Source organism: Streptomyces sp. NPDC044003, assembly GCF_056435185.1.
This window is the reverse complement of the sequence record NZ_JBWKFA010000003.1, coordinates 679,821-737,365: the sequence shown is the minus strand read 5'-3', so window position 1 is coordinate 737,365 and position 57,545 is coordinate 679,821. Positions and strand designations below refer to the sequence as shown.

The 57,545-nt window shown below is 70.7% G+C and carries 44 protein-coding genes and 4 pseudogenes (2 of these 48 cut by a window edge); 22 read left to right on the top strand and 26 right to left on the bottom strand.

Going from position 1 to position 57,545, the window contains the following annotated elements:
* From AC07AW_RS15200 to AC07AW_RS15180, 5 genes are all read left to right on the top strand, one after another.
* Window positions 1-265, top strand: the final stretch of a protein-coding gene (locus tag AC07AW_RS15200; RefSeq protein ID WP_478815893.1) for a quinone oxidoreductase family protein. Its footprint begins 710 nt before the window's first position; only the last 265 of its 975 coding nucleotides appear in the window; the start codon falls outside the window, past its left edge; the stop codon is at window positions 263-265.
* 80 nt (window positions 266-345) lie between these two features.
* Complete coding sequence (locus AC07AW_RS15195; RefSeq protein WP_478815892.1) at window positions 346-1,218, top strand: TauD/TfdA dioxygenase family protein; 873 nt, start codon at window positions 346-348, stop codon at window positions 1,216-1,218.
* 32 nt (window positions 1,219-1,250) lie between these two features.
* Complete coding sequence (locus AC07AW_RS15190) at window positions 1,251-2,597, top strand: MFS transporter (RefSeq protein WP_478815891.1); 1,347 nt, start codon at window positions 1,251-1,253, stop codon at window positions 2,595-2,597.
* Window positions 2,594-3,202, top strand: a complete 609-nt coding sequence (locus AC07AW_RS15185; protein ID WP_478815890.1) for an RBBP9/YdeN family alpha/beta hydrolase — start codon at window positions 2,594-2,596, stop codon at window positions 3,200-3,202. The genes AC07AW_RS15190 and AC07AW_RS15185 overlap by 4 nt, the downstream gene beginning before the upstream one ends.
* A gap of 45 nt (window positions 3,203-3,247) precedes the next feature.
* The gene (locus AC07AW_RS15180; protein WP_478815889.1) at window positions 3,248-5,320 is read left to right on the top strand and encodes an acetoacetate--CoA ligase; all 2,073 of its coding nucleotides are present in this window, start codon (window positions 3,248-3,250) and stop codon (window positions 5,318-5,320) included.
* 1,034 nt (window positions 5,321-6,354) lie between these two features.
* On the opposite strand, the gene AC07AW_RS15175 is transcribed toward AC07AW_RS15180, so the two are convergent.
* A complete protein-coding gene (locus AC07AW_RS15175) occupies window positions 6,355-6,597 on the bottom strand; it encodes an integrase (protein ID WP_478815888.1) in 243 nt (80 codons plus the stop codon).
* Between the two features lie 948 nt (window positions 6,598-7,545).
* Here AC07AW_RS15175 and AC07AW_RS15170 point away from each other — a divergent pair.
* Complete coding sequence (locus tag AC07AW_RS15170) at window positions 7,546-9,033, top strand: DUF2252 domain-containing protein (RefSeq protein WP_478815887.1); 1,488 nt, start codon at window positions 7,546-7,548, stop codon at window positions 9,031-9,033.
* A gap of 120 nt (window positions 9,034-9,153) precedes the next feature.
* Here AC07AW_RS15170 and AC07AW_RS15165 read toward each other — a convergent pair whose 3' ends face one another.
* Entirely contained in the window at window positions 9,154-10,770 is a 1,617-nt protein-coding gene (locus tag AC07AW_RS15165; RefSeq protein ID WP_478815886.1) for a sulfatase family protein, read from the bottom strand.
* Window positions 10,771-11,433: 663 nt separating this feature from the next.
* On the opposite strand from AC07AW_RS15165, the gene AC07AW_RS15160 reads away from it, so the two are divergent.
* Window positions 11,434-11,643, top strand: a complete 210-nt coding sequence (locus tag AC07AW_RS15160; RefSeq protein ID WP_478815885.1) for a hypothetical protein — start codon at window positions 11,434-11,436, stop codon at window positions 11,641-11,643.
* Between the two features lie 139 nt (window positions 11,644-11,782).
* On the opposite strand, the gene AC07AW_RS15155 is transcribed toward AC07AW_RS15160, so the two are convergent.
* Both AC07AW_RS15155 and AC07AW_RS15150 read right to left on the bottom strand, forming a co-directional pair.
* Window positions 11,783-12,688, bottom strand: a complete 906-nt coding sequence (locus AC07AW_RS15155) for a universal stress protein (RefSeq protein WP_478815884.1) — start codon at window positions 12,686-12,688, stop codon at window positions 11,783-11,785.
* Between the two features lie 155 nt (window positions 12,689-12,843).
* Window positions 12,844-13,464 carry a hypothetical protein gene (locus tag AC07AW_RS15150; RefSeq protein ID WP_478815883.1) on the bottom strand — a complete coding sequence of 207 codons (621 nt, stop codon included), beginning with the start codon at window positions 13,462-13,464 and terminating at the stop codon, window positions 12,844-12,846.
* Window positions 13,465-13,984: 520 nt separating this feature from the next.
* Here AC07AW_RS15150 and AC07AW_RS15145 point away from each other — a divergent pair.
* Window positions 13,985-14,374, top strand: a complete 390-nt coding sequence (locus tag AC07AW_RS15145; RefSeq protein ID WP_478815882.1) for a hypothetical protein — start codon at window positions 13,985-13,987, stop codon at window positions 14,372-14,374.
* Here the strand turns inward: AC07AW_RS15145 and AC07AW_RS15140 are convergent.
* From AC07AW_RS15140 to AC07AW_RS15130, 3 genes are all read right to left on the bottom strand, one after another.
* Window positions 14,332-16,086, bottom strand: a complete 1,755-nt coding sequence (locus AC07AW_RS15140; RefSeq protein WP_478815881.1) for a SulP family inorganic anion transporter — start codon at window positions 16,084-16,086, stop codon at window positions 14,332-14,334. The two genes, AC07AW_RS15145 and AC07AW_RS15140, sit on opposite strands and share 43 nt — an antisense overlap.
* Window positions 16,086-16,880: a polyphosphate kinase 2 gene (ppk2, locus tag AC07AW_RS15135; protein WP_478816252.1), complete on the bottom strand. Its 795-nt coding sequence runs from the start codon at window positions 16,878-16,880 to the stop codon at window positions 16,086-16,088. The genes AC07AW_RS15140 and ppk2 overlap by 1 nt, the downstream gene beginning before the upstream one ends.
* A gap of 128 nt (window positions 16,881-17,008) precedes the next feature.
* Entirely contained in the window at window positions 17,009-17,335 is a 327-nt protein-coding gene (locus tag AC07AW_RS15130) for an STAS domain-containing protein (RefSeq protein WP_478815880.1), read from the bottom strand.
* 268 nt (window positions 17,336-17,603) lie between these two features.
* Between AC07AW_RS15130 and AC07AW_RS15125 the strand changes: the two genes are divergently transcribed.
* A complete protein-coding gene (locus AC07AW_RS15125) occupies window positions 17,604-18,311 on the top strand; it encodes a response regulator (protein ID WP_478815879.1) in 708 nt (235 codons plus the stop codon).
* 76 nt (window positions 18,312-18,387) lie between these two features.
* On the opposite strand, the pseudogene AC07AW_RS15120 reads toward AC07AW_RS15125, so the two are convergent.
* The 5 genes and pseudogenes from AC07AW_RS15120 to AC07AW_RS15100 form a co-directional block, all read right to left on the bottom strand.
* Window positions 18,388-19,262, bottom strand: a pseudogene (locus tag AC07AW_RS15120) (universal stress protein).
* Window positions 19,263-19,455: 193 nt separating this feature from the next.
* Window positions 19,456-20,985: a YfcC family protein gene (locus AC07AW_RS15115; protein ID WP_478815878.1), complete on the bottom strand. Its 1,530-nt coding sequence runs from the start codon at window positions 20,983-20,985 to the stop codon at window positions 19,456-19,458.
* Window position 20,986: 1 nt separating this feature from the next.
* Window positions 20,987-21,934 carry a carbamate kinase gene (locus tag AC07AW_RS15110; protein ID WP_478815877.1) on the bottom strand — a complete coding sequence of 316 codons (948 nt, stop codon included), beginning with the start codon at window positions 21,932-21,934 and terminating at the stop codon, window positions 20,987-20,989.
* A gap of 68 nt (window positions 21,935-22,002) precedes the next feature.
* Complete coding sequence (gene argF / locus AC07AW_RS15105) at window positions 22,003-23,004, bottom strand: ornithine carbamoyltransferase (protein WP_478815876.1); 1,002 nt, start codon at window positions 23,002-23,004, stop codon at window positions 22,003-22,005.
* Window positions 23,005-23,081: 77 nt separating this feature from the next.
* Window positions 23,082-24,305, bottom strand: a complete 1,224-nt coding sequence (locus tag AC07AW_RS15100; protein ID WP_478815875.1) for an arginine deiminase — start codon at window positions 24,303-24,305, stop codon at window positions 23,082-23,084.
* Between the two features lie 314 nt (window positions 24,306-24,619).
* On the opposite strand from AC07AW_RS15100, the gene AC07AW_RS15095 reads away from it, so the two are divergent.
* Both AC07AW_RS15095 and AC07AW_RS15090 read left to right on the top strand, forming a co-directional pair.
* Window positions 24,620-25,582 (top strand): universal stress protein, encoded by a 963-nt coding sequence (locus tag AC07AW_RS15095; protein WP_478815874.1) that lies wholly within the window; start codon window positions 24,620-24,622, stop codon window positions 25,580-25,582.
* A gap of 130 nt (window positions 25,583-25,712) precedes the next feature.
* Entirely contained in the window at window positions 25,713-27,449 is a 1,737-nt protein-coding gene (locus AC07AW_RS15090) for a GAF domain-containing sensor histidine kinase (protein WP_478815873.1), read from the top strand.
* Window positions 27,450-27,462: 13 nt separating this feature from the next.
* Here AC07AW_RS15090 and AC07AW_RS15085 read toward each other — a convergent pair whose 3' ends face one another.
* The 3 genes from AC07AW_RS15085 to AC07AW_RS15075 form a co-directional block, all read right to left on the bottom strand.
* Window positions 27,463-27,879 carry a pyridoxamine 5'-phosphate oxidase family protein gene (locus AC07AW_RS15085; protein WP_478815872.1) on the bottom strand — a complete coding sequence of 139 codons (417 nt, stop codon included), beginning with the start codon at window positions 27,877-27,879 and terminating at the stop codon, window positions 27,463-27,465.
* Window positions 27,880-27,980: 101 nt separating this feature from the next.
* Window positions 27,981-28,706 carry a response regulator gene (locus tag AC07AW_RS15080; protein ID WP_478815871.1) on the bottom strand — a complete coding sequence of 242 codons (726 nt, stop codon included), beginning with the start codon at window positions 28,704-28,706 and terminating at the stop codon, window positions 27,981-27,983.
* Window positions 28,707-29,690: 984 nt separating this feature from the next.
* Complete coding sequence (locus AC07AW_RS15075) at window positions 29,691-33,914, bottom strand: S8 family serine peptidase (RefSeq protein WP_478815870.1); 4,224 nt, start codon at window positions 33,912-33,914, stop codon at window positions 29,691-29,693.
* 91 nt (window positions 33,915-34,005) lie between these two features.
* On the opposite strand from AC07AW_RS15075, the gene AC07AW_RS15070 reads away from it, so the two are divergent.
* Window positions 34,006-34,959, top strand: coding sequence for a helix-turn-helix domain-containing protein (locus AC07AW_RS15070; RefSeq protein ID WP_478815869.1), 954 nt, complete (start codon window positions 34,006-34,008; stop codon window positions 34,957-34,959).
* Between the two features lie 290 nt (window positions 34,960-35,249).
* On the opposite strand, the gene AC07AW_RS15065 is transcribed toward AC07AW_RS15070, so the two are convergent.
* The 4 genes and pseudogenes from AC07AW_RS15065 to AC07AW_RS15050 all read right to left on the bottom strand — a co-directional run bounded on the left by AC07AW_RS15065 (window position 35,250) and on the right by AC07AW_RS15050 (window position 38,429).
* Window positions 35,250-35,429: a hypothetical protein gene (locus tag AC07AW_RS15065; RefSeq protein WP_478815868.1), complete on the bottom strand. Its 180-nt coding sequence runs from the start codon at window positions 35,427-35,429 to the stop codon at window positions 35,250-35,252.
* A 53-nt stretch (window positions 35,430-35,482) separates the two neighbouring features.
* Window positions 35,483-37,168: a serine/threonine-protein kinase gene (locus AC07AW_RS15060; RefSeq protein ID WP_478815867.1), complete on the bottom strand. Its 1,686-nt coding sequence runs from the start codon at window positions 37,166-37,168 to the stop codon at window positions 35,483-35,485.
* Window positions 37,169-37,245: 77 nt separating this feature from the next.
* Window positions 37,246-37,545 (bottom strand): annotated as a pseudogene (locus AC07AW_RS15055) (acyl-CoA dehydrogenase); the annotation flags it as partial.
* Window positions 37,546-37,802: 257 nt separating this feature from the next.
* Window positions 37,803-38,429: a hypothetical protein gene (locus AC07AW_RS15050; protein WP_478815866.1), complete on the bottom strand. Its 627-nt coding sequence runs from the start codon at window positions 38,427-38,429 to the stop codon at window positions 37,803-37,805.
* Between the two features lie 240 nt (window positions 38,430-38,669).
* On the opposite strand from AC07AW_RS15050, the gene AC07AW_RS15045 reads away from it, so the two are divergent.
* Both AC07AW_RS15045 and AC07AW_RS15040 read left to right on the top strand, forming a co-directional pair.
* The gene (locus AC07AW_RS15045; RefSeq protein WP_478815865.1) at window positions 38,670-39,863 is read left to right on the top strand and encodes a sensor histidine kinase; all 1,194 of its coding nucleotides are present in this window, start codon (window positions 38,670-38,672) and stop codon (window positions 39,861-39,863) included.
* Entirely contained in the window at window positions 39,860-40,507 is a 648-nt protein-coding gene (locus AC07AW_RS15040) for a response regulator (protein ID WP_478815864.1), read from the top strand. Before AC07AW_RS15045 ends, AC07AW_RS15040 begins: the two co-directional genes overlap by 4 nt.
* A 471-nt stretch (window positions 40,508-40,978) precedes the next feature.
* Here AC07AW_RS15040 and AC07AW_RS15035 read toward each other — a convergent pair.
* Window positions 40,979-41,065: pseudogene (locus AC07AW_RS15035) on the bottom strand (hypothetical protein); the annotation flags it as partial.
* A 1,110-nt stretch (window positions 41,066-42,175) separates the two neighbouring features.
* Complete coding sequence (locus tag AC07AW_RS15030) at window positions 42,176-43,024, bottom strand: SDR family NAD(P)-dependent oxidoreductase (protein WP_478815863.1); 849 nt, start codon at window positions 43,022-43,024, stop codon at window positions 42,176-42,178.
* A 104-nt stretch (window positions 43,025-43,128) separates the two neighbouring features.
* Here AC07AW_RS15030 and AC07AW_RS15025 point away from each other — a divergent pair, with 104 nt between their 5' ends.
* From AC07AW_RS15025 to AC07AW_RS15010, 4 genes are all read left to right on the top strand, one after another.
* Complete coding sequence (locus tag AC07AW_RS15025; RefSeq protein WP_478815862.1) at window positions 43,129-43,740, top strand: CGNR zinc finger domain-containing protein; 612 nt, start codon at window positions 43,129-43,131, stop codon at window positions 43,738-43,740.
* Window positions 43,741-44,019: 279 nt separating this feature from the next.
* Window positions 44,020-44,250 (top strand): ATP-binding protein, encoded by a 231-nt coding sequence (locus AC07AW_RS15020; protein ID WP_478815861.1) that lies wholly within the window; start codon window positions 44,020-44,022, stop codon window positions 44,248-44,250.
* A gap of 170 nt (window positions 44,251-44,420) precedes the next feature.
* A complete protein-coding gene (locus tag AC07AW_RS15015) occupies window positions 44,421-44,957 on the top strand; it encodes an ATP-binding protein (RefSeq protein ID WP_478815860.1) in 537 nt (178 codons plus the stop codon).
* 76 nt (window positions 44,958-45,033) lie between these two features.
* On the top strand, window positions 45,034-47,922 hold the full coding sequence (locus AC07AW_RS15010) for a helix-turn-helix transcriptional regulator (protein ID WP_478815859.1): 2,889 nt from the start codon (window positions 45,034-45,036) through the stop codon (window positions 47,920-47,922).
* A gap of 228 nt (window positions 47,923-48,150) precedes the next feature.
* On the opposite strand, the pseudogene AC07AW_RS15005 reads toward AC07AW_RS15010, so the two are convergent.
* The 4 genes and pseudogenes from AC07AW_RS15005 to AC07AW_RS14990 form a co-directional block, all read right to left on the bottom strand.
* Window positions 48,151-48,298, bottom strand: a pseudogene (locus tag AC07AW_RS15005) (IS701 family transposase); the annotation flags it as partial.
* 946 nt (window positions 48,299-49,244) lie between these two features.
* A complete protein-coding gene (locus AC07AW_RS15000; protein WP_478815858.1) occupies window positions 49,245-49,901 on the bottom strand; it encodes a peptidoglycan DD-metalloendopeptidase family protein in 657 nt (218 codons plus the stop codon).
* A 26-nt stretch (window positions 49,902-49,927) separates the two neighbouring features.
* The gene (locus tag AC07AW_RS14995) at window positions 49,928-51,055 is read right to left on the bottom strand and encodes a peptidoglycan-binding domain-containing protein (protein WP_478815857.1); all 1,128 of its coding nucleotides are present in this window, start codon (window positions 51,053-51,055) and stop codon (window positions 49,928-49,930) included.
* Between the two features lie 668 nt (window positions 51,056-51,723).
* On the bottom strand, window positions 51,724-52,698 hold the full coding sequence (locus AC07AW_RS14990) for a transposase (RefSeq protein ID WP_478816251.1): 975 nt from the start codon (window positions 52,696-52,698) through the stop codon (window positions 51,724-51,726).
* A gap of 324 nt (window positions 52,699-53,022) precedes the next feature.
* Between AC07AW_RS14990 and AC07AW_RS14985 the strand changes: the two genes are divergently transcribed.
* From AC07AW_RS14985 to AC07AW_RS14975, 3 genes are all read left to right on the top strand, one after another.
* Window positions 53,023-53,352: a hypothetical protein gene (locus AC07AW_RS14985; RefSeq protein ID WP_478815856.1), complete on the top strand. Its 330-nt coding sequence runs from the start codon at window positions 53,023-53,025 to the stop codon at window positions 53,350-53,352.
* 1,223 nt (window positions 53,353-54,575) lie between these two features.
* Window positions 54,576-55,346, top strand: a complete 771-nt coding sequence (locus AC07AW_RS14980) for a serine/threonine-protein kinase (protein ID WP_478815855.1) — start codon at window positions 54,576-54,578, stop codon at window positions 55,344-55,346.
* On the top strand, window positions 55,340-56,347 hold the full coding sequence (locus AC07AW_RS14975; RefSeq protein ID WP_478816250.1) for a WD40 repeat domain-containing protein: 1,008 nt from the start codon (window positions 55,340-55,342) through the stop codon (window positions 56,345-56,347). Before AC07AW_RS14980 ends, AC07AW_RS14975 begins: the two co-directional genes overlap by 7 nt.
* Before the next feature lie 380 nt (window positions 56,348-56,727).
* Here AC07AW_RS14975 and AC07AW_RS14970 read toward each other — a convergent pair whose 3' ends face one another.
* Window positions 56,728-56,973, bottom strand: a complete 246-nt coding sequence (locus AC07AW_RS14970) for a MerR family DNA-binding protein (protein WP_478815854.1) — start codon at window positions 56,971-56,973, stop codon at window positions 56,728-56,730.
* Between the two features lie 286 nt (window positions 56,974-57,259).
* Between AC07AW_RS14970 and AC07AW_RS14965 the strand changes: the two genes are divergently transcribed.
* A protein-coding gene (locus tag AC07AW_RS14965) for an LAETG motif-containing sortase-dependent surface protein (RefSeq protein ID WP_478815853.1) crosses the window boundary here: on the top strand, window positions 57,260-57,545 show its 5' portion. 68 nt of this gene lie beyond the right edge of the window; only the first 286 of its 354 coding nucleotides appear in the window; its start codon is at window positions 57,260-57,262; the stop codon falls past the right edge of the window.

The window sequence follows — 57,545 nt, the reverse complement described above, 5'->3', positions numbered from 1 at the left end:
CGGCACCGCCTCCGGTCCGGTGCCGCCGATCGACGCCATGCGACTGGCCGTCGGCGGCTCCCTGTTCGTCACCCGTCCCGCCCTTGCGGACTACATCGCCGATCCGGCGGAGCGGGACGCCCTGGCCGGCGAACTGTTCGGCCACGTCGCCGCCGACCGCATCACGATCGAGATCAACCAGCGCTACGCCCTGAAGGACGCGATGCAGGCACATCGCGATCTGGAAGCCGGCCGGACGACGGGTTCCTCCGTCTTCCTCGTCTGAGCGCCTCACGCGGTACCGGGACCGGCCTTCGTCCCGGACCGCTCGTCCCCGAGGTGACCCTCATCCCAGGAGTGTGCACCATGCCCCAGACCCTCCGCGGCTCCCTCAGGGCCGAGCCGCTGACCTGCACCCTCGGCGCCGAGATCTCCGGCGTGAGTCTCGCCGACGCCGCCCGCGACGACGACCTCTTCGCCGAGATCAAGAGCCTGTTGCTGCGGTACAAGGTCCTGTTCCTGCGCGACCAGGACATCAGCCGCGCCGAACACGTGGCCTTCGCCCGGCGCTTCGGCGACCTTGAGGACCACCCCGTCGCCGGAAGCGACCCCGACCACCCGGGTCTGGTCCGTATCTACAAGGACCTCGACGATCCCGCCGAACACTACGAGAACGCTCTCCACACCGACGGCACCTGGCGTGAGAACCCGTCCATGGGAGCCGTGCTGCGCTGCGTCGAGTCGCCTCCGGTGGGCGGCGACACGATCTGGGTCGACATGGTCGAGGCGTACAACCGCCTCCCCGAGCACATCAGGACCCAGATCGAGAACCTGCGGGCCCGGCACAGCATCGAGGCGACCTTCGGCGCCGTCCTGCCGGAGGAGAAGCGCCACGCGCTGAAGGCGCGGTTCCCGGACGCCGAGCACCCGGTGGTCCGCACCCACCCCGAGACCGGCGAGAAGATCCTCTTCGTCAACGCCTTCACGACGCACTTCGTCAACTACCACACGCCCCAGAACGTGCGCTTCGGCCAGGACTACGCGCCCGGAGCGAACCTCCTGCTGAACTACCTGATCAGCCAGGCCGCGGTCCCCGAGTACCAGGTCCGCTTCCGCTGGCGGAAGAACAGCGTGGCCATCTGGGACAACCGCTCCACCCAGCACTACGCGGTCCAGGACTACTGGCCCGCCGTCCGCAAGATGGAGCGCGCGGGAATCGTCGGCGACAGACCGTTCTGACCTTTCCCCCCGAAGCAGTCGAGGTGATGACAATGAAGTTTCACACCGCTGCGGACGCCGCCCCGGGGGCCACGGCCTCCTCGGCATGGCCTGTGTCCCGGCGTTACGCCTGGGTGGTCTTCGCGCTGAGCTTCGGACTCCTGCTGTCCGACTACATGTCCCGGCAGGTACTCAACGCCGTCTTCCCGATGCTGAAGGCCGAATGGCTGCTGTCCGATGCCAGACTGGGTTCGCTCAGCGGCGTCGTGGCACTGATGGTCGGCCTCCTCACCTTCCCTCTCTCGCTGGTGGCCGACCGCTGGGGCCGGGTGAAGTCCCTGGTCGTGGCCGCCATGATGTGGAGCCTGGCGACCCTGGGCTGCGCGGTGGCGGCGAGCTACGACCAGATGTTCCTCGGCCGGGCCTTCGTCGGCATAGGTGAGGCGGCGTACGGAAGCGTCGGCATCGCCGTCGTACTGAGCGTCTTCCCCGTCGCGATGCGGGCCAGCCTCTCCGGCGCCTTCATCGCAGGCGGCGCGTTCGGCTCGGTCCTGGGAGTGGCGATCGGCGGCGCCGTCGCCCAGCAGTTCGGCTGGCGCTGGGCGTTCGGCGTGATGGGCTTCTTCGGCCTCGTACTCGCCCTGCTCTACGCGGTCGTGGTCACGGAGAGGAGAGTGACGCCGCAGAGGCAGTCGGTCGGCACCGGCGACAACAGCGGCTCACGCGGTCGGCTCAAGAGCCTTCTGCCCCGCCTGTTCTCCTCCGTCTCCGTGGTCAGCGCCTACGTCGGCAGCGGACTGCAGCTGTTCGTCGCCGGCTCGCTCATCGCCTGGCTGCCCAGCTACTTCAACCGCTACTACGACATGCCGCCCGCGAAGGCCGGGGCGACCGCGGGTCTCTTCGCCCTGGTCATCGGAGTCGGCATGATCCTCGGCGGGATCGCGTCGGACCGGCTCAGCCGGCGGTTCCCGGTCCGGAAGTGGGCTGTCGCCATCAGCTGCAGCCTGGGATCCCTGGTCCTTCTGATGATCACGTTCCGCCTGCCGGCCGGTCCGGTGCAGCTTCTGGCACTGGCGCTGGGGACCTTGCTGTGCGCGGGTACGGCGGGACCGGGGGCGGCCATGGTGGCGAACCTGACGCCCGCGGCCGTCGCCGCGACGGCGTTCGCCACCCTCACCCTTGCCCAGAGCCTGCTCGGACTCGCCCCCGGCCCAGCCGTCACGGGGCTCCTGGCAGACCGCATCGGGCTGCTCCATGCGCTCCAGCTCGTCCCACTCGTGGCGCTCGGGGCCACGGCGGCCTTCCTGATCGGCCGCCGCTGGTACGAACGCGATCTGCGCCGCCTCACCGGGCTCACCCCGGCGGCGGAGCCCAACCAGCCATCGGAGATGTCCGTATGACCACGCCCCCGCGGCCCACCGTCGTGATCGTCCCCGGCATGCGCGACCCTGCCGAGGACCACTGGCAGACCCTGCTGGCCCATCGCCTCATCGAACGCGGCCGCACCGTCCGTACCGTTCCGCCACCGGTGGAGAACCGTCTCTGCCGCGACGCCCACGTCGCCCTCCTGGTCGAGGTCATCGCCCAGACCACAGGACCCGTCGTGCTGGTCGCCCACAGTGCGGGCTGCATCACCACGGTGCAGTGGGCCCGATGGCACGACGCCGATGTCCGTGGCGCCCTGCTGGCCGCGCCCCCGGACTTCGACACCCCCCTCCCGGCCGGCTACCCCACCCCGGGCGAACTGCAGAAGTCCGGCTGGACCCCGGTACCTCGCAGCCCCCTCCCCTTCCCCAGCATCGTCGCGGCCAGTTCGACCGATCCGCTCGCCTCCCCGGAGCGCGTCGCGGAGCTGGCCCGGAACTGGGGCAGCCGCCTGGTCGAACTCGGTGACGTCGGGCACCTCAACCCCGCCTCGGGCCACGGCCCATGGCCCCAGGCCGAGGAACTCGTCCAGGCGCTCGAACTCGGCTGGTGCCGTTCGGCACCCGAACCGGCCCCATAGGCCGCAGACCCTCCCGCCCACCACGCAGCCCCCGGAAAGGCACTGATGAACACCGACAGCGACCTGTTGTGGTCGCCCGGTCTCCGCGAGCTGGAGGACTCCAACGTCGCCTGCTTCATGCGATGGCTGGAGGAGGACCGGGGACTGTGCTTCGCCGACTATGCCGAGCTGTGGCGGTGGAGCGCCACCGACCTGCCCGGATTCTGGTCGGCGGTGTGGGAGTTCTACGGCCTCGACGCCGTCACGCGCTACGACGAGGTGCTGGCCGACGCGTCGATGCCAGGAGCCTCCTGGTTTCCCGGCGCACGGCTGAACTTCGCCGAGCGCTGCCTGGCACAGGCCACCGACGCGCGTCCGGCACTCGTCGCCGTGGCGGAAGGCGGCACGCCCGTCGAGATCTCGTGGGCGCGAATGCGCCGTGAGGTCACCGACGCCGCGGCGGCTCTGCGACGGATGGGGGTGGGGCCCGGTGACTGCGTCGCCGGGTATCTGACCAACCTCCCCCAGGCGGTGGTCGCGCTCCTGGCCAGCGCCGCCGTCGGCGCCGTATGGACGGCCTGCTCGCCCGACTTCGGCACCCCCAGTGTGCTCGCCAGGCTCCGGCAGGCCCGTCCGACAGTCCTGGTGGCGGCCGACGGCTACCGTCACGGAGGCAAGGAGTACGACAAGCGCGCGGCGGTCGCCGAACTCCTGGACGGCCTGCCGACCATCCGGCATCTCCTGGTCGTCGAGCACCTCTTCCCCGCTCCGGCCGCAGTGTGGTCCGCGCGGCCCGACGTCGATCAGCACACCTGGTCCGAGCTGCCGTCCACCGGAGAACCGCTCGTCTTCGCCGACGTACCGTTCGACCACCCGCTGTGGATCCTGTGGTCGTCAGGCACCACCGGGGTACCCAAGGGCATCGTGCAGGGCCATGGCGGGATCGTGGTGGAACTGCTCAAAGCACTCGGGCTCGGCGCCGACCTGCGCCCCGAGGACCGGTACCTGTTCCTCACCTCCACGAGCTGGATGGTCTGGAACTTCCTCGTCGGCGGCCTGCTCCACGGCAGCACGGTCGTCCTCTGCGACGGCAGCCCCACCTTCCCCGACGTCAACGGCGCCTGGCGCGTCGCCGAACAGACCCGGGCGACGATGGTCGGGGTGGGCGCGGCCTACCTCGCGGCCGTGGAGAAGTCCGGCGCCCATCCCGCCGCCGCGTACGATCTCGGCGCGCTGCGCTCCATCCTCCAGACCGGGTCCCCGCTGGCCCCGAGCACCTGGCGCTGGGTCCACGACCGGCTCGCCCCCGGAATCCGGCTCCAGTCCATCTGCGGCGGGACCGACATCTGCTCCGTACTGGCCGGCGGCTCCCCGCTGCTGCCGGTACGGATCGGCCGGATCCAGGGCCCCGCCCTCGGCGTCGCGCTCGCGTCATGGGACGACGCCGGGGAACCCCTCACCGGCGAACAGGGTGAGCTGGTGGTGACGGCCCCGCTGCCATCCATGCCGCTCCGCTTCGTCGACGACCCCGACGGCACCCGCTACCGTGCCGGCTACTTCGACACCTACGCGGGAGTCTGGCGGCACGGCGACTGGGTCACGATCTACCCGGACCTGTCGGTCGTCGTCTCCGGCCGCTCGGACTCCACCCTCAACCGCATGGGCGTACGCATGGGCTCGGCCGACACCTACGCCGTCGTCGAGCAGCTCCCCGAGGTCGCGGACAGCCTCGTCGTCGGCGTCGAGCAGGAGGACGGCGGCTACTTCATGCCGCTGTTCGTCGTTCCCCAGGAAGGTTCGGCACTCGACGACGGCCTGCGCGAACGGATCACCACGTCACTAATCACAATTGACTTATCATGCAGAGTCGCGTCTCACGACCGGCCACGTGCGCGCCCTCGGCTCGCGCCGCCTCAGTGGGCCGCGATCTCTTCCCGCGACGTGACCTCTTGGTCCGTGAGGATGAGGAACGTGCGGTCGTGGTCGGTCAGCACCTTGAGGAAGCCCGGTTCGGCTTCCATGACGAATCCCCTCAGTTCAGTTCCGCCGCGCAGCTCGATCCGCTCCAGCGGAACCCACGGGGTGGTGATCGTCGCGGCACCCAGCAGCATGGCCACACCGACCAGCGCCACAAGGTGACGGCTGGCCCACAAGGACCCCTGCTTGAGCCGTCCGCCCGCCCGGACGCCGTACCCGACCCCGAAGATCAGTGAACTGACCGCGAGCACGAGGAGCAGCAGCCACCAGCTGTGGTAGGTCCCGATATAGGCGATGACGGCCACGACCGCGATAAGGAGCAGGAGTGCGCCCGTCATGTCGGGCCGCTCTGGCCGCCGCCCCTCGGCCTGCAGACGGGGCCTGGCCTCCTGTGCCATCCGAAGCTCCACGACCAGCCGGAGGACGGCGATGGGTACGAGGAGCGTAAGGATCAAGACGGAGGCGAGGGAGTCAGCCATGACGGTGCCGATCACGAGGCCGATGGTGTCATCCAGGTCGAGGGTGTGGAGGATTGCAAAGGCCGTGTGCCAGTCGTAGTCGGACACGGCGAACAGCCGCAGAACGAGAAAGGCGAACGCGGCGGCGGTCACCGTGAGTCCGGTACTACGTCCGTCCGCTTCTGCCTCATGGGATGCCATGTACTCCTGAATGCCTTTCCTGTACGCGTTTGGAGGAGCCGCACGGCCACCAAGCACGTCGTCAGGCCGAACGGTGCGGCGAGGTGTGCCGCGCACCGTGTCATGGTGCGGGAACCAGAACAGGGCGGGACATCACATCGAGCGTGTGGCGGCGCTGAATTCGGCCGGCTACGGGTGTCGAGTGGACGTCGCAGGCCACCCAGCAGTGGTCAGGGAACGAGGATCAGCTTGCCGGGTGCGCGCCTCGAGGATGGCCCGGTGCGCGGCCGCGGCCTCGTTCAGCGGGAAACGTGCCGCGAGCTGCAACATGACCTCGCCGGCGGCGACACGGTGGACGGTCTCCCCCAGGGGGCGAAGAAGCTCGGCTTCTTCTAGGGGCACGAAAAGAGGCGCCTGACCTGGGCTTTTGCGCGTCAGGCGCCTCTCGCTCGCCCCGCATATCGCGGGGTCGCGTCTGCATCGAAACTCCCACTTCATCCCACCGGTGTCCCGCTGATGACCAGCCCTTCCGGACCAGTCACGGACCAAAACTCCGACTCAGCCCGCAGGGGCCTCACTTCGGCCGACGCGGTCCCACTCCTCCATGGACTGCTCGATGAGGCGGTTGGCCTGTTCCCGCACGCCGTCCAGGAACTCGGCGTAGTGACGGAATGGAACCTCGATGCTCCGACCCGCGCGGCGGGCGCATTCGGCCGGGTCCACACCGGAGTGCAACCAGAACGAGATGCCGGCGTGCCGGAGATCGCAGGGCCGCTTGGCCGGCCCGGAGCTGAGCTCCATGCGAGAACGAGGATCACCGGTTCGCTCTGGTCGTTCAGATGTGCCGCAAGCCGCGACAGAAGCGACTCGTCCACCTCGCCGGGGCGAGCGGGACTGCCGACGTCCTCGGGGAGGGCGATCCCGTGGTACCGCAAGGCCGCCAGGACGTAGGACCAGAAGATCCCTGGAGCGTTCTCCCCGGACTCCACCGTCAGCCACACCGACCGGCCGGGGGCCGCCGCCCCGTCGGCCCAGTGGGCGACCAGCCACGTCTTGCCCGCCCCCGCCGGCCCGTTGGCCAACACCAGGCGGCCGGGGCCGGCCATGGCCCGAGTGAGGCACTTGGTCACGCCCGGCCTGCGGATGGGCGGGAGGGGACAGGCCAGGAGTGCGTCGGCCAGGGCTTCGGGGTCGGCCCGGCCGTGCTGGGCGAGGGCCTCGACGAGGCGGCCCAGGTCGACGTCGATGACTTCGTCGCGGCGTTCGATCAGGTCGCCCGAGTAGAGGACCGGGGTGGAGCCTTCGGCGAAGGCCGGCTGCCCCATGACACCCACGGCCTCCAGGCCGTGGCCGCCGACGTCGCCGACAGCTCGGCTTCCAGCACGCGGGCTCGGCTGCTGTCGCTGCCCGTACCACCGCGGGCCCGGATGAGCTCGGTCGCCTCCTCCACCTGGCTGCGCCCCTTGGCGGTTGGGTCGGACGCGCGGCGCAACGTCTGCGGTGGCAACTCTCCTTCCCGTCGCGCGACTCGGACGGTGGCGGCGTTGCGCCACTTGGCGTGGGGTAGCGCGTTTCGCGTGGCTGTGGGTCGGTGCTCGTGAACCGCGACCGTCTAATGGAGAGGCGGCACAGTGGCGCACGAGCTCAAGGCTTGAGGCCATGTTGCCTGCACGCACGTCACCAGGACGAGAGGACGGTTCCGATGAGCAGGGCCCGCAACGAGCTCACCCGGTTCGGGTCGGTGGCGCGATGACCGGGGCGCGGTCAGCCTCCGGGAGTACCGGGAAGGCCCTGTACGGGCGTGCGGCGCCCGCTCGGCCCCGTCCGGCCCCGGCCACCCCGCCCGCTCACCTCACGCCGGCCGAACGCGCGGCGAAGGGTGAGGCTGCCAGGAAGGCCGTTCCGCTCGGTGCGCACGCCGGGTTCGATACCGGCCCGGACCGTGCAGACCCCGTGGCGGTCCTGGAGCGTCAGGCGGACTCACGCGTCGCGGAACTCGTTCCCATCCGTTACGGCCGGATGCTGGTGTCTCCCTTCACCTTCTATCGCGGCGCCGCTGCCGTGATGGCCGCGGACCTGGCGAGCACCCCGGTCTCCGGCCTGAACGTACAGCTGTGCGGCGACGCCCACCTGTCGAACTTCGGGTTGTTCGCTTCTCCCGAGCGTCGCTTGATGTTCGATGTCAACGACTTCGACGAGACGTATCCGGGGCCGTGGGAGTGGGATGTCAAGCGGCTTGCGGCGAGCTTGGAGATCGCCGCACGGGAGAACGGGTTCACCCCCAAGGAACGCGCCAAGATCCAGCGGACCGCCGTGCGTGGATACCAGCGGGCGATGGCCGACTTCGCGGGCATGCGCGTGCTCGACATCTGGTATGCCCGGGCCGACGTCGACGACATCACGCAGCTACTGACGGCTCGGTTGAAAAAGGACGCTCGCAAGAAGCTGGACAAAACCATCGCGAAGGCACACACCCGCGACAGCATGCGGGCCTTCGGCAAACTCACCGAGGTGGTCGGGGACCGGCGCCGTATCGTCGCGGACCCGCCTCTGATCGTGCCGATCGCTGACCTGCTGCCCCAGAAGCAGCGGGAGGCCTTTCAGAAGGTGATCCTGGAAGTGCTGGACCGCTATCAGGCCTCACTGCCGTCGGACCGGCGCTGTCTGGCGCAGGAGTACCAGTTCGTCGACCTGGCACGCAAAGTAGTGGGGGTGGGCAGCGTGGGCACCCGCTGCTGGATCGCCCTGATGACCGGACGGGACTCGGACGATCCGCTGTTCCTTCAGGTCAAGGAGGCGCAGCCGTCCGTTCTTGCGGAGTTCCTGCCGCACGGTCCGGGTTACGAGAGTGAGGGCGAGCGTGTCGTCCAGGGGCAGCGGCTCATGCAGGCGGCCAGTGACATCCTTCTGGGCTGGGAGTCCTCGGAAGGCATCGACGGACGATACCGGGACTTCTACGTCCGCCAGTTGGCGGATTGGAAGGGCTCCGTCGACATCGGCCAGATGGTTCCCGATGGCCTCGCCCGGTACGGCGAACTGTGCGGGTGGACCCTGGCCAGGGCGCACGCCCGTTCGGGCGACAGCATCGCCATCGCCTCCTATCTGGGCGACGACAAGACGTTCGCCCACGCGATCGCGGAGTTCTCGTCCCTGTACGCGGACCAGAACGAGCACGACTTCGCCGCCCTGGAGCAAGCCGAACGCAACGGGAGGATCACCGCCGAACACGGGCTGTGAATGCGGTTCCTGGCCCGCAGGGTCGGTCGCGGCCAGGTGATCGTGCGGCTCGCCGCGGCCGACGGTGGAATGGCCGACTGCTGCCGACCCTGCCGGTGGGCCACAGGATGCGTGTTGTTGTCAGCGCCCAGTGGCGGCACGGGCGGCCGGCTCGGTGTCGCCGTGCCAGGTGGGCCAGCCCATCAGGCGTGGGCGTTCGGTGACCCAAGCGCGCGTGTCGGCGCCGATCTCCGCGTCGATCAGCCGCTCCAGCAGGGCGCTGTAGTGGGCGACCAGGTCGCGGTGCGCGGGGTCGGCGGCCAGGTTGTGCATCTGCGCAGGGTCTTCCTGGCGGTCGTAGAGCACGACGTCGTTGTGGGCGAACAGCTCGTCGACAGACCGGGGCCGGTTCGGGTCCAGGGGCGCGAAGTAACGGCCGAAGGTGTAGCGGTGGTCGTTGCAGGCGCGCAGGAAGCCCCGCTTGGTCCAGTCCGGGCGCAGCTCTCCGGCCTCGATGCGCCGGGGGGCGTCGGGGTCGGCGAACTCGAACCAGAAATCGGCATCCAGCATCATGATCGACTCGATGGCGCTCAGGACGCCGTCGCGCACCTGCCCGCCGTGCAGCGCGGGGATGAGGGACCGGCCCTTAAGGGCGGGGTGGCGGGTGGCGGTCTCGGCCTGGTCGAGACCGGCGAATGCCAGGAGGGTGGGGGCGAGGTCGACCGCGGAGGCGAGGGCATCGGTTCGTGTGCCGGCGGTCAGGTCGGGGTGGGCGATGACGAGGGGGACGTGGAGGTTCTCGTCGTAGACCAGGCTGCCCTTCTGCCGCAGGCCGTGGGAGCCGGCCATCTCGCCGTGGTCGGCGGTGAAGACCACGACGGTATTGTCGGCCTGGCCGGAGGCGTCGAGGGCGTCCAGCACGTGCTCGATGCTGCGGTCGACGTCGCGCAGGGCGTTGAGGTAGAAATTCAGGCCGTCGTACCAGTGCTCGTCGGAGGCCACCGGCCCGAACACGGTGTCGATCATGCGCTGGTACTCGGTGATGGCCGGGGCGGCGCCGGAAAGGTCGTCGTGCAGGCTGGCGGGCAGGTCGAAGTCCCAGCGGCGCCGGTAGACCGGAATGTCGGCGGCGGCCTTCATTCGTACGGCATGGGCCAGCGGCGGCGGCAGCTGCACCTGGGACCGGCCGCCATAGTCGAAGCTCATGATGTCGTGCGGGTTGACGAAGTTCACCGCCATGAACCACGGCTGCTCCGCTGCGACGACCGGTGCGCGGTCGCGCAGCCAGTGCACGGCCTGCCCGGCGATCACCGGGTCAAGCTTCAACCCGGCCCAGGCACCGCCGTCGATGTCACCCCAGTCGTTGAACTCGCTGAACCCGTAACGTTCCAGGGCGTTCGTAGTGGGGGCCGGGTTCTGCGGGGAGACGTAGGCGTTGGACAGGTGCCACTTACCCTGGTAGGTGCAGTAGTAGCCGGCCGAGCGCAGCATCGTGCCCAGCGTGCCCAGACCGGGGTCGAGCGGGCGAATGTAGGGGATGTTGTCGTTGTCGTAGATCTCGGTCAGCGGCAGGTGCTGCCCGGTGTAGATCACCGACCGCGCCGAGCTGCACTGCGCCGAGGCGGTGTAGTAGCGGTCGAATGTGACACCGCGCTCGGCGATCCGCTCCCTGGCGGGCAGCGAGTACCCGTGCGCCCGGGGCAGGACGGCGCGTTCCTCGTCGGTGACGATCAGCAAAATGTTGGGACGACGCGCCATGGGCCTACCTGTCCTCACATTCGATCCGTCCGAAAGATGGACGAACATCCTGATGCTTAGGGTTTTGAATCTAGGTGTGGGCTGCGTGTGACACAGCCGGGGCAGGACCATCCAGGTGAGGCCCGTGCGCGTCGCGTCGAACCTCAGCGGCACGTCGACCGCATATCCGGAGGAGGGGACCTCCACGCCGATCGGAAGGAGGAGGCTTGTGGGGCTCACCGTCAGCTGTCGGCTTTGCGGCTGGTGAAGGTGCCGTGTAGGACCGGTCCGGGCCGCCGGCGGTCTGGTGGTTGCTCATGCAGGCGCCGGTCTTGTTGGTGAAGAGGGTCAGGTAGACGTTGGTGTTGTTGACCAGCCCCAGGCCCGCGACGACGGCGGTCACGATCGCCGCAGCGCCGAGTCCCTGGCCGCGGAACCACCCCACACGCCGGGTGCGGCGCGACCCGACAGGGCCGCGCACATGTGTCGGCTCACCATCCGCCTGCCCACCGTCCACCCGATCGCCGTAGAAGCGGGGCGCCGGCCGCACATGTCCCGGGGCGCGGTGCCGCAGACCCCGGGCCCGCGAAGGGCGGTGCGTCCGTACAGCCCATCCGGACGCGCGCTGACACCGTTCGACGGCAGAAATGGAAGGCAGGCCACCCCCAGACCTCAGGAGCGCTGATGAGCAGCCAGCAGGAACCACCCGTGCCGGAGGCGGACCGGCCGGAGGCCTCGGGCGGTCCGGCTCCGCGTGCCGTCGACAGTGATCGAGCTGTCGTCGTGAAGGACCTCGCGGCCGATGCGGCCGAAGCCGTTGATGCCGACGCGTACTGTCATGGCGGTGAGCTCTCTCTCGGCGAAGGGCTGTCGGAGGTCGGGGGCGGCTGGTGAGGTGGCCGGGCGTCGGGCGTCGGGGGCACCGCTCCCCCGCGGACAGGCGAGCGCATACCGGTGAAGGACCCCGCTGCGCAGGTCCTGTTCCTCGACGCCGGGCCGGCGCACACGATCGCCCCCGGATGCGCGGCTGGGGTCAGTCGTGCGCGACGACGGCGACGGGCGCGGTCGCGTGGTGCAGGACGGCGTGCGTGACGGGGCCGATGTGGGTTCCGAACGTCCGCCTGCGCATGCGGCGGCCCACGACGACCAGAGAGGCATCGCGGGATGCGTCGATCAGGCGGAGCGCGGGGCTGCCGAAGCCGGAGTCCTCGACCACCTCGACCTCTGGGAACTTCTCTCGTACGGCGCTCAGTTCTTCGGTCAGCAGGGTGGCGTCGCGCTCGTGGAGCGCCTGCTCCAGCGCGGGCTCCAGAGCCATGCCGTAGGCGTAGTAGTAGGGCGGCGGGTTGATGCCGTGCACGACGCGCAGCGGGGCGTTGCGCCGCGCGGCGGCGGCGAACGCGAACTCGATCAGCGCGTCGTCGGGATCGGCGACATCCAGTCCGAGGACGACGGGCCGGAACGGGGTGGCGGTGAACGGTGCGCCGGCCCCGTCCTTCTCGTGCTCGTCCACGACCTGCTCGCCGGCATGAACCAGGACCACGGGACGCTCGGCGTGGGCCAGAGTCGACAGGCCGACCGAGCCGACGAGGAAGCCGCCGATCCCGCCCAGGCGGCGCGAGCCGAGGACGAGCAGTTCGGCGTCCCGCGCCGCGTGGGCCAGGGCCTCACCGCGTTCTCCGGTCAGCTGCTCGGTGGTCACCTCGACACCGGGGTGGCGCCGCCGCAGGCCCCCGGCAGCCACCCTCAGAATCCGCTCGGTCCAGTGCTGTCGAGTCTCCGCACCCAGCAGCGGAGCCTCCGCCATGGGCGCCGTCACGGGCTCCCAGACCTGGACGAGCCTCAACGGCAGGTTGAGCAGCCCCGCCTCGCGGGCGGCCCACTCGGCGGCGGCCAGGCTTTCCTTCGAGCCGTCGTAGCCCACGGTGATGGTGCGCATGATCTACTCCTCCCGGATCGGGGAACCCGATCCCAGCGTCGTGTTCAGGGGGTTGTCCGGGGCAGCAGCCGCCGGTCCTCCGACTGTGGGACCAGCGGCCCGTACTCGGGCCGACGGAGCGCACCGGGGCCCGGGGCGTCGCGCCGATTCGGCGGTCAGCGCAGCCAGCTGTGGTCGCGGACGAACGGCAGCCGGGCCCACAGCGGGCCCAGGCCCCAGGTGGCGCCCGCGCCCGCGGCTGCCAGGACGATGAGCGCGGCCGCGTAGACCACATGGAAGTCGACGAACGGGTTCGTCGACATGCTCGGCGATCCGTCCGACAGGTGCATGGCCGGCGGCCACTCCGCGATCCACATCAGCGCCAGCAGCGCCGTACCCGCCACCGCGGCGGGTCGCAGGGCCACACCGGCGGTGACGGCCACGCCGATGCCGAGCAGACCGAGCATGAACAGCCAGTCCGCCCACGCGTGACCGGCCCACGAGTGAAACACCGACTCCATCGGCCCGACGGCGACGGAACCGAGGAAGCCCTTCGTCGGCGACCCTCCGTCGATCCAGCCCTTGCCCTGCCCCGTGGCGTAGCGGAAGCCGAAGGTCTTGTCGAGGAACGCCCAGAGGAAGACGAACCCTGTGAGCAGCCGCAGTGACGCCAGGGCGTAGGCCCGCCCGGCATCGTTGGCCGCGGCCGCCGCCGCGGCGGCCCCGGAACCGGTCCGATCCCTGCGGACGGACGGACGGAAGCTCGAACTCCGGTGCGAATGCCCGTGCACGGCCATGGTGGTGCTCCCTTCGGGGATGTTCGGTCGTCGTTCTCTCGACGCTCCTCACTCTGGCCGTCCGCGCCCCGCCGCACCGGATACCGAGGGTCCCCCACTGCCAGGCCGAACGTCCCTGTTCCTCCGGCCAGTCGGCGGGGTCCGGAGAATCCGCCTGCCGGGACGCCGGAAGTTCCCACGGTCGCCCATGTGCCGGCGGCATACTGACCCCACTCGAATCCAGGCGTCACCTGCTGGGTCGGTTGACCGTTCGGAGACCAGCTCCCCTGCGGGAGCTCGTCAGCAGCAGCCGACAACGCCGTTGTCTGCTCGACCGGTCGGAGGCCGGCGTGACTCTGTCGGGATCTTGCGTTCTGCCGCTGTCCCGTCGGAGGGGTCGCTCCCTCCGGAACCTCGTGGCGCGGCTGACGACCGCCGACCCCTCGGCCGACACGGCCGGCGCCGGGGCTCCGCGCTCGCACCGCGGTGTCCGGTCCGTCCCGGATCCTGGTGCCGGGCCCGGACTCCTCGCTGGGTCGCGGTGATCCTGGTCCTCCAGCGCTTCCTGCCGAAGGGGCCCGCGGTGCTCGTGACGGCCGTCCTGGCGGCCGCCCTGCGACGACTGCTGGACCAGGCCCGCGAGCAGGGTGCGCTCCCCTCCGACACCGACCCGGACACGTCGGCATCCGCCCTGCTCGGCGCCTGCTACGCCGACCACCTCGCCGGACGCGTCACGGACGAGGGCTGGGCCGTACGCACCGTCGCCGTCGTCACCCGTGCACCCATGCACCCGTGCACCCGTGCACCCGTAGCCGCCTCGGCCGGCAGTCCACTCGCGGAAACCGGAAGCGACGAGGTCCAGCGCCCTCCGGGTCACTGCCCTTCGGGTCACTCCCCGCTGGAACCCGCCCCGCGGCTCCAGGCGCGATAGGCCGCCAGGGCCGTGGGCAGGGTGGGGTAGATCCGGTCGGCGCCCACCGAGGCCGTCAGTCCGTAGGCGTCCAGATTGTCGCGGAGTTCCTGCTTGACACGGGCCAGAGCGAAGACGACGCCCCGATGCTCGAGTTCCAGGCGGAGCGCGTCCACGGCGTCGAGTGCGGTGATGTCCACCTCGACGTTCGCCTCCATGTTGAGGACCAACCACCGGACCCGGGGGCTCTGCCCGTCCACCGCGGCCAGGGCACGACTGCGGAAGTTCTCGGCGTTGGCGAAGAACAGCGGCGAGTCGTACCGGTAGACCACCAGCCCCGGAACGGTGCGCGCCGTCGGGTAGTCGTCCACGTCGTGCATCCCGGCGAGCCCGGGAACCAGCCCTTCCACGGCGTCGTGCGGTCGGGCGACACGGGCGAACAGGTCGACGACCGACAGACCCACCGCGACGAGTACGCCGTAGAGGATGCCCAGACCGATGACACCCAGCAGACACCCCACCGCCAACAGCAGCTCGCGGCGGCGGAAGGCGGCGAGCCGCCGGAACTCGCCGATCTCGATCAGGCGGAGGGCCGCGTAGACGACGATCGCGCCGAGGACGGCACTCGGGGTGCGGGCCAGGAGGGGGCCCAGGAAGAGCAGCACCGTCAGGACGCCCAGCGCACCGACCAATGAGTACACCTGGCTCCGGGCCTTCGCAGACTCGGCGAGGGCGGTGCGGCTGGCACTGCTGCTGACCGGGAATCCGCTGAGGACGCCCGCTCCCAGGTTCGCCGCCCCCAGGGCCAGCAGTTCCCGATTGGCGTCCAGCGAATGAGGATCGCTGTGCCTCGTGAAGGCCCGGGCGGTCAGAACGACGTCGGAGTAGCCGACGAGGAGGACGCCCAGCGCCGGGACCACCAACTGCGGCAGGTCACCGGAAGACGGGAGCGAGGGCATCGGCAGCCCGGAGGGTACGGCTCCGATCACGGCGATCCCGTACCGGTCGTCAAGACCGAATGCCGCCACCACCCCCGTGGCGAGGACCAGCGCGAGCAGCGGACGCGGAACCGCCGTCCAGTGCGCGGGCGCCACGAAGAGCACGACGAGCAGGCCGGCGGCCAGGCCCACGGTCGGCCAGTGCGCCTGCCCCAGGTGCCGGACGAAGGAGTACAGCTCCGGGAAGAAGCCCGAACCTGTCGTCTGCACCCCGGTGAGCCGGGGCAGTTGGTCGACGATCATGATGAGTGCGACACCGGCCAGGTAGCCGACGAGGACCGGCCGCGAGAGCAGGTCCGCGAGGAACCCGAGGCGCATCGCCCATGCCACCAGACACAGCAGACCCACCACCACGGCAAGGGCTGCCGCCAGGACCGCGTACCGGCCCGGATCACCCACCGCGAGCGGTCCGACGGCGACGGCGGTCATCAGTGCCGTGGTCGACTCGGGCCCGACCGACAGCAGCCGCGAGGAACCGATGAGCGCGTAGACGACCATGGCCGGCAGGACCGCCCACAGCCCCGCGACCGGAGGCAGCCCGGCCACGCCCGCGTACGCCATGACCTGCGGCACCAGATAGGCGGCGACCGTGACCCCGGCCAAGGCGTCCTGTCCGAGCCACGACCGGCGGTATCCCCGCAGGCCGACAGGCAGCAGGGACGGCCTTCCACGCGCGGGCACCGCCCTCCTTGCCGACGGTTCGTCAGGCGGCCGCCGGCCGCGCCCGCCGCGCATCATGCTCTCCGGAGCGCGGCCGCGTGATCGGGTACGGCGGTCTGCAGCGTCTTGGGCGGACGCTCGTATCCCGTCGGCGCCGGCCGGGGCGGCAGGACGAGCGACGGCAGGGCCACGTCCTCGTACGGGACCGAGGACAACAGGTGGGCGATCATGTTGAGTCTCGCGCTGCGTTTGTCGTCGCTCTCGACCACGTACCACGGACAGTCCGTGGTGTCCGTGTGGACGAACATCTCGTCCTTGGCCCGCGAGTACGACTCCCAGCGCGTGAGGGACTCCAGGTCCATCGGCGAGAGTTTCCACCGCCGCAGCGGGTCCTCCGTGCGGCGCCGGAAGCGCTCCTCCTGCACGGCATCGCTGACGGAGAACCAGTACTTGCGGAGAAGGATCCCGTCCTCCACCAGCATCCGCTCGAAGACGGGGCACTGGCGCAGGAAGAGCTGGTATTCCGCAGGTGTGCAGAAGCCCATGACGTGTTCCACTCCGGCGCGGTTGTACCAACTTCGGTCGAAGAGCACGATCTCGCCGGCCGCCGGCAGGTGCTCCACATAGCGCTGGAAGTACCACTGGGTGCGCTCCCGTTCCGTCGGCTTCGGAAGGGCCGCGATGCGTGCCACACGGGGATTGAGGTGTTCGGCAACCCGTTTGATCGTGCCGCCCTTGCCCGCCGCGTCCCGGCCCTCGAACACGACGACGAGCCGGGCTCCCTCCACACGCACCCATTCCTGAAGCTGGACCAGATGCGTCTGGAGCCGCAGCAGTTCCTTCTCGTAGACCTTCTTGTCGAGGTCCATGGCCGTCTCCTCCACGTCGTCGTTCGGCGCTTCGATCAAGTCAGTCATGGTCGGCATCCACGCGCAACGATGCCGTTCGGACCTGGGTGTGTCGCGGGCGGGAGCCCGCCCCGGACCCCGGATCACGCTCACCCGGCCACGAGCCGGAGCTCTCGATCCACGCCGAGCACCCGCATGGACGTGATCAGCAAGGGCGGTGCGTCACGGAGCAGGAGCCGCGTTCCCGCCGCACGACAGCGGCGGTTCACTCGGAGGAGGAGCCCGATGCCCGAGCTGTCGCAGAAGGAGACCCCGGACAGGTCCAGGACCAGACGCGGGTGGCCGGACCCGGCGAGTTCGTCGAGGCGTGAGGCCACTCGGCCCGCTGTGTGGAAGTCCAGCTCTCCGGCCAGCGCGAGGCGGAGACCGCTGCCGTCGCACGCCACGGTCTTCAGATCGATCAAGGTGGTCGTCATGGAACCCTCCGCGCCGAGTGCGGCTCTGAGGTCGAGTCGCGCCGTTCCCTGTGTGGGCTCAGCTCATCGGCTGCGGCTGTGTGCCAGGAAGGCCCGGCAGACCCTCCGGACAGGGCCGGAGGTCCCTTCCCCCCAGGGCCTGCCCGGCACAGGACCGGACAGCCCGCTGGGCCGATGAGGGCCGATCGGCCCTGTCCGTCAGCCTGTACGTCCGCCAGGATGCCGATGTTCGTGCGCCCAGGACGAACCCAGGTGAAGGAGTTGCGTCATGAGTGACAGCGGTGCCCTCTCTCCCATGCAGGCACCCATCAGCGTGTTCCTGCTCGACGACCACGAAGTCGTACGCCGTGGGGTGCACGACCTCCTGGACGCCGAGCCCGACCTGACCGTGGTCGGTGAAGCGTCCACGGCGGAGCGGGCACTGGTCCGGATTCCCGCGCTGCGACCTCAGGTGGCGATCCTGGACGTACGGCTCCAGGACGGCGACGGTGTGAGCGTGTGCCGTGAGCTGCGCTCGCGGATGCCCGAGACGGCCTGCCTGATGCTCACGTCGTTCGACGACGAGGAAGCCCTGCTGGACGCTGTGATGGCAGGGGCGTCGGGCTACGTGCTGAAGCAGATCACCGGCACCGATCTGGTCACCGCCGTCCGCACGGTCGCCGCCGGCCAGTCCATGCTGGACCCGGGCGCCACCACTCGCCTGATGGCCCGGATGCGCGGCGACGCCCCCAAGGAGGAGCAGGCCCCTGGCCTTGCCGGCTTCACCGACCGGGAGAAGGAGATCCTGGTCATGGTCAGTGAAGGGCTCACCAACCGGGAGATCGGCAAGCAGCTGTACCTCGCGGAGAAGACGGTGAAGAACATCATCTCCCGGCTGTTCGCCAAGCTCGGTGTGGAGCGTCGCGTCCAGGCCGCGGTGATCGCCAGCCACGCGTTGACCCCGCCGAGCCGGCACCCGGTCGCCGCCGCCGGATAGGGGGCGGCCGAGAGCACGGGAGGGCCGGGCACGCCGTACCGTCGCGTGTCCGGCCCTCCCGCCTGCCGCCGTCGGTTCAGGGGTGCGGGACCACGGCGACGGGGCAGCCGGAGTGGTGCAGAACGGCATGGGCCACGGACCCGACGCGCACCCCCACCGAGGACTCGCGGACCCTGCGGCCGACGACGAGCAGACGCGCGTCCGACGCCGCGGCCAGCAGCACGTGGCCGCCGCCGCCCTGCTCCACGTGCTCGACGACCTCCACCTCGGGGTACTTCAGTCGCCACGGCTCCAGCGCCTCTCCAGCGCGGCCTTCTCGTACGGTTCAAGACCACCGAAGTGGTCGGCGCTCCACATCGGTCCGAGGCTGTAGCCGTGGACCGGAGGCGAGTTCCACGCCCGGACGGCGCGGAGCGGGGCGTCGGCCGCGGCGGCCGCCTCGAAGGCGAAGCGCAGCACCTCGGAGGACTCTGCCACGCCGCCCTGCTGGCCGACGACGACCTCGCCCCGCTCCGGCAGGGCCACCGGCCTGCCGTGCGCGGAGCGGACGGAGACGACGGGACACTCCGCGGCTGCGATCACCTGCTGGCCGTAGGAGCCCAGCAGGAAGCCCGCCAGGGCGCCGTGTCCGCGGGTGCCGAGGACCAGCATCTCGGCGTCCTCGGCCGCGCGCAGCAGCGCCGGCACGGGCAGCTCGGCGAGCACTTCCGCGGTGAGGGTGAGCCCCGGGTAGCGGTGGGTGAGATCGCCCTCGGTCTCCTTCAGGATGTCCTCGGCGCGCCGGGCTTCCGCGTCGCGGTTCTGGGCGAGCGGGTATGCGAGCGGCTGCCACAGCCAGGCGTGGACCACGCGCAGGGGCAGGTGACGCCGTACGGCCTCGCGCGCGGCCCAGTCCGCCGCGGCCCGGCTTTCCGGGGAACCGTCCACTCCGACGACGAGGGTGCGCTTCACAGGTCTTGTCCTCTCTGCTGATGCGCGGGGCATCGGATTCGATCGCGGGGCTGGTGGCCCGCACCGGCCGGGGAGGAGCCGGGGGCCACCGGGATTCACTCTTCAGGTACCGGGCAAGGGCGGAGAAGGGCCGACGGTCCCTCGCCGAGGGACCGTCCTCCCCTGCCAGGCGCGGCCCGGACCGTCCGCCTGGTCAGCCGAGCAAGGTGCCCAGGGCCAGGAAGGCGGCGACCGCGGCCAGCAGAAGGCCCATCAGCGGGGCCATGAAGCGCAGGTAGCGGTCGTAGCGGACCTTGGCGAGGGCCAGACCACCCATGACGACGGCCGAGGTCGGGGTGATCAGGTTCACCCAGCCGGAGGCCGACTGGTAGGCGGTGACCACCAGGGCCCGGCTGACGCCGGCGAAGTCGGCGAGGGGGGCGAGGACGGGCATGGCCAGCGCGGCGTGTCCGGAAGAGGAGGGCACGAGGAAGGCCAGGGGGATGTTCACCAGGAACATCAGCACCGCGAAGAACGCCGAGGACGTTCCCGAGACCGCCTGGTGCAAGCCGTTCAGGATGGTGTCGGTGATGCTGGCGTTGTTCATGATGACGGTGACTCCGCGGGCCAGCATGATGATCATCGCCGCCCCGACGAAGTCTCCGGCGCCCGTGACGATGGCGTCGGCGGTTCCCTTCTCGCCGAGCCCGGCGACGAGCCCCACCATGATGGCGGCCACGATGAACAGGGCCGCCAGTTCGGGGAAGTACCAGCCCAGGGTCGGCAGGAACGTGACGTGCAGGTCGGCCCAGGGAATCACAGCGAAGATCATGAAGAGGAAGGTCGCCGCGAAGACACCGAGCACGACCCGCTGACGCACTGTCAGGGGCTCGGCGTCGGAGCCGTGCGACCTGAGTTCGTCGTCCTCCGGGAGCGGGGCGACGAGCGAGCAGGACGGGTCCTTGTGGACGCGCTCGGCGTAGCGCACCAGGTACGCCGCCGCCAGCGCCGTCAGCACAGCCCACATCAGCAGCCGCAGCACGATGCCGTCGCCGGTGCCGATGCCGGCGCTGTCGGAGGCCACTCCGGTGGCGAAGGGGTTCACGGTGGAGGCGAGTGTGCCCACTCCCGCACCCACCATGATGACGGTCGCTCCGGTCATCCGGTCGTAACCGAGCTTGAGCATCAGCGGGATCATCAGCGCGTAGAAGCCGAGTGTCTCCTCGGCCATGCCGTAGGTGGTGCCGCCGAGCGAGAACACGGACAGCAGGACGACGAGCAGGATGGTCCGGTGCTTCTGGAGTCGCTCGGCGAGGCGGGCCACGCCGGAGGTGAGAGCCCCGGTGCGGAAGGTCACCGTGACGAAGGCTCCGACGGCCAGCACGAACAGGAAGACGCCCGCCGCTCCGAAGAACGCGCCTTCACCGCCCGGCACGGTGAGTCCGCTCTGCGGGTCGGTGACCCCGTAGAGCCCGTTGACGGGCGCGAGGAAGAGGTCCTTGAGCCGACCCCAGAATCCGGTGGTCAGCTCCACGGGGTGGTACGTGCCGGCCACCGGACTGCCGTCCTTGGTGTCGTACCGTCCGGCGGGGATGACGAAGGTCAGGGCCCAGACCGCGAGGGTGACGGCCACGAGGACGGTGAACGCCGAGGGGAAGTGCGGTCTTCTCCGTCCTTGCGACGGGGACGGGTCCGGTGCATCCCCCCGGCCCGAGGTGACGGAGGTCGATGATGTCGTCGTCATATCAGGTCCTGTGAGCGTCGGTGTCGTTCTGGGGAGGGCGGCCGTCAGGGGTGACGACCGTGCCGGCGATTCCGTCGAGGATGGCCTGCGCGTCGCCGAGCGCGCCGATGGCGGCCATGCCACCGGTGAGTTCCACGAACCGGCACGCGGCTTCGGTCTTCGGTCCCATGGATCCGGCCGGGAAGTGCTCCGCCCGCAGCTGTGCGGGCGTCGTGTGGCCGATGGGTTCCGCGTCCGGGGTTCCGTAGCCGCGTACGACCTGGGGCACGTCCGTGAGCAGCAGCAGTGCGTCGGCGTCGAGTGCCTCGGCGAGCAGGGCGGCGGTGAGGTCCTTGTCCACGACGGCTTCCACACCGGTGAGCTGCCCGTGCTCGTCGCGGATCACGGGGACGCCCCCGCCGCCGGCGCACACGGCGATCGCGCCGGAGGCGAGCAGGAGTCGGATGAGCCTCGTCTCCACGACTCGCTGCGGGTCGGGGGAAGGCACGACCCGCCGCCAGTGGGGACCGTCCTGGTGGACCGTCCAGCCTCGCTCGGCGGCCAGATGCTCGGCTTCCTCGCGTTCGTAGACCGGGCCCACGAACTTGGCCGGGTCGGCGAAGGCGGGGTCGGCGGCCGAGACGAGCGTCTGGTTGAGCAGCGCGCACACCTGGCGTCCGGGCAGTGCGTTCTGCAGGGACTGCAGCAGCCAGTAGCCGATCATGCCCTGCGTCTCCGCGCCCAGGACGTCGAAGGGGAAGGGGCGGTCGAGGGAACTGTCAGCGGCGCTCTGCAGGGCGAGCAGGCCGACCTGGGGACCGTTCCCGTGGGTGATCACCAGCTCGTGCCGGTGGGCGAGGGGGGCCAGGGCGGCCACGGCCGCCCGGACGTTGGCGTGCTGAACGGTCGCGTCGGGCCGCTCTCCCCTGCGGAGCAGGGCATTGCCGCCGAGCGCGATGACGACGCGCATGGCTTCTCCTGTTGTGCTGAGGGGTGGAGTCGTACGGGGGAGGCCGTACGGGGGGGGAACCGGCCGGATCAGTGGCCCAGGGTGGCGACGAGCAGGGCCTTGATGGTGTGGAGCCGGTTCTCCGCCTGGTCGAAGACGATGGAGTGGGCGGACTCGAAGACCTCGTCGGTCACTTCGAGGGCGCTCATTCCCGTCCGGGACAGGATCTCGGCGCCCACAGCGGTCCCGCCGTCGTGGAAGGCTGGCAGGCAGTGCATGAACTTCACCCGGGGGTTGCCCGTCGCCTTCAGCACCTCCATGGTCACCCGGTAAGGCCGCAGCAGGGCGATCCGTTCGTCCCAGATCTCCTTCGGCTCCCCCATGGAGACCCAGACGTCGGTGTAGAGGAAGTCCGCGTCCGCCACGCCTTCGGCGAGGTTCTCGGTGAGCGTGATCCGCGCGCCGGTGTACTCCGCGAGCCGCCGGGCCTCCTCGATCACACCGGGTGCGTTGCGCAGGCTCTCGGGGCCGACCATGCGGACGTCCATGCCGAGCATCGCGGCCGTGATCAGCAAGGAGTTGCCCACGTTGTTGCGGGCGTCACCGAGGAAGGCGAAGGCGATCTCGTGCAGGGGCTTCTCGGTGTGTTCCTCCATGGTCAGTACGTCGGCCAGCGACTGGGTGGGGTGCCACTCGTCGGTCAGCCCGTTCCACACCGGAACGCCCGCGTATTCGGCCAGCTCCTCCACGATGCTCTGGCTGCTTCCCCGGTACTCGATGCCGTCGTAGAAGCGGCTCAGGACCCGGGCGGTGTCCTTGACGGACTCCTTGTGGCCGATCTGGGAACTGGAGGGTTCCAGACAAGTGACCTGGGCCCCCTGCTGGTGGGCGGCCACCTCGAAGGCGCAGCGGGTGCGGGTGGAGGTCTTCTCGAAGACCAGGGCTATGTTCTTGCCCTCCAGGAACCGCCGTTCCGTCCCCGCGTTGTGGGCGGACTTGAGCAGGGCGGACAGGTCCAGGAGGAAGCGGAACTCTCCTGGGGCGAGGTCGAGTTCCTTCAGCAGGGATCGGTGACGCAGGTTGACGGCCATGACGGGGGCTCCTCTGGACGGACGGTGGGGGCGAAGGACGGGTGACGGGGTGACGCGGCGGCGCCCGTGGCAGCCGGTCAGACGGCGTCACGCTCGACGGGGCAGGTCATGCAGCGCGGGCCGCCGCGGCCCCGGCCCAGCTCGCTGCCGCGGATGGTGACGACCTCGATGCCCTCGCGGCGCAGGTAGGTGTTGGTGGTCACGTTGCGTTCGTAGGCGAAGACCACACCGGGCTCGACGGCCAGGACGTTGCAGCCGTCGTCCCACTGCTCCCGCTCGGCGGAGCGCACGTCCTGGGTGGGGGTGAGCACGGTGATGGCGTCCAGGCCCAAGGCGTCGGCGATCGCATCGTGCATGTGCTGCGGCGCGTGATCGGTGATCTTCAGCCCCTGCCCGTCGGGACCGGGCTCGATGGTGCACGACGCGAGCATGCCGAGGCCGGCGTACTTGGTGAAGGTGTCGGCGCCGACCATGGTCATCACCGTGTCCAGGTGCATGAAGCTGCGGGACTTGGGCATGTCGACCGCCACGATCCGTCGTGCCGATCCGGCGGCGAACAACCGTAGGGCGAGTGCCTCCACCGCCTGAGGTGTGGTGCGCTCGCTCATCCCGATCAGGACCGCCCCGTTGCCGATGACCAGGACGTCTCCGCCCTCGATGGTGGAGGGATAGGCGGACTGCCCCTCGGCCCAGCGCCGGAACTCCTGCTTCTCGAACAGGGGGTGGTGTCGGTAGATGGCCTCGAAGTGGACGGTCTCGCGGCGACGGGCCCGCTTCCTCATCGGGTTCACGCTCACCCCGTCGTAGATCCAGCACGAGGTGTCGCGGGTGAACAGGTGATTGGGCAGGGGCGCCAGGACGAAGTCGTCGGGGGCCATGGCCCGCAGCCGCACGCTCGCGACGGGGCCGAGGCGCCCCAGCAGTTCGCGCCGGGTGATCCCGCCGACGAGGCACGAGGTCAGCTCGCCCGGATCCAGGGATTCGAAGAAGTCACGGATGCGGTCGGTGGCCAGCGGGCCGTACTCCCGCTCGTCGAAGATCCGGTCGTGGACGAGCGTCCGGGCCGCGGGCAGGGCGAGGGTCTCGGTGAGCAGGTCGGAGAAGAGGTGCACGCGCACGCCGCGTTCCCGCAATGCGTCGGCGAAGGCGTCGTGTTCCTCCCTCGCCCGCTTGACCCACAGCACGTCGTCGAAGAGCAACTCGTCCTTGTTCGTGGGTGTCAGACGCTTCAGCTCCAGGTCCGGCCTGTGCAGGATGACCTGCCTGAGCCGTCCGGTCTCGGAATCGACGTGGAAGGACATGGGACTCTCCTCCGAAGGAAGACATGAGGGCACTGGATCTCCGGGGTCTCGGCCGCAAGGGCCTCGAAGGCCGCACCATCCGCCCCTGCGCCGGTGCCTGACGGCTTGCCGGCGAGATCACCAGAACCCTGTCACCCGTTCTCCGCGCGGTCGGGCTGAGAAGGTCCCCTCCCCCAGGCCTATCGGCCCTACTGGAGTGGGCCCCTGGGCCCCGGGACACCGGACCCGCCGCGACGGGAGAGTGAGACCACGCTCCGAGGGCCACCTGGTGTCGGGGCGACCACCCGGACCCTCTTCACTCCGAGGAAGCACCCATGTCACGCATCGTCATCGCCGGAGTCGACGGCTCGGCCCCGTCGCTGGCCGCCGCCGATTGGGCCGCCCGTGAAGCCCTGCTGCGCGGGCTGCCGCTGAAGCTCCTGCACGCGCTGGAGGACTGGGCACCGCTGTCCGGCTACGATCCGATGACCGGAGTGGTCATCACGCCGAGCGGGGTGACCACACCCGAGTACGGGGCCGAGCTCATCCTGCGCGAGGTATCCGAGCGGCTGCGCGGGCGGCACCCCGGTCTGGAGATCGGCACCGAACAGACGCACGGGCGCCCCCTTGAGGTCCTGCACGCCGCCGCGAAGGAGGCCGAGGTGCTTGCCCTGGGCTCCCGGCGTCTGGGCGCCCTGAGCGGGTTCGTCGTCGGGTCCGTGTCGATGTCCGTACTCGCCGGCGCCGAGCGCCCGGTCGTCCTCGTACGAGCCGGCGAGCAGGCCGAGGACGAGTACCAGGCGGCCCCCAGCGGCAGCGGGCCGCAGGTGGGGGCCTGTCACGATGTGGTGCTCGGCCTGGACCTCGCCCGGCCGTGCGACGAGTTGCTCGCGTACGCGTTCGACGCCGCCGCGTCGCGCGGCGCGGCCCTGCGCGTCGTCCACGGCTGGACCCTGCCGTCCGCCTTCGCCCATGTCCCGGCCACGCTCGACCCGGTCCACAGCGCCGGCCCGGCCGCGTTCGATCCGGTCTACGGCGCCGACCTGGCCGCGCGTGAGACGGAGGCGCTCGCCGACGCCCTGCGGCCCTGGCGCGGCAAGTTCCCCGGCGTCCGGGTCAAGGAGCAGTGCGTGGTGGGCCAGGCCGGCGACCACCTCGCCGATGCCTCGGCCGACGCCTCGCTGGTGGTCGTCGGACGGCGCGTGCGCCGGTCCGCCATCGGCTTCCACATCGGGCCCGTGGCCCACGCCGTACTGCACCACGCCACGGCGCCCGTGGCCGTCGTCCCGCACCCCTGAGCGGGCATGTCGCCGGACCGCTCGACCTCTTCCGATCACCGCCCGCGTTTCGTCGGGCGGCCCCCGGCCCGCTCGGGACGGGCCGTATCCTGTCGTCGGCGGGTTCGTGTGGCGGCTTGGAGGATGCCGGATGGGTGGGGACGGAACGGCGGCCCGTGTGCCGCAGCTGCGGCTGGACGAACTACTGGACGAACTGCAGGCGCGCATCGAGGACGTTCGCGGCACGCGCGACCGCGTGCACACACTGCTGGAGTCGGTACTGGCTGTGGGCCAGGGCCTGGACCTCTCCCAGGTACTGCACCGGATCGTGGAGGCCGCCGCGACACTCGTCGACGCGCGGTACGCGGCCCTCGGGGTGATCGGCGCCGACGGCGAGACGCTCTCGCACTTCCTCACCGTGGGCATCAACGACGAGGAGATCACCGCGATCGGCCCCTACCCCACCGGCAAGGGGGTGCTCGGCGAGCTGATCCATCGCCCCGAGCCCTTGCGGCTGACCGACTTGACCGCGCACCCCTCCTCGCGCGGCTTTCCCCCGAACCATCCGCCCATGCGCAGTTTCCTCGGCGTCCCCATCCGGGTGCGGGAGGAGGCCTTCGGCAACCTGTACCTGTGCGACAAACGCGGCGGCCTGCAATTCGACACCGAGGACGAGACCGTTCTGGCCACTCTGGCCGTCGCCGCCGGGGTGGCGATCGACAACGCGCGCCTGTACGACGACGCGCGCCGTCAGCAGAACTGGCTGCGGGCCAGTGCCGAGATCACCAGGAGTCTGCTGTCGGGCTCGCCGAGGGAGCAGGCGCTGACGCTCATCGCCGAACGGGCCAGGGAGATCGCCGGGGCATCGCTCGCCGACGTGTCCGTACCGTCGTCCGAGGGGCGGCTCACCGTCGAGGTCGCGCTCGGCGGGGACGAACCCGCACGGCTGGGCCTGACCGTTCCCGTACAGGGCACGCTGTCGGGCGCCGCCTTCGCCGCAGGGTCCCCGGTGGCCTGCGCGGATCTCGCCGAGGACACCCGTTTCGGGGCGGGACCGCACAGGTTCGACGGGCTGGGTCCGGCGGTGGCGGTGCCGCTGGGAGACGCCTCCGGCCGCAGCCGCGGCGTGCTGCTCCTCGCCCGCCCCGTCGGCGGGCAGGCCTTCACGGAGGCGGAGATCGGCCCGCTGCTCGGCTTCGCCGACCAGGCGGCCCTGGCCCTGGAGCTGGCCGCCCGCCGCAGCGACGCGGAGCAGTTGGCACTCCTTGAGGACCGGGACCGGATCGCCCGGGACCTGCACGATCTGGCGATCCAGCGACTGTTCGCGACCGGCATGACCCTGCAGAGCGCGGCCCGGATGATCTCGCACGAGGCTCCTGCCGAGCGGGTGGCTCGTGCGGTGGGTGACCTCGACGAGACCATCCGGATCATCCGGTCGACGATCTTCGGGCTCCGGGTCCGTGAGGAGGCCGGGCCCAGCCTGCGCGCCCAGGTGTCCCAGGCTGTCGGCCAGGCGCACGGGACGCTCGGCTTCGCACCCCGGCTGATCATGGAAGGACTGCTCGACACCGACGTGCCGGACAACCTCGCCGAGGACATCACGGCGGTCCTCGGTGAGGCTCTGAGCAACACCGCCCGGCACGCCCAGGCCACCCGGGTGGAGGTGTCCTTGCGGGCCACCGGTGGGGAGGTCGTCCTGGAGGTGACCGACAACGGCATCGGCCTGCCCGACGGTGTCGATCGCAGCGGACTGCGCAACCTCGCCGTACGCGCCGAGAAGGCGGACGGCACGTTCACCGCCACCGCCCCGCAGGGTGGTGGCACCGTCCTGGTCTGGTCCGCGCCGCTCGTCAGGGAGCCGGCCGGCTCGCCCCCGCCCGGGCCGTGAGGCAGAGCGGCCGCTACGGCTCACCGGCTCCTTTGGACAGTGCCCCGAACCGTCGGCCGGACACCAGTTCGGGGTGCATGCGAATGACCGTCCGCCCGGCGGGCACGGCGGTGTCCGGGCTGCTCGTCCGCACGTGCCCGTCCCCGTCGGCGATCACATCCGCGCGGCCCAGGAGCGTCACACTCCAGCCGTTGCCGTCGCTCTGATCGATCTCGCCCGTCTCGAAGGCGATCACACCGCCCTCGGCGGCGCGCACCAGATCCGCCGACGGGTGAGCGTCGAGGAGGACGCTGCCGTCCTCGGCGAGCAGGAAGCGGACAGGGAGCACCGCGGGCAGGGCCTCAGCCGTGTAGATCACGCGCCCGGTGGTCATTCCCGCCAGCAGCCGCATGGCTTGCCGGCTGTCCAGAAGGTCGCTGTCGGCGTTCATGAGCATCATCGTCACCCACGAGGGACCGGCGGGGTCAGGGCCGCATGGGCCCTGCAGCGGGCCCGATGTGCCCCGGACGGCGACGACTTACGGCCAGGTCGTCAGGCTCGGGGATGACCCGCGCGGGAAGTGCCGCCCGTCTGATGACGATCCCCTCGCACCACTTGGGTGGCGATCACCGCCGCCTGGACCCGGCGGGTGACGCCGAGCTTGGTCAGCATCCGCGAGATGTGGTTCTTCACCGTCTTCTCCGCGAGGAAGAGCCGTAGCCCGATCTCCCGATTGGTCAGCCCTTCACCGATCAGAGCGAGGATCTCGCGCTCCCGGTCGGTCAGCAGTGACAGCTCATCAGGCTGTTGCTCCGGCTCGGCGCCGCGGCGTACCCGCGCCATCAGGCGGCCGGTCGTTTCAGGGTCCAGCAGCGACTGCCCCGTGGCCACCGTGCGAATCGCCTTCACGAGGTCGGTGCCGCTGATCTGCTTCAGGACGTAGCCGGCCGCCCCGGCCATGATCGCGTCCAGCAGAGCCTCCTCGTCGTCGAACGAGGTCAGCATCAGACACACCAATCCGGGAACGCGCGAGCGCAGCTCGCGGCAGACGGTGACCCCGTCCCCGTCGGGCAGTCGTACGTCCAGCACCGCAACGTCCGGGCGCGCCGCGGGAACCCGGGCCAGCGCCTGCTCAGCGGTGCTCGCCTCACCGACCACTTCCAGGCCGGGCTCGACTTCGAGCAGGTCGCGCACCCCGCGCCGTACCACTTCGTGGTCGTCCAGGAGGAAGACCCGGACCGGACGCCGCGCATCGGCCTCGGCAGTGCTCTGCGGCATCACCACTCCTTGTCCGTCGGAAACGCGAGCGCCTGCATCATCGCCGCTCTCTTCCCTCAGGACCAGGGCCGAACGGCCCTCATCGGCCGACGAGGGCCCTGCCGGACCGGGCTCACAGGCAGGTACGGGGAACGGCGATGTGCAAGCTCGGAGTTGCGTGACGTGGTGAGGAACGGTTCGTTCGGCCCAGAGCGTCTTGCTGCGTCCCAGGGCCCCACGCCCCAGCGCTGGTGAGTTGGGCGGTGATGAACAGGTCCCGGCCGTTCTCGTCCGTGTCCGGGGCGCCCCAGTCGATCTGGACTCCGGCAAGGTGACCGACGAGTCCGGAGCCTCGCCGAAGCAGTAAGCGCGGATCGCGGCGACAAGGCGGTCGGTGGTGACGCGACCGTCGCCGCCGGAGTCGAGCCGACGGTGCATCTGGCTGGCGTCCACTACCGCAGGGCTCATCAGGGAACCGGTCCACCGGACGTGCTCCCCCGCGCTCAGTTGGCCGCCGGCGTCGGTGTCGGCCACCGACACGATCGCCTCGAGGAACGGCACGTACTCGACCAGGGGCATTCTCTGTGGCGGCCGAGGATCGCAACCATGTGTCGGGGTTCCGGAGGGGCGAGGATCGCATCGCGGGCACCGCGCAGATGGCCTGGGATGCAAGCAGGTGGCGGTCGCCGTCGCTCACCAAGATCCGGACCATTCGCGGTCCAGCACCCGCAATCGGCATACAGATCCGCCATTCTCGCCGGTCAGGACGGCGCCCTGTCTGTACCACCAGCACTCCAAGAACATCCTCCAGAGTTACAGTCCCAAGAAGCTCGGCTTCTTCCAAGCCTCTTCGCGGGGTGATGACATGGAACGGCAGCAGGTACCAGCGGTCGGTCGCAGGCATGCTCCGCTGTGCTCGTGTCACGCGCACGAGCATCGACCGGACCCGGGGGTTCCGGGCCGGGTCGACGCTCGCGCCGGTCATGCGGTCACACGCGTCGTGGGTCAGCGGCGCAGCTTCAGGCGGTGTACCCCGCCGTCGACCGCGCCGACGTAGAGCGTGCGGCCGTCGGGGGCGGCCGCCAGCTTGGTGGTGTCGGTGTTCTGCAGACCGCTCGAGATGTTCTCCCAGGTGAGGCCGTTGTCGGTGCTGCGCAGTACGCCCCGGCCGCCCTGGACGAGTCCGGACGCGGTCGAGCCGGCGGTGGCCGCGTAGAGCGCTCCGTTCACCCGCAGCAGGTCCGAGACGTGGACCGCGAGCGGGCCGGTGTCGGCGGTGCGGAAAGTCCTGCCGTCATCGGTGCTGACCCGGACGGACGATCCGCCGACGACCAGGCGTCGGCCGTCCATCACGATCGCGGAGACGGGGCCCTCGGCGACCTTGGTCTTGGTGACGCCGCCGTCGTCCGAACGGTAGAGGCCCGAGGCGTTGCCGAGCCAGAGGCGCCGCGGGTCGCGCGGGTCACCCGCCATGGCGTCGAAGGACCGCTCGTGGAAGAGGTTCTTCCATGTCCTGCCTCCGTCGGAAGTCGCGAACAGCCCGTGGCCCAAGATGCTCCTGAAGCTGATCGCCACCCGGTCCGGGTCGGCCGGATGCACCAGGATCGAGGTCGGGACCTCCGACGACGTGCCCTTCACCTGCCAGGTCCGGCCGGCGTCACCACTGCGGGAGACCTCGAACAGGCCGGTCGCGGTGCGCCGGACCTGCCACACCACCTTGGTGTCCTTCGGCGAGACGGCGATGTGCGAGGTGAGACGACCGGTCATGCCCTCCGCTCCGCTCTGACCCCACTCGGGGCCGGAGACGGGGATCGCGGTGCGGTAGGTGCCACTCACCGTTCCGGCGAGCAGCTGGTCGCCGCCGGCCGCGAGGGCGAAGGCGGTCAGGCCCTGAACGCCGATCCTCCGGTATCCGGTGCCGTCGGCCGAGCCGCGGTACAGGCCGTCCTGTTCGCTGGACACGGTCACCGAGCCGTCGGCCCAGCGGTCGTAGTCCATCGCGACGGCGGCCTTCGAGGGGGCGGGCACGGGCTTCCAGGTCTTGCCGTGGTCGTGGCTCACCTGTCCGGCACCGAACAGCGCGCGCAGGTACAGGTCGCCGCCGGAGGCGGACAGTCCGTTGCCGCCCTCCGCCAGGGGCAGCAGGGTGGACCAGGTGCGGCCCTTGTCGTAGGAGCCGCGGACGCCCGTACCGGGGACGTAGGCCGCCACCACGGTGGAGTCGGCTGCCAGGCCGCGGATGGTGTTCACGGGCTCGTCGAGGACGAGGTGCGCCCCACCCGGGTCGCCCTTGCCGACGCCGTCGATCCGCCAGACGCTGTCGAAGGTCGCCAGGTACAGGGTGTCGCCGACGAGGGTCGCGTCGCGGACGTCACCGGTCACGCCGGTGGGGTACGCCGCCCAGCTGTCGCCCGCGTCCGTGCTGACCAGCATCGTGCCGTCGTTGATCGCGGCGAGGGTACGGGTCTGCTCGTCCGCGACGAACTCGTCGATGTGCGCATCGGGCACGTCGAGCTTGCGCCAGGTGCGGCCGTTGTCGTCGGTACGCAGGATCGTGCCGCGGCGGGTGGGGTCGGCGGCCGTGTTCACGGCGTACCACCAGCGATCGGGGCGGCGGGCGTCGACCACGACCGCTCCGGTGCCGTTGCCGTCGGCGACCGGCAGCCTGCCCACCTGGCGCCAGTGGGCGCCGCCGTCGGTGGTCAGCCAGGGGGCGGCCTTCTGGAACTGGGTCACGACGGCCTGCTGGGGCCGGGCGGGCGAGAGCGCGACGTGACCGGCCTCGCTGTTCGGGCCGATGGGCTCCCAGCGATCGCCGCGGCCGGCGGCGGGGGTGACCTCGAAGGCGCCGGTTCCGGTGATCCGCCGGCCGTCGGTGGTCGTGGCCCGCGCGTCCAACAGGTAGGCGCCGGCCGACTTCCCGGTCACGTCGGCCTGGTAGTAGCCCGCGCCGTTCATGGTGGTGGGCAGCGTGAAGGCCTTGCCGTGCGGCGGCGTGACCCTGATCTCCGGCGGCGCGTTCAGGGCGGCCGGGGCGGCGACGTGCACGGTGGAGCGGCCGTCGCTCGGGTCGGGGGACGCCTGGACGACCAGGTGCCGGACGACGAGCAGGTAGGGCACCCGGAGGGCCGGTCCTCGCGCGGGGGTGGCCGTGATCCGGCCGCTGATCTCCGTGTCGGTGGCCGGGCGGTCTGCGCGCAGGGTGACATCTACGGTTGCCGACCCCCCGGCGGGGACGGTCACCCGGGGCGGGGACACGGTGGTGGGCCCGGTACTGCTGAGGGTGACGGTCAGCGGCTTTCCGCCGGGGTTGGACAGGCGCATCTTCGCGGTGCCGCCGACGATCCGGTCCGCCAGGTCGGCGAGGCCGAACGACACGCTCGTCGGAAAGGCGGTGAGGGTGGCCGACGCCGCGGCGGCCACGTCGAGCCGTCCGTTGCCCTGCACGGTGGGGCCGGTGCCGGCGAGCTCCTTCGCGGTGCCGACCAGCGCGGACCTGATCCCGTCGGGGTCCTGGTCGGGGCGGAGTTGGCGCAGCAGGGCGGCGGCTCCGGCGACGTGCGGGCTCGCCATCGACGTGCCCGACATGCGGTAGACACCGGGTTCGTACATCGAGGTGGGGATCGCGGAGCGGATCTCCACGCCGGGTGCGACCAGGTCGGGTTTGAGTCCGAAGCCGGTGCCGGGTCCGCGCGACGAGAAGGAGGCGATCTCGTCGGTGGAGTCGGTGCCGCGCAGGGTGACGGACACCTTTCCGGCGGCCAGTTCACGGCTCAGCTGGGCGTACTGGGTCGTGTCGATGCCCATGACGACAAGGCGGTCCATGCGCAACGAGTCGCCGGAGGCGGCGGTGCGGGTGAGGTCGGGGCGGGCGGGGGTCTCCCGGGCCCCGACGGTTCCCCGGGTGGCGGCGAGCACGGGTCCGTCCTGGACGGCGAAGCCGCCGAGCACGGCGAGCGCGCCGCGTTTCTCGGCTTCGCGTGCCCAGTCGATGTCGCTCTGGCTCAGGACGTCCGTACTGGGGGCGACGAGCATGTCCGCCCGCAGGATCTTGCCCCGTACGTCACCGACCCGCTCCCAGTCCTCGGCGGTGCCCGCGCCGACGTCCACGAGCGGCGCGGTGACCGGCTTCGGGGGCGGATTCGCGGACAGGACGCCTCGGTACGTCTGGATCAGTTCGGGCTCCTTGCCCGCCAGGTACGCGCTGGGGACCCGCAGCCCGCTGGTGGAGGCGCCGACCGCAATGACGCCGTCGGCCGCAGCCGGTGTGCTGACGGTGCCGCTGCCGGGTCCTTCGTTGCCCGCCGCCGCGACGACGACCACTCCGGCCCGCACGGCGGCGGTCGCCGCGCGGCCCAGCGGGTCGGTGCCGTCACCGGGGCCGCCGAGGCTCATGTTGATGACGTCGGCCCGGTGGGGGTTGCTCGGATCGGCCGCGGCCTCGATGCCGGCGATGATGTCGGAGGTGTAGCCGCTGCCGTCGGCGCCGGTGACCTTGTAGGCGAGCAGGCGGGCGTCGGGCGCCATGCCGGTGACGCCTCCCTCCTTGGCCGCCCTGCCCGCGATGATGCCCGCGACGTGGGTGCCATGGCCGTTGTCGTCCATCGGATCGTCGTCGCCATTGGCGAAGTCGAAGCCGCCGACGACCTTGTGCCCCTCGCCGAAGCCGCCGCCCAGGTCGGGGTGGCCGTAGTCCACGCCGCTGTCCAGGACCGCCACGACGGTGCCCTTGCCGGTGGCCTTCACCCCGGCCGGGTCCTCGCGCTTCCAGACCTCGGGCGCGCCGGTCAGCGGGACGCTGACGTCCGTGCGCACCTGTATCCGGGTGTCGGGCCGGACGGCGACGACGCCCGGCAGCGCGGCCAGCCGCGCCCTCTCGGAGGCGGGAACCGTCATCGCCACGGCGTTGACGAGCAGACCGAGTCGGCGGGGTGCGGCCGGGTGCAGCCCGGCTTGCCGTACCGTCCCGACGAAGGCGTCCTGCCGTGCCGCCAGGGCCCGTCGGGCGTCACCGACGGCGGAGGTGGTGCCGGCGGTCAGAGAGGTGAGCGAGCCGCCGGGGGCGGCAGCCACGGCAGCGTCTCCGGACAGCTCGACGATGACCCGCTGGTTCGGGTCGGACGACTTCGCGGTCGCGGTGCCGGGTGTCGCGGTGAGCGTCCCGGCCAGCGCGACGGTGGTGACCGTCGCGGCCACCAGACGTCGGCTTCTACGTGGGTTCTTGGCCATGGGGAGAAGTCCTAGCGCCGAAGTCACCCTCCGTACAGCGGATCTTGATGGCCCATTGCTGCACCTGGCACAGGTGGGCCAGGATCCGCATATGACGAACGAGCTCACCGCGGCAGGCATCGATCCGTTCGACGAGAGCGTCTACCGAGCCGTGTTGACCCGGCGTACGGCAGCCCCGGCCGAGCTCGCCGCCGACCTCGGCTGCTCCCCCCTCCGTGCCGCCAGGGCCCTGGACCGGCTGCACGACCACGGCCTGGTCGGGCGGCTCGCCGGGGCCCGCCGCCGGTACGCGGCGATCGAGCCAGGAGCCGCGGTCGAGTCCCTGATACGAAACAGGACAGCGGAGTTGGACCGGGTCCGTTCGGCGGCGGACGAGCTGTCCCGCCTCTTCGCGGCGGCACAGGCCGGCACCGCAGGAGAGGAGGAAGTAGAGATCACCACCGGTCGCGAGGCGCTCGGCCGCTGGTTCGTCCGCCTCCAGCAGGAGGCGCGCGAGGACGTCATGACACTGGACCGGCCACCGTACGCGCTGACCACCTCCAACCCGGTGGAGAGCACGGCGTTGGGGCGCGGCGTGCGCTACCGCGCGGTCTACGCCCCCGAGGCGCTGGAGTGGCCGGGGGTGCTCGAGGACATCCGCGGACTCGTACGCCGCGGCGAGCAGGCCCGGGTGATGCCGGGACTGCGGATCAAACTGGCCATCGCGGACCGTCGGCTCGCGCTGATGCCGCTCTCCCTGGACCTCGACGGCGTGCGTGCGGCGGTCATCCGGCCGTCCACCCTGCTGGACGCCCTCACCGACTACTGGGAACTGTGCTGGAAACAGGCCCTGCCGCTCGACGCCCCCGCCGAGGACCCGCTCGACGAGGAGGATCGCCTGGTCCTCACCCTGCTGGTCAGCGGTCTCAAAGACGAGGCCATAGCCCGCCAGCTCGGCTGGTCGGTCCGCACCATGCGTCGGCGCATGAGTCGCCTCCACGAACTTCTGGGCGCGGTGAACCGCTTCCAGGCCGGTGTCGTCGCGACCCGCCGCGGCTGGATCTGACCTGCCGCCGTGCCAGGGCCTCCTGACGGTGGCCCCGCCCACGGCCAGGAGCGCTTGGGAGGCACTCGGACCGGCCCCGGACCGCCTGGTTCCGAAACAGCCGGCCGTCCGGTGCCACGCCGAAGCGGTCGAAGTACGCACGGAGGACACGCACGAACTGCGGCGGGATGGGTACGGTCCGGGTAGCGGTAGCCGCGCGGCGCTTGAGCCTAGTGCACCTCTTGCACGGCGCCGTCATCCGTCCAGTCCTTGCCAGCGGTGACAACGCCACCGGACAGGTTGAGCATGCCTCAACCGGTCTCGGGTAGACGGCACTGCTCGAGCCGGAGGTGAATGACCTCTGCCGGCCGGGCAGCCACGCTTGCGTCGTGCCGTCTTAGCCGCGGGCCGACGGCCCCGGAGGCGCCGGTGGCGCCGGTGACCAGGATCGTCTGCACGTCGATACGCCTGTCCGTCTGTGTCTGCGGCATGCTCCGACCGTAGGAGCCCTTGCGGACAGCTGCGATCCGCAAGGGCGGTGACCTCAGGACGCGGGCAGGGTCGACACGACCTTGCCGGAGGCGTCGGCAGCGAGATAGCCGCTGGCCCTGTAGTCGTTGCTGAGATAGAAGCGCAGTGTCGGACGGTCGTCGTTGAAGGTCCAGCGGTCGACGACCACGTAGCGCATCGTGGGGTCGTCCACCTTGAGGTCGCGTTCGCCGCGCTTCATCAGCGCGGGGAGGCTGTCCCAGGGCATCGTGGACACGTCGAAGGGCTGCTCGTCGGCGTCGTCGGCGCTGATGGTGCCGCCGGGGCCGGTCTTCCTGGCGACACCGGCCCGGTACTCGTACGCGTCGTAGGTCTTCGCGCCGGGCCGGGTCGGGATGTTCGCCAGGGCGTACTCCTCATAGACCGTCAGATCCTTGATCGTCGTGGTGCCGCTCGCCCGGCGGAGCTCTGCGATGACGGCACGGACGTTGGCGGTGGTGAGGAGGCTGCCGCGGACCGCGGGCGCCGAGGCGGACGGGACCGCGCCCGAGCTCTGGCCGGGGGTGCGTACGGCGCCGGTCGGCGAGGCGCCGCCCTTCGCCCCGGAGGTCCCGCCGCTGCCGTCGCCACCGTCGTTGCCGTCGGGGAACAGATTCACGACGCCGATCACCGCGGCGGCCGCCAGCGCGAGGCCGACGGCGACGCCTGCGGCGCGCTTGCGCGGGCTCGAGGGCGCGGGGGTGGGCAGCGTCGGCGGGCCGAAGCCCGCTCCCGGCGCGGCGGGCGGGCCGTAGGCGGGGTGCGGGTACGGCGCGGGCGCAGGCGCGTACGGGCCGGGGGCGGAAGGGACGGCGACGGGGGCAGAAGGAACAGCGGCGGAAGCAGGAGCCGAGGCCGCGCCGCCCTCCGCCTCCGCCAGCAGCCGGTCCAGGAGCGCCCCGTCCGGCCGCTGCGCCGGATCGCGGACGAGGAGCCGGGTCAGTACGGGACCCAGCGCGCCGGACCGCACCGGCGCGGGGATCGGGTCGTCGAGCACCGCGACCACGGTCGCGAGGCCGGTGGCGCGGCGCAGGGGGTGGTGGCCCTCGGCCGCCACGTACAGAAGCATGCCGAGCGACCACAAGTCGGAGGCCGGGTTGCCCTCCTCGCCGCGGACCCGCTCGGGGGCGATGAACTCCGGCGAACCGATCAGGTCGCCGGTGGAAGTGAGCCGGGAGGTGGCGCCGTCGAACGCGGCTATGCCGAAGTCGGTGAGCACGGCCCCGCCTTCGTGGCGGAGCAGGACGTTGGCGGGTTTGACGTCGCGGTGCTGGATGCCGGCAGTGTGCGCGGCGCGCAGTGCGGAGAGGACCTGGCGGCCGAGGGCGAGCACCTCGGGGACGGGCATCGGGCCTGCAGCGAGCCGGTCGTACACGGAACTGCCCTCGACGAGCTCCATCACGATCCACGGGTGCGAACCGTCCTGTGGCTCGACGATGTGGTGGATCGTCACGACGTGCGGGTTCGACACCCGGGCCAGGGCGCGGGCTTCGCGGACGGCGCGTTCGCGCAGCTGTGCGGCGAATCCGGGGTTCGCGTCCTCGACGGCGGGGTCGGGCGGGCGGACCTCCTTGAGGGCGACGTCGCGGTCGAGGGCGACGTCGCGGGCGCGCCAGACGGTGCCCATGCCGCCGCTACCGAGTCGGGAGATCAGTCGGAAGCGTCCGTCGACCAGGGGTCTTCGGTCGTGATTCGTGCTCATGGGCAGTCATCGTAGGGGTTTCGGGTGACAGGCCGGAGCGGGCCCTGCCTGTCACCCGGGGAGGGGTGCGGCGGCGGCTACCGGGCCCTCTCGTACGGGCCGGACAGCACCTCGACGCGCGGCGAGCGCTCCGTGTCGACGACCGGGCAGCGGACCGCGCCGAGCGCCCACTGCCGCTGCGCCTCGGTCCCGGAGTCCTTTCCGTGGAGCTCGACGGCGTGCGCGGATCAGTCGCGGACGAGGGCTGCGAAGAGCTCGTCGAGCACGTCCGCGTCGAGGCCGGTCAGGACCATCTGCTCCCGGACGAGCTGGGCGTGGACAACCAGCACGAAGTGCCGGCCGACGGCGAACAGCAGGTCCAGGTCGCGGCTCTGCTCGGCTCACCGTCGCCACAGACCATCGGTCAGGGGCCCGCTCCGTGCCGACCGAGATCCGGGCCATACGCGGACCAGCCGCCTATGGCTTGCCCGCATCGTGGTACGTCTCGTTGATGCGGGTCACGCCGAGCTCGAAGGCCGTCAAGGCCCCGGAGCTCGGCGTCGAGGTCCTCACTCCCGAGGACTTCGCCACAACGTCACGTGCTTGAACTGAGCACACCAGGACGCCGCGTGGGTCACGGGATGGACCGGCAGCCCTACCGGCCCCGCTCCGTGGTGACCACCCCGACGCCGCCCGTGGACGGAACGGTGGTGCCACCCGGTGCCGGCGCGCCGTACGCGGCCGCCGCGAGCCAGATCAGGGTCGCACCGGCCAGCACGTGCAGGGCGAGGGTGATCGGGGAGTCGGGAAGGGGAGCGAGCAGTGCGAGCAGAGGCAGGGCGAGCGTGTATCCCCACGAGGGCGCCGTGGGCCACACCCGGGACCGGATCGTCGAAGCGCCGAAGAGGGCAGTGCCTACGGCGAACACGACCGCGGCGCCCAGCAGCGCGAATCGCGTCGGCCCCTTGAGGAGCTCTTTCAAGACGGTCTCGTCCAGGTAGAACAGAGCCATGTTCAGGGTGAACACGGCCCCGGCGAACAGGCCCGCCCCGACGAGGTTGACGACGAATGCGAGCTCGCCGGCGCGGCCCGTGACGTGGCTCTGCCGTCTGTGCAGGACGGCGATCAGAGGCAGGGACAGTGCGGGAGCCAGCCCCAGCAGACAACTGGTGGCGGCGGTCTCTCCGGTGAACGCCTCGATCAGCGCGGGCAGGGCGATGAAGCCCCCGGACACGAGCCCGCACAGGGCGGCGGGCCGGAACGCGGGCGGGGACGTGGACATCACGAACACCTCCAGGGAAGGGACGACGGTGACCTCGACGGTAGGAAGCGGCCCGCGCCCCCGCACAGATGCCGACCGGCGCCTCTCCCCGCGCGACGTCACGGGTCCCAGGTGCCGTTCGGCACATGCCGTTCGGCCACGTTCGCCGCCGGCCGGTCACCAGCTGCCCGCCTGCGCTCGATCCACTGCCGCGGTGGCCCTAGCCTGGAACCAGAAACCGACACCGGGGGGGGTGACGTGGTGACGTGGTGGCGTGCGGTGGACGCGGCCCGCCCTGTGCCGTGGGTCGCGCCGCTGTTGTACGGGGCCGTCCTCACCGCGGCGCTGTACGCCCGGGCCGCTGTCGGCCCCCCGATCGGCATGGCCGAGGCAGACGTGCGTACCGCCGCCCTGGTCGCTCTGATCGGCCTGCTCTTCGTCCTGGAGACGGTCGAGCACCGCCGCTACCCCTCGCGTACGCCGCCTCGAGTGGCCGCCGGCCTGCTCGTCGCACGGCTGGCACTGTTCGCCGCGGTGAACGCGACGGACGATTCGGGGCTGTCCCGGGTGCTGTTCGTCCTGGTGCCGTTCACCGCCTACTTCTCGTTCGGCCGAGCGGCGGCCGTGGTGCTGGGGGCGGTGTGTCTGGGGGGCCTACTGGCTCGCTATGCGGTGTCGGCGCCTGGCTGGTACCGGGACGTGGAGTACATCTCCGACGTGCTGATGCTCGGGGTCGGACTGGTACTGGCGATCTCCATGGCGGCCGTGGCCGTCGGCGAACAGCGGAGCAGGGCGCGGCTGGCCGCTTCTGCCGCACGTGTGGCGGAGCTGTCCGCCGCCGCCGAACGCAACCGGCTGGCCCGGGATATCCATGACAGCCTCGGACACCATCTGACCGCCGTTTCGGTGCAGTTGGAGATCGCCGCGGACTTCCACAGCCTGGACCCGCCGGCCGCGTTGCGGGCGGTGGACGAGGCCAGACGGTCGGTGAAGCTCGCCCTCGGCGACGTACGGCACTCGGTCCGCGCCCTGCGTCACGAGACCGCCCTGCCCTCCCTCTCCGCCGCCTTGGCCGGACTCGCCGGGGGCGGCGACGGCGAGCGCCCGTACGTGACGGCCGAGGTCGACGGCGACGAGAGCGGGTACGACCCGGCCACCCTGACGGCGCTGTACCGGGCGGCGCAGGAGGGCCTGACCAATGCCCGTCGGCACGCCGATGCCGGCCAGGTGTCCCTGACGGTGACGTTGGGGGCGCGCTCCGCCCGGCTTGTGGTGGTCGACGACGGCTGCGGATTCGTCCCCGGTCGCCAGGAGGGCGGATTCGGTCTGCTGGGGATGCGCGAGCGGGTACGCCTGGTGCACGGCCGGGTGGAGATCGACAGCAGCCCGGGAGAGGGCACGCGGATCACCGTGAAAGTTCCGCGCACCCCCGGGCACGGGGCGGCGACATCGTGACGACGGAGACGGTGCGCGTACTGGTGGTGGACGACCAGCGCCTCATCCGCGACGGCATCGCCGCCCTGCTCGGCATCAGGCCCGGCATCATCGTGGTCGGCACGGCCGCGGACGGCCGGGAGGCCGTCGCCAGGGCGCGCGAGCTCGAGCCCGACGTGGTCCTCATGGACGTCCGGATGCCGCAGATGGACGGTGTCGAGGCCGTCGCCGTCCTGCGGACCGAAGTCCCGCAGTGCCGGACGGTGATGCTGACGACCTTCGACGACGAGGAGTACGTGGTCCAGGCCCTGCGGGCCGGGGCGAGCGGGTATCTGCTCAAGGATCTGCCCGCTGAGGAACTGGCCCAGGCGATCCGTCTCACGCACGCGGGCGTCACCCAGCTCGACGCGACGGTGGCCGGCCGCCTCGCGGCCGTTCTGCCCCACCCCGGCCCACCGCCCCAGAGCCAGGAACCCCAGCTCAGCCCCCGGGAGACCGAGATCCTGCGCCTGGTCGCCCAGGGCCGAACCAACCGGGAGATCGCCACGCAGCTGTATGTGAGCGAAGGTACGGTGAAGAACCACATCTCGCGCATCCTCAGCCGTCTCGGGCTGCGCGACCGCACCCAAGCGGCGCTCCACGCCCGAGACACGGGCCTGCTGTGACTCCGCACATGCCCTGCCGACGTCTTCGGACATCCGGTCCGCGGCGAGCAGGTCGCCGTCGGCGTACGAGAGCCGCATCAGCGCGATCCGCTGCACCAGCCCCTGCCGGGCTGCGGCCGAGAGCACCCTCAGCCGCAGCCGGAGGGTGCCGAGGTCACCCGGCTGACGGTACGGGGCCGGCTCGTCAGCCGCGGTCCGCACCGTCGGACGGCCTCGCGTACGTGGATGGGCGACCGGCCGTCGACAATCGGCCTCACCGACCCCACCGGCGCGGCCGACAACGTGGGTCGACACCCGCGCAACGCTTACGACACAGGATCAGATCGGGCCCACCATCTCTCGGGGTACGGCTGCCGGCTCAAGGCTTTCGAGCACGGTGAGCAGCTGCCGCTCCTCGTAGCGGAAGTGGTTGAGCTCCTCACGCAGGGCGGTCTGCAAGTCGGGAAAGCCCCGGTAGCCGAGCCGGTTGACGCAGCGGATGACGGTGGGGGCGCTGACTCCCGCCCGTTCGGCGAGGACGGCGACGGTCTCGAAGCCGGCGGAGGGGTAGTCGGCCAGGAGGACGCGCGCGACCTTGCGCTCGGTCGGGCTGAGGTCGCCCCAGCTTGCGCCGGATCACGTCGGCGAGTGTGCCGGAGGCCGTACACGGCAGCGGGGGGCGCTGGTTCAACGGCCGCGCCGGCTGCGGGACGTGGGCGGCCTGCCACATACCGCAGGCCGTGGCCACCAAGCGGACCAAGCTCATCGGTCACAGTTCGTCCGGGCCAGGGAGAGCACGTGAGCGGTGAGCTCATCCTGGAGCGAGTGGGTCTGGCCAGGGCCGTTCGGCGCGACCGCGAGATCCGCGCGGCTCGCCGCCACCCGTGTCGCGGCCCCTGCTAATCACCTTGGCTGCGGTGTTCTCACTCCTGGCACGCGCACGGGAACACCTGGACCCCCGCGACCACGCACGACGGCAGCCACGCCAGTCCCATGGTCGCCTCACGCGGCCCCGGCACGCTCGACCTCCTCTACGGCTCGGGGGTGGCGCCCAACTTCCTCATGCGGCGCAGGTACGCCCCTCAATGACCGCCGGGGTCATTTCATACGAAACAGTTCCCGCATCGCCGCCAGTTGGTCCGTCAGTTGGTCCGCCAGCGTGACGACCTCGGAGCAGCCGGCCGGAGCGAAGTGGAGCCGGGCCGAGGGCTGACCGGGCCGCCGGTACGGGGAGGCCTTCCTGATTGCTCCCGCGGAGCGGCTACTCCGCCTCGGGCAGGCCACGGATCAGGACCGCGCAGAACGGGGAGTCGGCGAAGGACTCGCGTTCGTGATCTTGCGCGACCCCGGGTCTCCGAGGAACCGGCTCAGAGCTGCACCGAGGATTCCAAGGTCACCGTGCTGCTGGTGACGATCCGGCGGCGGCGCACGATCTACACGGCCTGTATCGCGTGCGGGAATCCGAGTCCGCAGGTGACGGCTGCGGACTTCTGGCCTGCGGCGACATCACGCTGAGGCGGTGGCTGTTCCGTTGAACCTGGGGGTCCTTTCCCGGGTTCAAGGACGGATGACTCTCGGGCGGGATGTGCAGTGGCGCTGTTCGCGCGCCGTGTTCGGGCTGGGCATGTACGGATGGCGACCCGCAGGGACCTCGGCTGTCAGCGCCGAGGTCCCCTTCGGGACGTGGGATCACCTGTCGACGGCGTCGGTCACGCGATTCCAGTTGTCCAGGTCTGCGGTGCGCGCCTCCACGGCGGCGCGCATGGCGGTGGCGCTGGAGGTCCCGAGGGCCAGACGTAGCGGAGGATTGGGGCTGTCGACCACAGTCCGCATACCTTCGGCGATCCGCGCCGCGGAGGAGAACGCGGATGCGGGCAGCTCTCCGATGCCCTTCTGGACTTCGCGGACGGCCTGGTCGTAGTCGTCGAGGCCGGCCGCGACGTCGAGGTTGGACAGGAAGGGGGTGGCGGTCATTCCGGGCTGGATGATCGTGACCTTGATACCGAGCGGCGCGACCTCGGCCACCAGTGCGTCCGACAGGCCCTCGACCGCGTACTTGGTCGCGGCCAGCAGTCCCACGCCGGGGTGGGCGGACTGCCCGTAGACCGACGAGCCCTGGAGGATGTGTCCGGACCGCTGGGCGCGGAGCACCGGCAGCGTCGCGCGGAGCACGTTGAGCACTCCGAAGACGTTGGTGTCGAACACGGCGCGGACCTGCGTGTCGGAGGCTTCCTCGACGGCTCCGAACAGCCCGTAGCCGGCGTTGTTCGCCACCACGTCGATGCGGCCGAACCGAGCGAGCGTGCGCTCCACGGCTTCCCGGACGGCCTGCTCGTCACGCACGTCCGCAGGGATGAGAAGCAGGCGGTCGCCGTACGCCTCGGTCAGTTCGTCCAGGGAGGCGGTGTCGCGGGCGAGAGCCGAGACGACGTCTCCATTCTCCAGCGCCTGGAGGGTCAGTTCGCGGCCGATACCGGACGTCGCGCCGGTGATGAGCCATGCGCGGGAGCTGGTCTGCTGGTTTGATGTTCCGTTCATGTTGCGACCGTAAGCTGGTAGCTCATAACGAGTCAAGCGAAGTGGTGCAGCGCGTTGCCTGTTAGATGGCTTAGCGCCTCTTCCTCTTGCTGTAGGATGGGGTGATGAGCAGTGCTGCAGCCGGAGCTGCGAAACCCAGCCCGCGCACCGTCACGCCGGTGGTGGAGACCGTGCTCGCGTTCGTGAACACGCGCGCCGACGGAGGCGGCCGGCGGGAGCTGTTCGGGGACGGGCACTCGTTCGCGGCGTGGCTCGCGGAGCACGACGAGTTCGGCGGCGAGACCGTGGCAACCGACGCCGATGCCGCGGCCGCACGCGAGCTGCGTGACGCCCTGGTGACCCTGCTGCTCGCGCACTCGGGCGACGAGGAAAGCCTGGGCGAGTCGCTTCAGCACGCCGAGCGGCACCTGCGGCGGGCGGGTTCGCTCTACCCGGTGGCGACGGTGGTCACGGCCAGTGGCGTCGAGCTGACGTCGCCGCAGGCAGGGGTGCCGCGCGTGTTCGGGACCGTACTGGCCGCGGTGACGACCTTCGCTCAGACCGGCGACTGGGGGCGTATCAAGGCGTGCCGCAACCCCCCGTGCCATTTCGGTTTCTTCGACCGCACCCGCAACGGGGCAGGGCTGTACTGCAGCACCGGCTGCGGCTCCCAGGTGTCCATGCGTAACTACCGCCAGCGGCAGCGCCAGGAGAGCGAGACGCCACCCCAGGCGTGAGGCCACACTCCGCGGGGAGCCTCCCTCGAAACTGCGACCGCCCCGCACCTGCCGGCTGCAGCCTGAAGACGGCACCCCACTACGAGGTTTCCGTCCGGGCTGCGAGGTGGGTGCGGGGCCTGGGCGGCGGGTTCGTCGCGGGCCTGGCGGTACCCGATACCCACCCGCAGGCGGACCAGCTCGGTGCCGTTCGCGGCGGCTGCCCTGCTCAGCGGGCGGGCGGGCGGGCGGGCGAGGTGGTGGACCACCGGGCACGAGCGGCACGACCAGTTCGCAGGCATGGGCGAAGCGAATGACGGCCCCGGAATCCCCGCCGCCACACAGGAGCGCGTCTTCGAACGCTTCACCCCTCTCGACGACGCCCGCAGCCGCAGCACCGGCGGCACCGGCCTCGGCCTGGCCATCGCCCGCGAAATCGCCGCAGGTCACGGCGGCGCCCTGCGCGTCGCGGCCAGCCCACGCGGTGCACGGCTCGCAGCAGACCTGCCCCTGCACCGCTTCGGGCAGTAGGCGGCCCGCGAGATCCCATGTCCACAGCAGTGCGACGCGGTGCCCCGTGGCACGCAGCAGGGGCACACCTCGGTGGCCGGTAAATTTTGCGTACCCGTACGTATAGGGGGTCCGCATTGTTTCCACCCGGCAGGGCGGCGACCGTAGAGGAAAGAAGGGGGTCGCCGCACATGCCCCAGGAGTCCGAGATGATCGCCACGACCACCGCCCTCCGCCGTATTCCGGCCATCCCCGATCCGGCCGCGCCGGTGCCGCGGCGTGCCGGCGTCTGGGAGAGGACGGCCGTCTGCGCGATGTCCGCCGTTCCCGCCTCGGTGCCCGCCCTGCGGAGCTTCACACGGACATCGGCACGGCTCTGGGACGTCCCGGAGGATGTGGAGGCCGCGCTGGCCCTCGTCGTCACCGAATTGGTGACCAATGCGGTGCGGCACAGCGGAAGCCCGGACGTGACCCTGATTCTGGCCACGACGGCCGACATGCTGACGGTGCAGGTCAAGGACAGCGGCCGCTGGCGATCCCGGCAGGCCGAGGGCGTCGGCTTGCGGTACGTCATCGACGACCCGGCGTGCGGTGGACGCGGCCTGCGGCTGGTCGAGGAATACGCCGACAGGTGCACTCTGCGGCGCACGGCCGCCGGCACCCGCGTCATGGTGGAACTGTCCCTCTCTCCGACGGCCGCGGCCCGGCACCTGGAGCGACCGTACTAAGGACCTTGGGGGTCTCGGCCACGCTTGCCGCTCGTCACCGCCGGACCTAGCCTGACCAGGCAGGGAAGGTGGTGGCGTGGCACGGCCGAGGAGCCAGAAGGCGGCACCTGTCAGCGGCGGCTTCGTTTTCGTCGGCCGTCGACGGGAGCTCGACACGTTGCTGGCCGCCGTCCGGCACCCGCCGGCCGTCGTACTGATCGAGGGCGAGGCCGGAATCGGCAAGTCCCGCCTGGTGCACGAGGCCACCGCCGTGCTGACCGCCGAAGGACGGCACGTGCTGACCGGCTACTGCCAGCCGCTGCGCGAACCGTGCCCCTACGGTCCGGTCATCGACGCGCTCGCCAAGGCCGGCCCTTGGTTGCCCACCACGGACCTCCCGCCCGCCTCCGGCGCCCTCGCACCCCTGCTGCCCGACCTGGCGGACCGGCTCCCTCCGCCGCCGACTCCACTCGGCGACCCGCAGGCCGAGCGCCACCAGCTCGTCCGGGCCGTGCACTCCCTGCTCGCCGCCCTAGGCCCGGCGGTGGTCGTCGTCGAGGACATGCACTGGGTCGACGACGCCACCCGTGAGCTCCTCCTGCTGCTCGCGCGCGACCTGCCCGCCGAGCTGAGTCTGGTGCTCACGTACCGCGCCGAGGACCTGCCGCCCCTCACACCCGTCCTCGGCGCCGCCTACCGCCACCCGCCCGGCACCGGCGGCACGGTGATCACCTTGGCGCCGCTCACCGAGGCCGACGTCGCGGAGCTGGCCACCGCCGCCCTCGGCTCGCACACCACCCCTGGCCTCGTTAGAGCCGTGTACGACCGCAGCGAGGGCCTGCCTCTGGTCGCCGAAGAGGATCTGATCACCCTCGGCGAGCAGGGGCGGCGCGGCAGCGCCGAGGACGCCGCAGCGATCCTCGAACAGGCCCAGGTCCCCAGGGGGCTGCGCGAGGCGGTGACCGAGCGCCTGGCCGGACTCTCCTCAGCCGGCGCCGCGGTCGTCGACGCCGCCGCCATCCTGGCTGTCCCCGCCGCCGAGCCGCTGCTGACGGCCGTCGCCGGACTTGATCCCGATCAGGGCGCGCAGGGCCTCACCGACGCGTTGCGGGCCTCGGTGCTCCGCGAGGACGATGCCGGCCGATACGTCTTCCGGCACGTCCTCGCCCAGCAGGTCGCCTACCAGAACGTGCCGGGCCCCCTGCGCACCCGCCTCCACCGGCGGGCCGTCGAGGAACTCGAGGGGCAGACCCCGCCCCCACTGGTACAGATGGCCCACCACACGCTCGCCGCCGGAGACCGCGCAGCCTGGTCCCGCCGCGCCGAAGCCGCCGCCGACCAAGCCATCGCTCTCGGCGACACCGGCACCGCCGCCGCCTTGCTCTACCGGATGCTCGAACAGCCGGACCTCGGGGACGAGGTCCGTTCGCGAACCGCCCTCGCCCTCGCCCGGCTCTCGGTCGACAGCGCCGACCATGCCGCCACTGTCACCCTGCTGCGGCGGCTCATCGACGACCCGCGCCAGTCGGAGGCCACCCGAGGCGAGATCCGTCTGGGGCTCGGCCTGCTCATGGTCAACCACGACGGAGACCGCAACGGCTTCCGGGAGATCCGCCGATCGGTCGAGGAGCTGACCACCCGCCCGGACCGGGCCGCCCGGGCGATGGTCGCACTGGCGATGAACGAGCGCAGCGGCGGCTCCGACCAGGCATGGAAGTGGATCGACCAGGCCGAGCGCACCCTGCACGGCACCACCGACGACGCGGTGACCGCCGCCGTACAGGCCACACGCCTGACCCTCATGGCCCGGCAGGGAGACCCCGCCGTCTGGCCCCTGCTCGACCGTCTTCCCCGTGACTCCGGTGACCCCGGTGTGCTGCGGCAGACGGCCCGTGCCCTCTACAACGTCGGCGACATCGCCATCGAACTCGGACACGACCGCCGCGCCCGCGCCCTGCTCACCGAGAGCCGCGACCTCGCCCACCGCGCCGGCACCCCCCACCTGGAGTGCTACAGCCGGATCGCCCTGCTGCGCCTGAAAGGCCTCGCCGGCCACTGGGACGGCCTGGAGGAGGACTTCGCCGCCCTCGGCGCCGAATTCCCCGACATCGCCATGGCGGGCCACGAACAGGCTCTGCTGCTGGGCCGGTTGGCCAATGCCAGGGGCCAACGCTCCCGGGCTCTTGAGCAGCTGAGTCTCGCCGCCGGGTACGGGGAGCGCGAATCGCAGGTCACCACGGCGCTGCGGGCCGCGTCCGGCATCGCGGTCGTCCAGCTCGCCCAGGGCTCGCTCGAGGACGCCCTCGCCGTGATCGAGCCCGCCGTGGCGATGCTGCGCGAAGCCGCTGCCTGGGCGCGAGGGACCGGCGTGGTCCCTGTCGCGGTCGAGGCGGCACTGGCCCGCACCGATCGCCGGTACGCCCAGCAGCTCGCCGACGACGCCGAACGCGGCCTGCGCGACGCCGACACGCCCGCCGCCGACGCCGAACTCCACTTCGCCCGCGGTCTACTCCACCACGTCGGCGAACCCGCTGCGGCCGCGGAGCTCTTCACGCGGGCGCAGCGGCTCTGGAAGGAGATCGGCCGACCGTACGAGGCAGCCGAGGCGGCCGAGTACGCCGGTCGGGCATTCGCCCCCGAGCGGCCCGACGCCTCGACCGCCCACCTCACCGAGGCCCTCGACACCTACAGCCGCCTCGGGGCCACCGCCGATGCCGCCCGCTGCCGGGACACCCTGAGCCGACTCGGCCTGGTACAGCGGCCCACGCGCGGACGCCGAGGCTACGGTCACCAGCTGTCCCCGCGCGAGCGGCAGGTCGCCGAAATGCTGGCCCAAGGCTCCACCAACCAGGACATCGCTCAGGCGCTGTTCGTTTCCCCCCGTACCGTCGAGCAGCACGTGGCCCACGTCCTCAAGAAGCTCGGCACCACCCGCAAGGCCGTACGCGAAGCCCTTCCCGACACGGGGATCGACGACAGGACATGACCCCGGCCAGGTTCCAGGACATCCTGGCCGAGATGGCACCCGCACACCCCTACACCGCGCTGCCGGGGGGGGACGATAAAAGAGGACTGCCGTCCGGTCAGCCCGTCCGCGAACTCGGCCGTCATTGCGTCGGCGGCATGCGGTCGCTCCGCCGCGATCACGGCCTCGACGGCCCAGGGGTCGAGCTCGGCCGCCCAGACCCACCCACCCTTGTCGCCACAGCCGCCGCCAGGCATTCAGGTCATCGCGGATGGCGTCGGCGTCCCAGTATGCGTACCGTACAGCCGCTGCACCGGCCCGGGCCGGGCGTGACCGGCCTGTTCGGCCAGCTGCTCCAGCAGTTCTTGCGCCCGACGTTCGACAGCAGCCCGATCAGGTAGGCGCGGCCACGGGCCCGGGGCTCAACTCGACCCTCGAGGGCTGACGGCGAGCGCCGGTCAGCCGCGCACCTACGACGGCGACCGGCGAGACTCAGCATCCGTGGTGACCGGCGACGAAGCCCACGGACAGGACCCGCAGCTCCGGACAGCCTTGGAGGCTCGGAAGGTGGGCCCTCGTCGCAGCCACTACAGACGACGCTCCACCGACCAGATCACAAAACCGCACTGGAGTATCAGTCGTCCTCGGTCAAGCGCTCCAAGAGCCTCTCCCGGATCGCCTCGGAGAGAACAGGAGCCCGTTGCAACACCAGCGCTCAAGCCACTCTTCATCCGTCACGCCTGGTCAGCCACTTCCCATAAGAGGCGCCTGAGCTGAGATTTCGCCCGCCAAGGGGCGGTCGAGCATGTGAATCAGCTGAACGCCTTGGTTGCCGCCTACACAGGTGACGTCAAGCACGGGGCCGGGGACGGAAGCGGAGGGAGCCGTCGGCTTCAAACACTGACATCCGCCAGCGTCGCCCCGACGTCGAACAAGAGCACGGTCATCTCGGCGTCTCCGATGGTTGAACGGCGCACGTGGAATGTGGCTGGGCACTGATGGGCGCCCTGAGACGGTCCTCCCTGCGCGGTGACCCGCAGCCGTGCACACTGCTCCGATCGCCCACTTCATCCTCCGTCCGCGGTGGCGTTCCCGCATCACGAACTCAGAAGTGGTTCGGCAACTCTCCCAGGCGATCGGGCCGATTTCGCTGTCCGCCGCGATGGCGGCCTCTGCCTGGACGGTTGGCGTGGTCCCCGCGTATGCCGGGGTGTTCCCATGCCCAAGGGCGTGTGGGCGGGGCCGGCCGAGTCGGCCCCACCTATGCGGGAAAGGATTGCCTGCCGGGCTTCCGGGCCGGGCCATCATCGGAGCCCTGGCCCGGCACGGTGGCTCCGACCGCCTCACCACGCCGGCTTGCGGGTACGGGCATAGACGAAGGCGCCCGGCGGGTGGTCCTCGAAGTGGAGGTGCGGGCCGGTGACGTTGCCGGTCGCTCCGACCTTGCCCAGCTGTTGGCCCGCCCTGACCTGCTGGCCGGTGATGACGCCCCGCTTCGAGAGGTGGCAGTAGACGTACACCCGGCCGTTGTCGGCCTGGAGGCCGACCCAGCGGCCGTAGGCACCGCCGTTGTCGTTGGACCACTGGATGGAGCCGTCGCGGACGGCGACCACCGAAGTTCCCTGCGCCGAGGCATAGTCGTCCCCGGTGTGGTAGCCGGCTCGGTACCGCGGATTCTGGATGCCGTAACGGTAGGTGACGCGATGCCCGGGCACCGGGGAGGGCACCCTTCCCGAGTCCCCTTCGCCTTGGACTTCGAACCCGAAGCGGGCACCGAGCTTCTTGAGCGACTCCATTCCCGGGAGGCCGTCCGCGGCCGCGCCGGAGAAACCGAGGTGCCGCTGCCACTTGGCGTAGGCCTCTCTGGTGCGTTCACCGTAGACACCCGGGCCCGAGCTGAAGTCGAGTCCCACCGCCTGGGCAAGGGCCTCTTGGACCACCAGGACGCTGGCGTTGTGCGCACCTGGGTGCAGCTCCGACAGACGTACGACCTTGGACATGATGGGCATCCCTTCGGGGACCGTGATCAGTAGCCGCACGGTCCGCGGTTGGGGTCGAACTGGCAGACGCGGCCTGCGAGGTTCGTCCCGTCGCGGTACACGCCGTATCGAGTCATCACATAGTTCATGGCTGCGCAGATGTTGGCCACGCCGTCGTAAATGACCATTGACGTACCAGGCTGGTGGTGCGAGGCGAACGTCGTCGGGATGACCTGCATGACTCCGCGGGAGCAGTTGCGTGGATGGCCGTCGCTCTGCTTGGGCCCGGTGGCGTTGCTGTCCCAGTCATTCACCGCGTTGAACCGGTACGACGACTCGCGCCGGGCGGCGACCAGGATGCCCGGCACCCAATGAGTCTCCGGTACGCGAAGGATGTGGCAGGCCTCCTTGGCCGCCGTCGTGGTGCTTCCGTCCGGCACGTGATCGAACTTGACGCTCGACAGGGGGATGGCGGAGTTCCCTACGACCTCGCCGTCCGGCAGGACAGGCCGGTCGAAGAAGCTCAGCCCGCGGACCGTGAACCTCTGCCGACGGCCCAGTTCGGTGAGCGAGAAGCGCCCGAACACACCGTCCGCGTCGCCGTCGGTGAAGCCGAGCTTGCGCTGGAAGGCGGCCACCCCCGCTTTCGTACGCGGCCCGAACGTGCCTGGTGCCGCAGCGTAGTCAAGCCCCACTTCCGTGGCGAGCGCGCCCTGGACGATTCTCACTGAGGTGTTCCGCGCGCCGAACACGACCTCCGAGGCTGTCACCTCGATGTCCGAACGCGGCAGCACTGGACCGGCCCAGCGCCATGAGGCGACGGCCGTACCGCCCCGGTGATCGTCGGGGTCGGCGGTGGGCGGACAGCCGTCCTCGAACTCCGGCGCGAAGTAACCTACGACCTTCATGCTGCGCCGCTCCGTACTGTGCGAGTAGACGCCGAAGCCCTGGCCCGCGTCTTCGGCGTTCTCGGGAACGGTGTTGCCGCCCTTGGTGTAGACGTGGGTCTCGTCGAAACCGACCACGACCTCGGTGTGGCCGCCGTGGGACAGGTTCGTCCACGCCCCGATGGAGGGGTAGTCGGACCATTGATCGCGCGTCCTGGCCCATTCGGTGAAGACGGAGACGTTGTTGACCTTGGGAACGATGTGGTCCAGGCCGACGTCGGCGTACATGTCCCAGTTGAACATGACGCACCACGGTTCGCCGTCCTCGCCGAACTGCCTTCCGAACTGTGTCCGGTTGTCGTAACCGTTCCCCGGCACGTTCGTCTCGTACACGCCCTCGGGAACGCTCTGGAGGTGATCGACCAGTCTCCGCCATTGAGGTGCTGACATCGTCCGCCCATCCTTTCGATGAGTCGGCGTTCAGGTAATCCGAGAGGTTGGTACGGAGGCCACCACTTCCAGCGAATCAGCCTCGGCTGGTGATCGCCACCGGAGAGGGGCGGTTGCCCCAGCCGGCTTCGCTGACGTCGATCGGTCCTGATGCGGAGCCCATGACCGTATGGCCCTCGGGTGTCCTGCACTGTTGATCTGTCAGTCACTTCCGCGGCCTGCGCCAGGCTGATCCGGTCTCGCTGCGGCTCCTGAGCTGCCCGGTCGTCCCGATTCATGCGCATCCGGGTAACCAGGACGGTCGGCTCGACGCGGCCGAACTCGAACGCCTCGCGCTCGAGTTCGGCCGATCCCGCCCCCGGTGCGCCGGACGACTTACGTCGATCGTGTCGTGGCACGGTGCGGTGAAGGGTCGTTGTATTTCACAGCGCGTATCTGCATCATGCAGGGGTGGCGGGATGAGAATTCGCCGAAAACGGTCCTCAGGTCCTCGACGTTTCTGAACGTCATGGCCAGGCGCGGCACCTCCGTGTTAACCCTTCGCGGCCAACGCGGTCCGCTCCAGACTCCGCTGAAGTCCGTGGCGCACCGGGAGCGGGTCGTCGTGCAACTGCTGACCGAGCGGGGTAGAGCAGCACGTGATGACGGGTGCGGGCGAAGAACTCGCCGCCGATATGCCTTTCCTGCTTCCTGACGGCCTGGCTGACTCGCGCCGCGGTGACGTCGAGCCGTTCGGCGGTCCGGCCGAAGCGCAGCTCCTCAGCGAGTGTCAGAAAAATCTCGATGTTCTGATCTCCACGCGGCTCTCCATCAGTCTTGTCAACCGTCAGGCTAAAGCGCCTTGCGTGAAGGATCGTCGCCAGGAGCTCTGCTGGCGCGGGAGGCTGTATTGCCGAGGTCGCCGCGGGGCGGCACACCGGGTGGAACGCCTGAGGCAACTCAGGCACAACGCCCTGCCGATGCGACACCGAGTGAGCAGGAGGCAAACGCTCGCTCGACTCGGCCGCGGATCGTTCCCCGCTTTCTACAGCAGGCCCCGACCAAGATCCGGACCATTCACGGACCAGAATGCCGACTACGAGCCCCACGGCAGCCCCTGCGCATGTCAGCGCCGTGTTGCCGCTGTACCACCAGCAGCGGTATCCGAAGGGCCAAGAGATCGACCTCTCGATCTTCCACCGGTGTCTTCCGAGGCGTTCGGAAGACTCCACGCCCGGCCGGGCGATCCGTGGAGTGATGTTGCGTTCACTTAGCCACGCCAGGTTGCCGGCCGAGTGGTAGGCCTTATCGGCCCGGACCTTGTTGGGGTGTCTCCGGCGGGGGCCGCGGCGTGAGCGGAAAGCCGGGATCCCGAGGATGAGCGGGCGGAGCGCTTGGACGTCGTTGACGTTCGCAGCGGACACCCCGACGACCACGGGCAGTCCCTGCGCGTCGGTCAGAACATGTAGTTTGCTTGCCCGCTTTGCCTCGGTCGACCGGATTCGGCCCCGTCAGCGGACCCCCTTCACCCGCTGGTCAGCACGTACACGATGGCTGTGAACACGGCGCGTTGGTCGATCGGCGCGGTGCACCGCCCTGCGGGCGCGAGCGGACGGACGGCAGTGCCGGCTCGACTATTGCCCATAGATCATCTGGCACGAGCCGCTGCGACAGATCCCCACCCATGAACGATCATGATGCCGCTGTCGGGCGGCCCCGGCGACGGTTCGGTGTAGGCGTTGGGCTGATTGCCCTCGCCACCTCAGAATGGGCGCCTGGCTCCTCCTCCCATCGACCCACGCCCGCTGAACGCCGACGAGCGCACAGTGCTCCAACACGTCCTGTCGGCGGAGTTCGCCGGCGCATCACAACTGCGGGGCCAGCTGGACCACACCGAGGTGATCGCCGTCTGGGGGCCCGACTCCGTGAGCGTCAACCTGCGGGTCCGGGAACCTTGCGAGCGTGCGGCACTGCCGAAAGAGCTCGTGCCCGTAGACGCACACGTCCACGACCCGTCCGGCGCCTACGTCGGCGAGATCCTCGTATGGACGGACCAGGGAGCCACACTCGCGGCCCTGGAGTTCGCCTGGACCACCGACGAGATGCCCACATCTCTCCCGGCCGTCGTGGACGGCCGGCTCAGCTGGCCAGCCTGACAGACTGTCCCCACCCTGAGCACCAGCAGTAGACAAGACCGCCACATGAGACATCGTCTTAGGGAGGGGATCGCGTCTGCACCGAAGCTCACGGTTCATCCCACCGACATCCCGCTCCTGACCAGCTCTTCCGGACCAGTCACGGACCACACTCGGGCTCACTTCACCGGCGCCTCACCCCGGCTGACGCGACCCCACTCCTCCATGGATTGCTCGATGAGGCGGTTGGCCTGCTCCCGCACGCCGTCCAGGAACTCGGCGTAGTGACGGAAGAGAACCTCGATGCTCCGACCCGCGCGGCGAGCGCATTCGGCCGGGTCCACACCGGAGTACAACCAGAACGAGATGCCTGCGTGTCGGAGATCGCAGGGCCACGCCGAGGCGGTCGATGTTGCACGGAGGACACGCACGAACTGTGGCGGGACGGGTACGGGCTGGGTGGCGGTAGCCGCACTGCACTTGAAGGACGCCTCCAGACAAGGACCGCGCCCGCACTGCAGAGCAACTGCCCCAAGAAGCCGTGCAACCTGTGCCGGATCGGGAGCGGCAGCGGGGTCGATCCTCTCGTTGGCCCCCGGAGCCTTCCACCGAAGTCCGTGGAGGAGGTTCTCCGCGAAGTATCCTTTCCCAACTGCCGTGTTGAGCACTTCGTTGAAAGCAGACCGCTTGCGGATGCCTTGTGCCGGAGGACATAGCGACGAGTACGCCGCCGGCCCGGCCTCGCCCGCACTCCGCCGCCGTCGAGAATCGCCCCGTCGGGCGATCGGCCCCATGGACGTACGCACGGACGCGATCGGACGCCGCCGTTGGGCGCCGCGCGGGCGTTCGCCGAGCAGCTGCGGGATAAGCGAGGGCCGGCGCCTGCCCCGTCCCCCTACGGGGGCCTCTACCGCATCCCCAACCAGCAAGATCGCGAACTACAGTTGAAGTACTAGGGTGACCGGCATGACGAGCGCAGCCGGTGAGCTGGTGGGTGGGCGTTACCTACTGGTCGAGGCGATCGGTCAAGGCGGAATGGGTCGCGTTTGGCGTGCTCACGACGATCGTCTCGACCGTGAAGTGGCGGTCAAGGAAGTGTTGGTGCCGGACGACCCGGCATCGGGTCTGCGGTCCGAGCTGATCGCACGGACGGAGCGGGAAGCGCGGGCCGCAGCCCGGCTCCGGCACCCTGGTGTGGTGGCCGTGCACGACGTGGTCCATCACCGTGCGTTCCGTGGATCGTCATGGAGTTCGTCGCCGGACCCTCGCTCCGGGAACTCATCAGGACACAGGGCCCCTTGAGCTGGGAGCGCGTTGCGGCACTCGGCGTCGGAATCGCGGATGCCCTCGCGCACGCCCACGCCGCCGACGTGGTCCACCGTGATCTCAAACCCGACAACATCCTCCTCACCGGGAACCGACCGGTCATCACCGACTTCGGCATCGCCCGACTCCTGGACGCCACCCAGCACCTGACGGCAACAGACACCATCATCGGCACACCGCAGTTCATGCCTCCGGAGCAGCTGGAGGGCCGCCGCGTCGAGGCTCCGGCGGCCCTGTGGGCGCTCGGTGCCACGCTGTACGCGGCGGTCGAAGGACGGCCGCCGTTCGATGGGCCGACCCTGACCGCGGTCATCACGGCCGTGCTGACGCAACCTGCCCCGGTTTCCGCACAGGCGGGGCCGCTGGCGGAGCTGCTCGGTGAACTCCTGACCAAGGACCCGACGGCGCGTCCCGACGCCGAAGCCGTCGTGCAGAGGTTGCGAGCCCTCAGGGCTCTGGCGGGCAGGACCGAAGCCCCCAGGCGCACGCCCACGGTGATTGTGGGCCTCGACCCTGTACCCGACCCTGGCCACGCGCCCGCCCCGCTATCCGTTACGGGTTCGCCGACATGCCCACCGCCTCTGCCGTTCCAGACGCGCTCGAAGGCGCTGCGCGTCTCGCGGATCCGCCCGGCCCCCGCCGTCGTAGTGTCCTCCTGGGTGGACTGGCCGCCCTCGCCGCGGTGGTAGGAGCTTCAGCCATCGCCGCAAGGCAGTTCAACGGGGACGGGGCTGAGGAAGCTCCGCCGTGGACCGCACTGACAGGTGCTCAGAGCCGGGTGATGTCCCTGGCGTTCAACCCCGACGGCACTCTCCTCGCCGGGGGATGCGAGGACGACACCGTGCGGCTCTGGAACGTGGCCACCCGCACCCTCACCGCCACCCTCCAAGTGCCGCCGGACCCTGCCCGTGACGACTGTCCGATCGAGGTACGCGAGGTCCGATTCAGCCCGGACGGCAGGACGCTGGCCATTGGCACCAACGCCCCATATCCCGTGTGCACCTCTGGGACGTGGCAACCCGCACCCTCACCCGTACCTTGGATCGCCGTGGCCCCGTGTCCGTACCCGATGGTCTTCAGCCCGGACAGCAAGACCATCGCGACGTACGGAGGCGAGGGCGATGTCCTGCTCTGGGAAGCCTCCACCGGTGCGCTCGCGGGCACGGCCGGCGGTGACTGGGAAGCGGTGACAGCCCTCGCGTTCAGCCCCGACGGGAAGGCCCTCGCCGTCGGGGCTGAGGACGGGAAACTCCGGCTCTGGGAGCCGGGCTCGGGCTCGAAGCCGGTAGAGCTGAACGCCGTGAACAGCGGCTTGCAGTCAGTGGCGTTCACGGCCGACGGAAACGCCGTCATCAGCGGGAGCGACAGGATGCGCATGATCAGCAGGACCGACTCGAGCACCACGCTGTTAGGCACAGAGCGGGCCGACTGGGTGATGCCGAGCCCGGACGGCGACTCGATCGCCGCCGCCTCCTACCTCAGCGGTGGCGCGAAGCTGTTCCTGTGGTCCACCGCGGCACGAACCGTCACGGGCGAGGCTGAGGTCGGCGAAGGGCCGGTCGCCCTCAGCCCCGGTTGGGACAGGCTGGCCACAGGTGGCAGCGACAACTCGGTGCGGCTGTGGCCCTTCTCGCTTCATCACCCGCCCGGGTACATTCGCACGCCCGTGCCCACGCGCACCTCCGATTGACCCCGGGAGTGCCGCCCCGGCGGAAACGCAGGGCCGGATTCAGGTGTTCACTCCCTGGTCCGGTGTGGCGCCCAGCAGCACCCGGGCCCAGGCTTCCAAGGAGGCGTCGGCGGACTTCTGTCGGCCGCGGACGCCAGCGACCCAGCCCCGCGCGAACGCGGTCGGTACCGAGATCAGCCCGGCGGTCTGGAGCGGGAGGATGTGTTCTCCGCGATCGCTTCGGAAGGGGCACCGAGGGTCGACTAGCTACGACGAGCCCTCGCGGCGGCCGGCTGGACGAGCCGTGCGACGACTGCTGTGCGCTGGACGCCCTGGACCTGGTCGGACGGGGGCGGCCGGGGTCGCCTCGCTCCCGCCGCGGGCGGACAGCGAGCCGTCCATCAGGCCGTGACTCCCGGTTCGCCCCGGCCGGCGACCCGGCCGGCGCGGTCGCGGGCGGGCTGGAGGGTGTCGCGCAGAGCGGTGAGGTCGGCGATGCGGCGGTCGATCTCGGTGAGGTGCTCGTCGAGGAGGCCGGTGACGGTGCCGCCCGTGTCGTGGACTCCACCAGCGCGTTGTCGTACGCGTCGCCGTCCGATGCGATCGAGGCGTCGATACCGGCATCGATCTCGTCCCGGTGAACCCACTGGCGCGGCCTCTCGGTCGTGCCGATGCCGAGCTTCGCGGCGACCGCCTTCATCGTCGGGCCGCGACTCGGCGACCATGCGCACCGCACGACGGCGCAGCTCAAGCGGGTACCGGGAAGGACGTGCCAGGACTCGATCCACTACACCATCCGATGGCTTCTGGGCGCTTTTGCATTATTGATCTTATCCGCGTCCTATCTCTCTATTTATCCGTCCAGGTCTCCTGGGTGACCACCGCCCAGGCAGCAACCGGCTCGCCGTACTGAAGTCGAGGAGAGTGGAGAAGATGACGACATCGCCGAGATGGCGATCTGTCGCGGCCGCAGCCGCCACAGCCGCCGCGCTCGTCGTAGCACCCCTGGCAGGTGCGGGCCCCGCACTTGCCACGGCCGACCCCCACCCGTCTCATCCGACGACGCCCGGCCACCCTTACCCGCCGAAGCCGCACCATCCCTATCCGCCGAAGCCGCCGAAGCCGCATCACCCGGACAAGCCGGATCACGGGGACCACCCCCACCATCCGCACCTCGCGGACACCGGTGACGACAACAGCGGCGTGATTCTGGGTGGTG

What these genes read in the sequence shown, in the direction of transcription:
- AC07AW_RS15020 (WP_478815861.1), top strand. Translation starts at nt 44,020, where the DNA reads ATGGGCGAAGCGAATGACGGCCCCGGAATCCCCGCCGCCACACAGGAG.
- AC07AW_RS15000 (WP_478815858.1), bottom strand. Translation starts at nt 49,901, where the DNA reads ATGTCCAAGGTCGTACGTCTGTCGGAGCTGCACCCAGGTGCGCACAAC.
- AC07AW_RS15170 (WP_478815887.1), top strand. Translation starts at nt 7,546, where the DNA reads ATGACCGGGGCGCGGTCAGCCTCCGGGAGTACCGGGAAGGCCCTGTAC.
- AC07AW_RS15185 (WP_478815890.1), top strand. Translation starts at nt 2,594, where the DNA reads ATGACCACGCCCCCGCGGCCCACCGTCGTGATCGTCCCCGGCATGCGC.
- AC07AW_RS15180 (WP_478815889.1), top strand. Translation starts at nt 3,248, where the DNA reads ATGAACACCGACAGCGACCTGTTGTGGTCGCCCGGTCTCCGCGAGCTG.
- AC07AW_RS15060 (WP_478815867.1), bottom strand. Translation starts at nt 37,168, where the DNA reads ATGAGCACGAATCACGACCGAAGACCCCTGGTCGACGGACGCTTCCGA.
- AC07AW_RS15110 (WP_478815877.1), bottom strand. Translation starts at nt 21,934, where the DNA reads ATGCGCGTCGTCATCGCGCTCGGCGGCAATGCCCTGCTCCGCAGGGGA.
- AC07AW_RS15090 (WP_478815873.1), top strand. Translation starts at nt 25,713, where the DNA reads ATGGGTGGGGACGGAACGGCGGCCCGTGTGCCGCAGCTGCGGCTGGAC.
- AC07AW_RS15095 (WP_478815874.1), top strand. Translation starts at nt 24,620, where the DNA reads ATGTCACGCATCGTCATCGCCGGAGTCGACGGCTCGGCCCCGTCGCTG.
- AC07AW_RS15165 (WP_478815886.1), bottom strand. Translation starts at nt 10,770, where the DNA reads ATGGCGCGTCGTCCCAACATTTTGCTGATCGTCACCGACGAGGAACGC.
- AC07AW_RS15160 (WP_478815885.1), top strand. Translation starts at nt 11,434, where the DNA reads ATGAGCAGCCAGCAGGAACCACCCGTGCCGGAGGCGGACCGGCCGGAG.
- AC07AW_RS15130 (WP_478815880.1), bottom strand. Translation starts at nt 17,335, where the DNA reads ATGACGACCACCTTGATCGATCTGAAGACCGTGGCGTGCGACGGCAGC.
- AC07AW_RS15125 (WP_478815879.1), top strand. Translation starts at nt 17,604, where the DNA reads ATGAGTGACAGCGGTGCCCTCTCTCCCATGCAGGCACCCATCAGCGTG.
- AC07AW_RS15015 (WP_478815860.1), top strand. Translation starts at nt 44,421, where the DNA reads ATGCCCCAGGAGTCCGAGATGATCGCCACGACCACCGCCCTCCGCCGT.
- argF (WP_478815876.1), bottom strand. Translation starts at nt 23,004, where the DNA reads ATGGCCGTCAACCTGCGTCACCGATCCCTGCTGAAGGAACTCGACCTC.
- AC07AW_RS15100 (WP_478815875.1), bottom strand. Translation starts at nt 24,305, where the DNA reads ATGTCCTTCCACGTCGATTCCGAGACCGGACGGCTCAGGCAGGTCATC.
- AC07AW_RS15080 (WP_478815871.1), bottom strand. Translation starts at nt 28,706, where the DNA reads ATGCCGCAGAGCACTGCCGAGGCCGATGCGCGGCGTCCGGTCCGGGTC.
- AC07AW_RS14995 (WP_478815857.1), bottom strand. Translation starts at nt 51,055, where the DNA reads ATGTACGCCGACGTCGGCCTGGACCACATCGTTCCCAAGGTCAACAAC.
- AC07AW_RS15190 (WP_478815891.1), top strand. Translation starts at nt 1,251, where the DNA reads ATGAAGTTTCACACCGCTGCGGACGCCGCCCCGGGGGCCACGGCCTCC.
- AC07AW_RS15075 (WP_478815870.1), bottom strand. Translation starts at nt 33,914, where the DNA reads ATGGCCAAGAACCCACGTAGAAGCCGACGTCTGGTGGCCGCGACGGTC.
- AC07AW_RS15050 (WP_478815866.1), bottom strand. Translation starts at nt 38,429, where the DNA reads ATGTCCACGTCCCCGCCCGCGTTCCGGCCCGCCGCCCTGTGCGGGCTC.
- AC07AW_RS15070 (WP_478815869.1), top strand. Translation starts at nt 34,006, where the DNA reads ATGACGAACGAGCTCACCGCGGCAGGCATCGATCCGTTCGACGAGAGC.
- AC07AW_RS15140 (WP_478815881.1), bottom strand. Translation starts at nt 16,086, where the DNA reads ATGCGCGGCGGGCGCGGCCGGCGGCCGCCTGACGAACCGTCGGCAAGG.
- ppk2 (WP_478816252.1), bottom strand. Translation starts at nt 16,880, where the DNA reads ATGGACCTCGACAAGAAGGTCTACGAGAAGGAACTGCTGCGGCTCCAG.
- AC07AW_RS15085 (WP_478815872.1), bottom strand. Translation starts at nt 27,879, where the DNA reads ATGAACGCCGACAGCGACCTTCTGGACAGCCGGCAAGCCATGCGGCTG.
- AC07AW_RS15065 (WP_478815868.1), bottom strand. Translation starts at nt 35,429, where the DNA reads ATGCCGCAGACACAGACGGACAGGCGTATCGACGTGCAGACGATCCTG.
- AC07AW_RS15195 (WP_478815892.1), top strand. Translation starts at nt 346, where the DNA reads ATGCCCCAGACCCTCCGCGGCTCCCTCAGGGCCGAGCCGCTGACCTGC.
- AC07AW_RS14980 (WP_478815855.1), top strand. Translation starts at nt 54,576, where the DNA reads ATGGAGTTCGTCGCCGGACCCTCGCTCCGGGAACTCATCAGGACACAG.
- AC07AW_RS15175 (WP_478815888.1), bottom strand. Translation starts at nt 6,597, where the DNA reads ATGGAGCTCAGCTCCGGGCCGGCCAAGCGGCCCTGCGATCTCCGGCAC.
- AC07AW_RS15150 (WP_478815883.1), bottom strand. Translation starts at nt 13,464, where the DNA reads ATGGCCGTGCACGGGCATTCGCACCGGAGTTCGAGCTTCCGTCCGTCC.
- AC07AW_RS15115 (WP_478815878.1), bottom strand. Translation starts at nt 20,985, where the DNA reads ATGACGACGACATCATCGACCTCCGTCACCTCGGGCCGGGGGGATGCA.
- AC07AW_RS15025 (WP_478815862.1), top strand. Translation starts at nt 43,129, where the DNA reads ATGAGCAGTGCTGCAGCCGGAGCTGCGAAACCCAGCCCGCGCACCGTC.
- AC07AW_RS15030 (WP_478815863.1), bottom strand. Translation starts at nt 43,024, where the DNA reads ATGAACGGAACATCAAACCAGCAGACCAGCTCCCGCGCATGGCTCATC.
- AC07AW_RS15155 (WP_478815884.1), bottom strand. Translation starts at nt 12,688, where the DNA reads ATGCGCACCATCACCGTGGGCTACGACGGCTCGAAGGAAAGCCTGGCC.